The following is a 48,080-nucleotide window of genomic DNA, read 5'->3' on the forward strand; positions in this document are numbered from 1 at the left end:
CTGGCTCTGCGACTGGACCTGGCCCTGCCTCGGCGCACCCTGGTACGACACGGTCACGCTGCTGGTCAGCGCGTACGCCAGCGGTCTGGACGTGGACGCGTACCTCCGCCCCTGGAACCCGCCCCCGGACGGCGTGGACGGCGCTCTGGCCGCGCTGGCGGGGTACTGGCTGGTACGCGCTGCCGACGGACCCAGCAGCGCCTCGCCGCACAGCCGCCAGCATCAGCGCTTCAGCGGCACCCAAGCCCTGTCCTGGCTGGCCGAACGCCGTGGCTGGCCGTCACCGTGATCGGGGTCGTTTCGGAGCCATTTCGGAGCCGTTTTGGCGGCTCGCAGGGGTGCTGGTAGTCTCGAACCTCGCGTGTGGTGACACGGTGTTGTCAGCTGCCAACGGCAGCCGACAGAGGTGGACCACCGCGAGAGACCGTTTTCCGAACCTAGTCAGGACAAGGCTGTCGCGTGGCGAACATCAAGTCCCAGATCAAGCGCAACCGGCAGAACGAGAAGGCCCGTCTGCGCAACAAGTCGGTCAAGTCTTCGCTGAAGACCGTGATCCGCAAGCTGCACGAGGCGAGTGACTCGGGTAACACCGAGTCGGCCACCGCGCTGCTGCGTGCCGCTTCGCGTCAGCTCGACAAGGCTGTCAGCAAGGGCGTCATCCACAAGAACCAGGCGGCCAACCGCAAGTCGGCCATCGCTAAGAAGATCGCCTCGCTGTCCGCCTGATCCTCTCGTTCCGGATCAGGTCACGGCCGCACGGAAGCGGCCAGTGACAACGCCCACTTGGCGGTGGGCAAGCTTTGCGAAAGCCGGTCACCCTTTACAGGGCGACCGGCTTTCGCCATGCCCGGGTACGCCTCCTCGGCGCCGCAACGGGACCCAGCCGGGTGCCATAGGTCGCCTCCCGGGGTACGAGGCCGGTGAACGTTTCTGGACGACGCACTAGGCAGCCACCGCCCGGATGACGACCCCTCGAGTTTCGCCATGCTGTGGGTCGGTAGCGGGTTCTGGCGTCTCTCCTTGCTGGGTGCCGTCCGGATCTTGTGCGGTTCGGCCGTCCGTTCGACCGCAAACTCACAAGATTGCGGGAAGGCCGCCTGTGGCATGGTCCGCGAGCAATTTGGTCACGCGCTGCAACGATCAAAGGTGAAAAGTGCCGAATCTTGGAGACCTGTGGAGGCCAGAGCACGGACCGTTCGCGGCAAACTCCCCAAGATCGGCCAGCGCTAGGTCAGCGCTATTCGATCTTGAAGAGTTGAGCGGACACGTATCCGCGAAAGTCAACAAGATCGCCGCCAGCCGCGCGCCCAGCTCCCGGTCTCTGGCGACTCTCCTTGCGAGGTGCCGTCCGGATCTTGTGCGGTACGGCCGTCCGTTCGACCGCAAACTCACAAGATTGCGGGAAGGCCGCCTGTGGCATGTCGACTTCGGGTGGTCCGCGAGGACTTTGGTCACGCGCTGCAACCATTAAAGGTGAAAAGTGCCGAATCTTGGAGACCTGTGGAGGCCAGAGCACCCGCAGGCCTCCAAGATTCGGCCGGTGACGGCGGCGCTCTGCGGCTGGCGCTCACCCTCCGTGACGGTTCGGTGAGGCGAGTGGCGCCTTCTAGCTGTCCGGCCACAGTTGGCGTGGTCGCTTTTCGTGCAGCACGCCGTGAGGCTGAGCCCAGGCCGGCGCTCGGACTGACGCCTGGTGGGACACGAGGTTCCTATCGAAAGCGTCCCTGATCTGGGGCCGCCCAGTTCCGCAACGGCGAAAGTCGAGCTGACCGAACTCGCCAGGAGCCGCATAAGACCGACGCGGACAATGCCAGCAACGGAAACAGCACAACCGATGCGGCGAGAGAGCCCGGGCGGGCCGAAGTGGCTCTGGGCTGCACGCGAGCCCGGGACCTGGGCGGTCACCGGGCTCGTGTGGTGCTGTCGTCTGCTTGTTCGTAGCGGCGGACCGCTGCTCACTCGTATTGGTGGGCCGCCTGCTTACTCGTAGCGGCGGGCTGCGGCCTGGCGGGCCATCTGTTGCCTGACGTCGAGCTGGTCTGCCCACTGCCGCCGCGCCGGGGCGCCCACGGCGGGGACTCCTGGGCGGGGCTGGCCGTCGGCATGCGCATAGTTCGCTGCCGGGCCATAGCCGTTCTGGCCGCCGGGATATCCGGGATCGCCGTAGCCGTCGCCCGCGTTCGCACCGGCGTAGCCAAAGCCGCTCGGCACCTGCCCGAAGCCGCCCGGCGCCTGACCAAGACCGCCCGGCGTCTGCTCGAAACTGCCCGGGGCCTGCCCGTAGCTACCCGGGGCCTGCCCGTAGCTACCTTGCGCCTGCCCGAAGCCGCCCGGGGCCTGCCCTGCCCCGGAAAGCCCGAACACCGCGCCGTTGCCCTGCGCATGACCGGGCTGACCCGAGCCCGCGAAACCGTAGCCACGCTGGTCAGCGCCGGCGATTTCAAAGCCAGGCTGCTCCGCACCCACCAGGCCGTAGCCCGGCTGATCGGCACCCGCCAGGCCGTAGCCGGCGGGCTGGTCCGCGCCCGCTGAGCCGTAACCGGGCTGTGCCGCCTGGCCGTAGCCACTGAAAATCGATGCGGGCTGTTCGTGGTCGGCCGGGCTGAACTGTCTCGGGTTCTGATCCGAGCCCGGGAACCCGAACAGCGCACCGGTCTGCTCGGAGCCGCTGGACGCGAAGCCGAAGCCCAGGCCGGTCATCCGGTGCTCCACGGCCGGCGCCGCGCCGGTGATCATGGTCTGCGCCTGGCTGAAAGCGGAGTCGTCGTCGTGGGAGTCCGGCATTGCGGCTGAGCGCAGCACCGAAGCGCGGACCGTCGTCGGGTCGGCGACCACGTGCTGGTGGGTCAGGGCTCCGGCGATCAGGTCGTTGAACTTGACCATCAGAGCCACGGTGATCGGCAGCACCAGCACGCCCCACCAGCTGACCAGCTCGGCCAGTGCCAGCAGGATGCCGAGCACCAGCGTGCCCTCCAGGAAGACGAAACAGAGCAGGCCGCTCGGGGCGAGGTGGCGCAGGCGCAGCGTCCTCGCGTACAGAGGCTGGTTGGCGATCTCTGCCCGCCTTGATCGAACCGTCCTGGTCACCGAGCACCACCGTTCCGCCGGGCCGCCGCCACTGCGAAGACCGCTTGCTCCAACGCGTAACCGCGGTCTTCCGCTCCGCCCTTGACCGCCGCGTTGCAATCCGCGGCGGCACGCATGGCGTCGATCAGACCGTCGGGGGTCCAGCCGCGGCTGCGCTCCTGCGCCCGCTGGATCTTCCAGGCCGGCATGCCCAATGTGCTCGCCAGCTGGTAGGGGTTGCCGCGGCCGGCCGAGGCCACCCGCGCCACGGTCCGCACGCCGTCGGCGAGAGCGTCCGCGATCGGCACCGGGTCGACGCCGACGTGCAGCGCCCAGCGCAGTGCTTCGAGCGCGCCGGGCAGATCACCGACCATCGCGGCGTCGGCCACCGTGAAGCCGCTGACCTCGGCGCGGCCCTTGTAGTAACGCGCCACCACCGCCTCGCTGATCTTGCCGTCTGTGTCGGCGAGCAGCTGGGAGCAGGCCGCGGCGATCTCGCGCAGGTCGTTGCCGACCGCGGCGAGCAGCGCGGATGCGGCCGCCTCGTCACAGCGGGCGCCGTTGCGCCGGAACTCGTCCCGGACGAAGGCGATCCGCTCGCGGTCACCTTTCAGCTTTGCCGCGGGCACGACCTCGGCACCGGCGGCCCGCAGACCGTCGGCGAACGCCTTGCCCTTGGCACCGCCCACGTGGGCGACGATCAAGGTCACGTCCGGGTCGGGGTTTTTCGCGTACGCAAGAAGGGCTGTTGTCAGGTCTTTGCGCGCGTCTTGTCCGCTTTTGATCACAAGCACCCGGCGGCCTCCGAAGAGGGACGGGCTCAGCATCTCGGCGACCTCGCCGGCGGCCAGAGCTCCCGCTTCATATTCCCGGACGTCGGCGCCGGGATCGGCGGCTCGGGCAGCCTCGACCGCCGCGGCGATGGCGCGGGCGGCGAGCAGCTCCTCATCACCTTGGACGAGCAGCAAAGACGAATTCACGCTCAACATCGTCGCACGCGCCACCGACAAGTCAGCGTGGCTCACTCCTTCGCGCATCAACGCCGATCACCGAACGCGAAACCAGACATATCGGCGGTCAAAGATGAACTGCCGCCCGTACAGTCTGCTGCCCAGGCCGAATCGGCCCATAACTCTTCCGTGGTGTTTCGTCCGTTATTGAGCACTATCATCCGTGATGTCCGCGAAAATGCATCCCCGCGCCGGGCGTGTCGTCACGCGTACCCGATCTGGTGATCACGCGGGAGGGTCGCCGCGGGCGGCGACCGCCAACCCGCCGGGCGCGGCCACCGCGGCGATGTCACCCATTTCATCGGTACGCAGAACGCGCGCACCGTCCCGGACAAGAAGACTCAGCAGCGGCCCGTTCGGGTGCCCGTAATCGTTGTCCCGCCCCGCCGAGACCAGCGCCACCGCCGGATCCACCGCGTCCAGCAACTCGGCCGACTGCAGTGCGCTGCCGTGATGTGCGACCTTGAGCACGTCCGCGCGCAGGCCGGCCGGGCCGAACCGGCTCACCAGATCATCCTGCTGCTCGGTCTCCGCGTCGCCGAGCAGCAGCACACTGCGCCCGCTGACCACGGCCCGCAGGATCAGCGAGTTGTTGTTCGGGTCGGAGTTGGTGCCGCGCAACGGCACGCCGGGGCCGAGCACGTCGAGACGCAGCTCGCCGATCGTCCAGGTCCAGCCGGGCCCGGCCACGCGAAGCGCCACACCGGCCTCGCCCGCTGCCGACTCCACGGCGGACCGGCCGGCGGCGGGCTCCGGCCAGTCCGGGCCGATCACCGCGTTCACCCGGCGGTCGCGGAACACCCCGCTCACCCCGCCGATGTGGTCGGCATGGAAGTGACTGACCGCGAGGAGTACGACTTCGCGTACGCCGAGCCGCCGCAGGCACCGGTCGACAGCGTCCGGTTCCGGCCCCGCGTCGATGACCACGGCCCGGCCGGCGCCCGCCGGGAGCACCACGGCGTCGCCCTGGCCGACCGCGCACGCCACGACCAGCCATTGCGGTGGCGGCCAGCCGGAGGCGAGAAGGCGTACCGGAAGGGCACCGAGCATCGCGCCCAGCGCGACGATCGCTGCGAGCCGGCGGACGACGGCCTTGCGCGCCGCGACCAGGAACGCCACCGTGACCACCGCGAGCAGCAGGCCACCGGTGGCACCACCCGGCCAGGGCACGGCGCCGGACGGCACCCGGGCGCCGGTGTGCGCCACCAGCACGAGCCAGGCGGTGGGCCAGTGCCCGATCCAGGCGAGGAACTCGGCGGCGGCCGGCCAGAACGGCGAGATCACCGCCGCCGCGACCCCGGCCAGCGTGGCCGGGGCGATGGCCGGCACTGCCAAGAGGTTGGCGGGTACCGAGATCAGGCTGATCGTTCCGGACAGCGCGGTGACCACCGGGCCGCACGCCACCTGCGCGGCGGCCGGCACCGCGAGAGCCTCGGCGACACCGGCCGGGCAGCCGCGCCGCCGCAGGCCGTCCCGCCACACCGGCGCGAGCAGGAGCAGACCCGCGGTGGCCAGCACGGAGAGGGCGAAGCCGGCGTCGGCGGCGAGTTCCGGGTCGGCGGCGAGCAGGACGGCGGCCGCCGCGGCGAGCGCGGGAACGGCGGCCCGTTGCCGGCCCGACGCCAGCGCCAGAAGACCGATCGTGCCCATCGCGCCGGCCCGGACCACACTCGGCGACGGCCGAGCCAGCAGCACAAACCCGACCAGCGCTACGGCGCACACGACCGCGCAGATCAGCGGCCCGGCGCGGGTTCGACGCACGAGAAAGAGCACAACGCCGATCAAAATAGCGACGTTCGTTCCGGACACAGCGGTCAGATGTGTCATTCCGGTGGTGCGGAACTCCTCTTCCAGCGCCGGATCCAGCCTGCTCGTGTCACCGACGACCAGGCCGGGAAGCAATCCGCCGGGTTTGTCCGGCAACGGCTCGCAGGCCCGCTGAAGCCCGTCCCGCAGCACACCGGCACCCCGCTGCGCCCACGACGGCCTCCCCCGCAACTCCGGCGGCTTGCGCGCGGAGATCACTGCCGCCCGCAGGTCACCGGGCCGCGGCGGCATCAGACGTCCGACAGTGATCACCCGCTGCCCGGGCAGCAGCCCCCGCCAGCCAGGATCGGAGCCGAGAACCAGCGCGCGTGCGGCCAGGCGGACCGGCGCGGCCTCTCCGGCCTTGACGGTACGGAGTTCGACAGCGACCAGATAAGTCGGCGGCCCAGCACCCCCGGGCAGCAGCCGCGGGTCGTCCCGGACGATGAGTTCCACCTCGACGGGCTCGCCGGATTCCAGCAGCGCGACGAGAGCGGGCGCTTCCCGCACCGACAGCCGGGCCGCCGTGGAGATCGCGCCACACCCCGCCCCGAGCACCACCGCCACCGCGATCCACCGCGCCGCCCGGAGCTGCCGGCGGAGCAGCACCAGGATGCCGGCCGCGATCAGGCCGGCGGCTCCGAGGAACAGGCCCAGCCCGGCGGACAGGTGCAGCGCGGCCAGCGACGCGAGCCAGATGCCCAGGGTGAACCCGGCCAGACGCAGATCCGGCATCCGCCGCTCAACAAGAAGCGTCATCCGACCGTGACCAGTTCTTTGAGCTGCTCGTAGCGGGCATCGCCGATGCCGTCGACCTTGCGGAGGTCGGCTACCGACGTGAAGCCGCCCTGCGCGTCCCGGGCGTCGAGGATTCGCTGGGCCAGCACCGGACCGACTCCCGGCAACGCGTCCAGGTCGCCGAGATCGGCGGTGTTGAGGTTCAGCGGGCCGCCGGACCCGGCGGGTGGGGGGACGCCGGGGACCGTGACCGTCCCCGGTGGTGGCGTCACGCCCACCATGATCAGTTCGCCGTCGGTGACCTTGCGGGCCAGGTTGAGCGCGGCCACGTCGACGCCGGGTTCCGCACCACCGGCACCGGCGATGGCGTCCGCGACCCTGGCGCCGGGCGGCAATCGGACGAGGCCCGGCTTGCGCACCTTGCCACCGACCGCGACGACCACCTCAGTGGTCGCCCCGCTGCCGCCGGGCGCCGGCACCACGCCGGCCTCAGGCTGAGACGACGCGAACACGGGTGGCACCGGGATGTCGATGTCGTCCACGCGCGGCCGAGAACGCCAGGCCAGAAACCCCGCGACCAGGATCACCACGACAGCGACGGCCGCAAGAGCCCGCACACCGGGCCGCCCCGGGTCGAAGGCCTGCGCCCAGGACCGCTTCTCACCACCGAACGCCCCGGCCCCACTCAACCGCTCGTCGCCAAGCGAGGGCTTCTCCCGCAGGTCCTCCCAGGCATAGGCGGCCAGGTCCGGACCGGCCGGCTCGGGGGCCTGCCGCCGCAGCGGAGCATCCCAGGGAAAACCGTCCGGCTCAGCCCACGCCGGAGCGGGCGGAGGGCCGGGCGGCCGAGGCGGGGGCGCACCCGGTGGGGTTGACCACGCTGTTCCGGAGGGGAAGTCTGGCGAGCCGGCGCCGTGCCCGTCGCCGCCCGGGGCCGGCTCGCCACCGGGAGACGGTTGGCCGAAAGGGGGTTCGAGGTCCTCCTCAGCCCAGCCGGGAATGATGTCCGACCAGCTCAGCGGCCCGCTTGCGGCGGGTGCGCGCGCTGGGGACGGCCGCAGGACGGCCCGGAGCCGCGCCTCGGCGACTTCACCGCTATTCTTCGCCTCTCGCACGGCCCGAAACCTAGGAAGTTCGCGACCTGTCCGCCCGCACCCCTGTGGACGACGCGGCATTGTGGACAACTCCCGGAAGGGACCGGAACCTGCTAGTGACGTCGGAAACCGTTCACCGCCTGCGCGCCGCCGGCTGCGTCTTCGCCGAGGACGAGGCCGCTGTTCTCACCGAGGCCGCCGATGATGCCGCGACCCTGGACGCGATGGTCGAGCGCCGGGTCGCCGGCGAGCCACTCGAACAGGTGGTCGGCTATGCCGATTTCCACGGTGTCCGGGTCCGGCTGCGCCCCGGCGTCTTCGTTCCCCGGCTGCGCAGTGAGCTGCTGGTGCGGATAGCCACCCAGAACGCCACAAACGACAGCATCGTGGTCGATCTCTGCTGCGGCTCCGGTGCTCTCGGCATGGCGGTCCGGCACATCCTGCCGGACATCACCCTGCACGCCGCCGACCTCGACCCGATCGCGGTGGCCTGCGCCGCGGAAAACCTGGACGGCGAGAACGTCCACCAGGGCGATCTCTACGACGCGCTGCCCACCCACCTCCGCGGGCACGTCGACGTGCTGATCGCGAACGTTCCCTACGTCGCGACCAGGCACATCGCGTTTCTCCCGGCCGAGGCCCGCGACCACGAGCCGCACACCGCCCTGGACGGCGGCGACGACGGCCTCGCGATCTTCCGGGCCGTCGCGGAGCGGGCGCGGGAGTGGCTCGCGCCCGGCGGGGTGCTGCTTTCCGAGATCACCGAGGCGCAGTCGGCAGCCGCGATCGCGATCGCCGATGGGAACGGATTGACGGCTACCGTCGCCAGCGACGATGATCTCGACGCCTACGCGATCATCGCCCGGCCGGTACCGGCGCGATAGGGCCATTCGGGAGACGGATGTGGGCCTGTTACGAAGGATCACCCGCGCCCGGCTGGCACGCCGGGTGGTCCGCCGGTTGCGCCGCGGCGGGGCCAGGGACGCGCGCTGGTCACCGCGTACCCTCACGATCCGGTTCACGGCGCCCGGCGACACCGAGCCGACGGTCCTGCAGGTGCGGCCGCTGCTGACCCGCCGGATCAATCGGCGGCAACTCGACGTCTTCGTGGCCGGGCTTCTGCGTACCCCTGGCCTGCCGGCGGATTGGCGCGCTGCCGCGCCCCTGTTGCGCCCGGTCCTGCGCGGCGGCGCGCCGGGCGCGCCTCTGCGCAGGCCGGCGCTGCCGTTTCTCTCCGAGTTCGTCGTGGTCGATCATCCGGAGACCATGACGTACGTGACTCCCGACCAGCTCGCGGCCTGGAACGTCCCGGCCGATCGGGTCTTCGCCGCGGCCCGGGCCAACCTCTCCGGCGCGGTGCTGCACGGGGTGGCGTCCGGCCCGGTGGTGGTGCGGTTCGTCGACGACGGCGACGCGTACTGGACCTCGCATCTGCTCCTGGAGGGCTGGCTGGCCCGGCTGGAGGGGCAGGTCGGCGGGGTGCCGGTGGCGTTCGCGCCGGAGCGCGGCACCCTGCTGGTGACGGCGGACGGCAGCGAGCACCTGGCGGGGCTGTTCGTGCAGGCGGAGAAGATCTTCATGGAGTCGACCCGGGCGCTGAGCCCGATGGCGTACGTGAGCGACGACAACGGCTGCACGGTCCCGTACCCGGCGCCGCCCGGGCACCCGCTGCATCACCTGGCCGACCGAGCAACGCGGCTGCTGGCAGCACGCTCCAAGAAATAGTTTTCTAGGCCCGGCGGTGGATGACCACCCCGGCCAGCCCCGGCCCGGTGTGTGCGGCCACCACAGCGCCGACCTCGGTGAGATAGCAGTCCCGCATCCGATCGCCCAGGCGCGTGCTGATCGCGTCGACCAGCGCACTCGCCCGATCCGGTGTGCCGAGGTGATGCACCGCGATGTCCGCCTCGCCGTCACCGGCCGCCTCGACGGCCAGGTCGACGAGCCGGGTCAGCGCACGCCCGGCGGTGCGGACCTTGTCGCGGACGACGATGGCGCCGTCCGCCACGTGCAGGATCGGCTTGACCGACAGGGCCGTGCCGACCAGGGCGGATGCCGCGCCGATCCGGCCACCCCGGCGCAGGAACTCCAGCGTGTCGACGTAGAAGAACGTGCTCACTCGCGACGCGTGATCAGCCGCGGTTACGCGTACCGTCTCGAGGTCTTGATTTTTGGCGGCCGCCGAGGCCGCCGCCAAGGCGGGAAAGCCCAGGCCCATCGCGGCTGTTCCGCTGTCGACGACCTGGACCCGCGGTCCGATCTCGGCTGCTGCCAGCTGGGCGGCCTCGTAGGTGCCGGAGAGTTTCGCGGAGATGTGGATGGAGACCACACCGTCGGCGCCGGCGTCGAGAAGCCGGCGGTACGCGGTGACGAACTGCGACGGAGCGGGGCGTGAGGTGCTGACCGCGGCCCGGCGGGTGCCGAGCGCGCGGGCGACCTCGGCCGGTGAGATCTCGAGTCCCTCAAGACCGTCCCAGCCGTTGATGACGACGGTGAGCGGCACGATGGTCAGGTCATACGTGCCGCTCAGTTCGGCCGGCAGGTACGCGGTGGAGTCGGTGACTACCGCGATGGTCATGCAGGCAAGGTACTTGATGAAGGTGAGTGTCAGCCCGCGGCCACGGAGGAGACCTTGAACGGCTCGCCCTGCTGGCAGGTCGTCATGAGGCCCGGCTCGGACTTGCCCGTCACGGTGATCTGGTCACCAGCCTTCACGGAACCCTTCTGAGCGGCGTCGCTGAAGATCAGCAGGTGGCCGTCGAGCAGCAGACAGCCGGGCTCGACACCTGCGGCGATCTTGCCGGTCAGAGTGGTGATGTCACCGTCACCGGACGGTTTGCCGGGAACGCTGGGCTCATCGGCGGGGGTCGGTGTGGTGACCGACTCAGGGGTTGCGGAGGCCGGCGCGGGGGCGCCGGTCTCGGTCCCGGTGTTGTTCGCGCAACCGGCGGAAAGCGCCAGGAGCAGCGCGACGGGGACGACGCTTCGACGAATCAACATGATTGTTGGACGTTACCGGAGTCGTCCCGGTTCCCTCAGACCGGAGGTGGCACCGGTCGATCCGTGAAGACGCCGACGTTGTACGCCGCCAGCTGCCAGCCACGGCTGCCGTCCTGGGTCAGTTCCACCCAGTGACAGTTCTGCAGGGCGCGCAGCGTGCGGACCTGCTCGATCGGCCAGCCGAGCAGGTGCCCGATGCCCTGACGAGCGGCCGCGCCGTGCGTGGCGACCACCACGAGCGAACCCAGCCGAGCCGCGTCCTGGAAGCCGTCGGCGACTCGTTTGCCGAGGTCGTCGAGGGTTTCCACATCACCGCCGACGACGTCGTTACCGGCTTTCCAGCGGGCGTACTCCTCGGGGCGTTGGTCCGCCACCTCGGCCGTGGTCAGGCCCTGCCAGACGCCGAAGAACCGCTCGCGGAGCCGCTCGTCGTAACCGACCTGCTGGCCGGTGACGGCGGCCAGCGCGGCAGCGGTGTCCGAGGCTCGGCGCAGGTCGCTCGCGACGATCGCATCCGGCGTCATGGCGGCCAGCAGCGTCGCCGCTTCCGCGGCCTGCCGGCGCCCGATGTCGTTGAGCGGCACGTCGGTCTGCCCCTGGACACGCCCTGCGGCGTTCCAGTCGGTGTTGCCGTGCCGCCAGACGATGAGACGAGTGGTCACGCTTCGGGAGAGGCCGCGCCGGCATCGACCATGTCACGGTCGACGAACGGAATGGTGGGGCAGTCTTTCCACAGCTTGTCCAGAGCGTAGAACTCGCGCTCCTCGGTGTGCTGCACGTGCACCACGATGTCGACGTAGTCCAGCAGGACCCAGCGGCCCTGGCGCTCGCCCTCGCGGCGCACCGGCTTCGCTTTCTCCGGCAGGTTGACGAGCGCTTCCTCGATGGCGTCGACGACTGCGACGACCTGACGCTCGTTCGACGCCGAGGCGATCACGAACGCGTCAGTGATGTAGAGGTGGTCGCCCACGTCGATGATGGTGATGTCCTGTGCCTTCTTGTCCGCGGCGGCCTGAGCGGCTGCCAGCGAGAGTTCAAGAGCGCGTTCGTTGACGGGCAAAGGAGTCCCCTCGGTCAGATGCTAGGACTTCAAGCGTCTCACACCTGGTCGGTTATCCCCGAGTCCCGATAGAGCCCCCGCTTGTTGATGTATTGCACGACACCATCCGGCACCAGGTACCAGACCGGTGAGCCGGAAGCGACCCGATTCCGGCAGTCGCTCGACGAGATAGCCATGGCCGGAACCTCGACCAGGGTCACGCTGTCCTCCGGAAGACCCGCGCCGGAGAGTTCGAAGCCGGGCCTGGTCACGCCGATGAAGTGAGCGAGACGAAGCATCGTCATCGCGTCCTTCCACGACATGATCCGGCCGAGGGCGTCGGCGCCGGTGATGAAGTACAGCTCGGCGGACTGCCCGTAGACGGCACGCATGTCGCGCAGGGTGTCGACGGTGTACGTCGGCCCGTCCCGGTCGATGTCGGCCCGGCTCACGTGGAAACGCGGGTTGGAGGCGGTGGCGATGACCGTCATGAGGTACCGGTCCTCGGCGGGCGAGACCTTGCCCTTCTGGTACGGCTCACCGGTCGGTACGAACATCACCTCGTCCAGGTCGAAACGCGCCTGCACCTCGCTCGCCGCGACCAGGTGACCGTGATGGATCGGGTCGAAGGTGCCACCCATGATTCCCACACGCCGTCCGGACATCAGAGAAGAGTAGCCGTCCGTTAGTTGTCGAGACGTTTGCGGACGGCTGTCAGCAGGTCGGTCGCGGTGAACGGCTTCTCCAGCAACGTCACGCCCTCTTCGAGAGTGCCCTCGGAAGCCAGGACCGGGTGGGCGTAACCGGACATGTACAGCACCCGGGTCCCCGGCCGGACCCCGGTGAGCCGCTCGGCCAGCTCGTTGCCGAGCATCCCGGGCATCACCACGTCGCTGACCAGCAGGTCGATCTCGCCGTCGTGCCGTCCGGCTAGGTCCAGCGCCTGCGGGCCGCCCTCGGCACAGATCACCCGGTACCCGGCGCCGGTGAGGATCCGCCCGGCCACGTCACGCAGCGCGTCCTCGTCCTCGACGACCAGCAGCGTCTCACCGTGTCCCCCGGTCTCCGGCCGCTCGGCGGGATCCTGCTCGGGCGCGAGCTCGGCCCCGCCCGGCAGCAGCACGGTCACCGTGGTGCCGAGCCCGACCTCGCTGGTGATGCCGACCTCGCCGCCGGCCTGCGTGACGATGCCGTACACGGTGGCCAGGCCCAGACCGGTGCTCTCCGGGCTGCCCTTCGTCGTGTAGAACGGCTCGAAGGCGCGTTCCAGCACGTCAGAGGACATCCCCCGGCCGGTGTCGGTGATCCGCAGCCGTACCTCGTCGTCCAGCCGGCCGGTGTCGATCACCACGTTGCCGCCGGACGGCATCGCGTCTCGGGCGTTCATCGCGAGGTGGACCAGCAGCTGCTCGATCTGGGCCGGGTCGCAGTTCACCGCCGGCAGGCCCGGCTCCAGCCGGAGGATCAGCCTGATGTGATCACCGAGGGTCCGGCAGATCAGCTCCCGTACCCCGGCGATCAGGGCGTTCAGGTCGATCGGCATCGGGCGGACCACCTCGCGCCGGGCGAAGGCCAGCAACTGGTGGGTGAGGTCGGTGCCGCGTTGCCCGGCCTTCACCACCTGTTTCGCGTCGGCGGCGATCATCGAGGCGTCCGGGTCGGCACCCTCCGCCTCCTCGATGACGAAGTTCGCGTAGTTGAGGATCACGCCGAGCATGTTGTTGAAGTCGTGCGCGATGCCGCCGGCGAGCTGGCCCAGGCTCTCCAGCCGCTGGCTGCGGTGTGCCTGCGCCTCGGCGCGCAGCCTGGCCTTCTCCGCCTCGGCGTTGAGCCGCTCGGTGATGTCACGGACCACCGCGACGGCGAGCCGGCCCTGCGGCGTCACGATGATCGTGGTGGAGGACTCGCACGGGAACTCGGTGCCGTCCTTGCGCCGCGCGGTGGTGCAGATCGTGCCGATCGAGCCCGGTGACGACTCCTGCAGCAGCCGTGTGCGCTCGGCGAGAAGGGTCCGGGCGTGGTCGGTCAGCAGCACCTCGACGGTCTGACCCTCCAGCTCCGCCCGGCGCCAGCCGTAGAGCTGCTCGGCCCGTTCGTTGATCAGCACGATCCGGCCGTCGTCAATCACCAGGATCGCGTCGGGCGCGGCCTGCAACAGGCCGCCGGCCAGCTCCTCGGACCACTCCACGCGTCCACCCCCACCCCCGTTATCCTCAGGCTACGAGGTCACGGGGGCAGGAACGGACGAAATCCGATCAACCGCGCGCGGCCAGAGCACGCCGCATGTCGTCGTCGGCGTCCTGCACGACCCGCCGCAGGATCGGGCTGAGACCCGGCTGCTCCAACAGCTCGGCGGCCAGCCGCCGGGTCTGTTCCGAGACAGCCACATCCGGGTACGCGGCCATGGCCGCCCGCTCCGCGCTCATTCCCTTGCGCACCCGCATCATCTCGGGCATCTCGGCGAAGTAGCGCTCGACGTAACCGGCCAGCAGGCCGAGCTGCTCCGGCTGCCAGAAACCGGCCGCGGTGAGCTCGGCGAGACGGTTGGAGAGCGAGCCGTCGGCGACCACGGCGTTCCAGGCGGCGTCCTTGGCGGCCGGCTCCGGCAGCGCGGCCCGGCAGCGGGCGGCCCACTGCTCGCCGCTGGCACTGCGGTCGGAGTCCAGCTCGGCGTCGATCGCCTCCTGCCCGGAAGCACCGAGCACCGCGAGCCGATAGTGCAGAAGCCAGCGCAGGTCGGCGTCGACGACCAGCCCGGCCGGCACGCTCTCGCCGGCCAGCCAGCCACGCAGCCGGGACACCTCGGCGGTGGCGCCGATCAGGCCACGGGCCGCGGCGAGCTGGCCGGAGCTGCCGGCCGGTGACGCGGCGAGCAGCCGGTCGGTGGCCTGGGCGACGAGTTCCAGCGCGGCCGGGCGGGTCTCCGCCGTGGCGTACCGGTCGACCAGGCCCCGGGTGGCGCGCAGGACGTCCTCGACGATCACCACCTCGGTCTCCATCGGCAGCGCGGCGAGCACCAGGGTGACCAGTTCGGCGACCGGGCGTTCGCCGTCGACCACGGCGTCCAGGGTGGCGGCCCAGATGACCGCGCGAGCCAGCGAGTCGTCGATCAGCGGCAGCAGCAGCGGCACGGCGGCTGCCGAGGCGTCGTCCAGCCGGATCTTCGCGTACGTCAGGTCGCCGTCGTTGAGCAGCAGCAGGGCGGCCGCGGGCTCACCGGCGAGCTCGGTGATCACGGTACGGCCGGACGCGTCCAGCTCCACCTCCAGCTGACGCCGGCGCACCACCGTGCCGTCGGCGCCCTTGTCGAACAGGCCGAGGCCGACCCGGTGCGGCCGCAGCGTCGGGTAATCGGCGGGGGCGGTCTGCACCACGGCCACCTCGGCGTAGTTCGCCCCGTCCGTGCGTACCTCGGTGCGCAGCGTGTTGACCTGGGCCCGGCGCAGCCACACCTCGGCCCAGCCGGACAGGTCACGGCCACTGGCCTTGGACAGCGCCGAGAGCAGATCGGCCAGCGTGGCGTTGCCGTACGCGTGCGCCTCGAAGTGTGCGTTCAGCCCGGCCAGGAACGCCTCGTCGCCGAGCCAGGCGACCAGCTGCTTGAGGACGGCGGCGCCCTTCGCGTACGAGATGCCGTCGAAGTTCAGCAGGGCGGCGTCGGTGTCGGTGACCTCGGAGGGCGCCACCGGGTGGGTGGACGGACGCTGGTCAGCCCGCAGCCCCCACGCCTTGCGGTGCATCGCGAACGTGGTCCAGGTCCCGTGGAAGCGGGTGGCCTCGGAAGCGACCCGGGTGCCCAGATATTCGGCGAACGACTCGTTCAGCCAGAGGTCGTCCCACCAGGCCATGGTGACCAGGTCGCCGAACCACATGTGCGCCATCTCGTGGGCGATCACGTTGGCCCGCTGCTCCCGCTCGCTCTCGGTGATCACCGAGCGGGGGATGTACTCGTCGCGGAAGACCACGAGGCCGGGGTACTCCATGGCGCCGAAGTTGAACTCCGGCGCGAACGCCTGCTGGTAGTGCCCGAACGGGTACCGGATCTCGAACATCTCGTGGAACCGGTCCAGGCACTGCTTGGTGATCTCGAAGATCTCGTCGGCCTCGGCGTCCAGGTGCTCGGCGAGCGCGGCCCGGGCGTAGAGCGCCAGCGGGATCCCGTCGTGCTCGTCGGTGCGCACGTGGTACCGCCCGGCGATCAGCGAGGCCAGGTACGTGGAGATCCGCTCGGTCGGCGCGAACTCCCAGCGGCCGCCGTCCCGGGACACCAGCATGCCGTTGGTCGCGACCGTCCAGTCCTCCGGCGCGACCACGCTGACCTGCCAGGACGCCTTCAGGTCGGGCTGGTCGAAACAGGGCAGCACCCGGCCGCCGTTGTTGATGAACAGGTGCTGGTAGAGGTAGACGTTCCCGTCGGCCGGGTCGGTGTACCGATGCAGGCCCTCACCGTCGATCGAGTACCGCATCACGGCCTCGACGGTCAGCTCGTTGCTCGCCGCCAGGCCGGTCAGGCTCAGCCGGCCGTCACCGACCGACGCCGGATCCACCGGCGTGCCGTTCAGGCTGATCGAGATGATCTCGACCGGCTCGAACTCCAGGAAGGTCGCCGCGCCGGCCTCGGCCCGGAAACGGACGACCGCGCGCGATCGGAACGTGTCGCCGTCCGCGGTGACATCCAGATCGACGTGGTAGGTCTCGACGTCGACGACGGACGCCCGCTCGGCGGCCTCGGCACGGGTCAGGGTCGGCATGACAACATCATGCCCGCCGGAGAGCGCTACCCGCGCAGGGGCACCGCAGACTGTTAGCTCTTGCGGCATGCGCGTGCTCAACCTCAGCTGGTGGCTGCCCTGACAGGGCGGCACACCGACGCACGCGTTTCTCTTCCGCGGCCGCCCGTCCGGGCGGTCGCTTTTTCGTTCTCCGGCGAGCTCCTGGGCGTGTGCGGTCACTCGTACCCTCGCAAGGAGCTCTCGTGGCACTCACCCGGCGCCTGACCGGTTTCAAGCCCACCGGTCACCTGCATCTCGGCAATCTGCTGGGCGCTCTGCGCCCGCTGATCGCCGCGCAGGACCACACCGATTCGATCGCGATGATCGCGGACCTGCACGCGATGACGATGGATCACGAACCCGCGAGAATACGTGCTCTCGCACTGGAACAGGCGAGCGTCCTGCTGGCCGCCGGAGTGGATCCGGCGCGCACGCCGATCATCCTGCAGTCGCACGTGGCCGAGCACACCGAGCTGCACTACCTGCTGGAATGCGTGGCCGGTTTCGGCGAGGCATCCCGGACCGCTCGCGCAGCGCTTCAACACTCGTTACGGCGCCACATTCCGCCTGCCCGGAGGCGTCCGGCCGGAGGCCGCGGCCCGCATCATGGATCTCGCCGATCCCGGCGTGAAGATGGGCAAGAGCAACGCGGCCGGTGTGGGCAGAATCGGTCTGCTGGACCCACCGGATGTGGTGCGGCGCACGGTAGCGCGGGCTGTGACCGACGAGTTCGCGCAGGTCCGGCGGCATCCGGAACAACCCGGCGTGACCAACCTGATCGACATCCTGGCCGCCTGTACCGGACGCGAGCCGGCCGACCCGGTCTCCTACGGCGCTCTCAAGCGTGAGGTGACCGACGCGATCGAGTCGCTGCTCGCGCCCATCCGGGCGCGGCACGCCGAGCTGGCGAAAGACCCGGCCCACGTCCGCGAGATCTTGGCGCAGGGCGCGGCCCGGGTGCGTCCCATTGCCACAGCGACGGTACGCCGGACGCGCACCGCCATCGGATTACTGAACTAACGCCGGCAGGGTCTTCTCGAAGCACAGGTTGCGGGGGTCCCCGAAAGCGGGGATCCGCGCATACCCGGACGACTGGTACAACGCGATCACGGCGAGCATGTGCGCCCCGGTCTCCAGCCTGATCACCTGGCGGCCGGCGGCGAGCGCCTCCTCCTCCAGGGCGACGATCATCTGCCGGCCCAGCCCGCGGCCTCGGTGTGCCGGGCGGACGAACATCCTGGTGATCTCGGCGACTCCGGCGTCACGTGCCTGCCAGCCACCGCAGGCGACACCCCTGCCGTTAACCACACCGACCAGGTACGCCACGTCATCATGCGGTTCGAATATCCGGGCGCCCGCCCCGGCGCCGGCGACCGCCAGTTCCCGCTGCTGAGCGGTGATCAGGGCGGCCAGTTCCGGGTCCAGCGCGGGGCGGGTCTCGATCAGCACGGAGGTGACTGTAGGTGACGACCATTTCCAGAGGGTTGCCGAGAACTGGCCTATGCCCTATTCGCCGGTGTCGCCCTCGTCATCGTCGTCCTCGGTCACGAGCACCGGAACGTGCGAATTCTTGATGCTGGTGACGGTGCCATCAGCGGACATGTGCTGGATCTCGTCCTCGGAGCGGACCCGGCGGGCCTTGCGGGCCGCGAGACGCTGGTGCGCGCTCGGCCGGGTGTCGAGCTCCTCGAGACGGGAGTCGGTGCCGCGCGGGCCGGAGACGTACTCCCCAGCGTTCGGCGCCCAGTCGAACTCGCGGGTGCCGATGCGGACCGCGTCGCCGGCTTTCGCGCCCTTCTTGCCCAGCATGGTTTCGACGCCGAGCCGGTCCATCCGGTCGGAGAGGAAGCCGACGGCCTCGTCGTTGTCGAAGTTCGTCTGCCGGACCCACCGCTCGACCTGGGTACCGCGGATGACGAAAACGCCTTCCGCGTCCTGCTCGATCGTGAAGCCGGCGTCGTCGACCGCGCGCGGGCGCAGCACGACACGGGTGGCTTCCTCGACCGGCTTGGCCGCCCGGAAGTCGGCGACCATCTTGGCGAGGGCGTAGCCGAACTCCTTGAGGCCCTCGCGGGTCACCGCGCTGACCTCGAAGACCTGGTAACCACGGGCCTCCAGGTCGGGGCGGACCATCTCGGCGAGGTCCCGGCCGTCCGGAATGTCGATCTTGTTGAGCACCACGATCCGCGGCCGGTCCTCAAGACCGCCGTACGCCGACAGCTCGGCCTCGATCGCGTCCAGGTCGGCGAGCGGGTCACGCTCGATCTCCGGCGCCGCCGCGTCGAGCACGTGCACCAGCACCGAGGTGCGCTCGATGTGCCGCAGGAACTGCATGCCGAGGCCCTTGCCGGTGGCCGCGCCCGGGATCAGGCCGGGCACGTCGGCGATGGTGAACGTCGCCTCGCCGGCCTGCACGACACCGAGGTTCGGCACCAGCGTGGTGAACGGGTAATCGGCGATTTTCGGCTTGGCCGCCGACATCACCGAGATCAGGGAGGACTTGCCGGCCGACGGGAAACCGACCAGGCCGACGTCGGCGACGCTCTTCAGTTCGAGCACGACGTCGATCTGGTCACCCGGCTCGCCCAGCTCGGCGAAGCCCGGCACCTTGCGGCGGGCGTTCGCCAGCGACGCGTTGCCGCGGCCGCCGCGGCCGCCACGGGCCACCTCGAACTCGGTGCCGGCGCCGACCAGGTCGGCCAGCACCTCGCCGTCCTCGGTCATCACGACCGTGCCGTCCGGCACCTTCAGAACCAGGTCCCGGCCGGTCGCGCCATCCCTGTTCGCCCCCGCACCGCCGGCACCGCTGTTGGCTTTCACATGCGGGTGGAAGTGGAAGTCCAGCAGGGTGTGCTGCTGTGCGTCGACGACCAGCTTGATGCTGCCGCCGTGCCCGCCGTTACCGCCGTCGGGGCCGCCGAGCGGCTTGAACTTCTCCCGGTGAACGGAGGCACAACCGTGCCCGCCGTCACCCGCCTGCAGATGCAGAACGACCCGGTCGACGAACGTGGTCACTTTCAGCACTCCTCTTACCTGGCCGGCTTTGACGGCCGGTTGGAAAACAACAGCGGGCCGCGGACCCGAGGGTCCACGGCCCGCTGTAGAGAAAAACTACTCCGCGACCGGCACGATGCTGACGGTCTTACGACCACGCTTCGTGCCGAAGAGCACGTTGCCGTGGGCCAGAGCGAACAGCGTGTCGTCGCCACCACGGCCGACGAGCTCGCCCGGGTGGAACTTCGTCCCACGCTGACGGATCAGGATCTCGCCGGCGCTGACCAGCTGACCACCGAAACGCTTGACGCCGAGGCGCTGAGCGGCGGAGTCACGGCCGTTACGCGAGCTGGATGCACCCTTTTTATGAGCCATGGCTGCGCCTACTTCCCGCTCTTGATGCCGGTGACCTTGACGCGGGTCAGCGGCTGACGGTGCCCCTGGCGCTTGTGGTAACCGGTCTTGTTCTTGAACTTGTGGATCCGAATCTTCGGTCCCTTGGTGTGCTCGGCAATCTCGCCGGACACCGTCACGCTGGCAAGCTTGGCCGCATCGGTCACCAGGTTGTCACCGTCGACGAGGAGAATCGCGGCCAGGGTCAGAGCATCGCCGGGCTGACCCACGAGCTTCTCAACCTCGATCACGTCGCCCTCGGCAACCTTGTACTGCTTGCCGCCGGTCTTGACGATCGCGTACATCGACGCGGACTCCCTGAGACTTGCGCAGCCAAAGAGCTGCTGGCGGATATTGCTGGGTTAATGCTTTAGGGCTCCGGCAGGCGCTTGTGAGGCGCGCACGGAACGGGTGCCCGGAAAGGCACCGTCGGCAAGACTACTTCATCGCGGGCCCGAGACCCAAACCGGGCCGTCACTCACGCCCGCGGGCCCGTCACTCACGTCCGCAAGCTTTGTCCAGCGTGGCGTGCAGACCGGCCAGTTTCTTGTCGTCGAGGTCGGCCAGATCACCCTTGAGGGCGGTCACCTGGTCGCCCATCGCAGCGAGAGCCTTCTTCAATCCGGAGTCGGCGGCCAGCTTCGACATGTCGAGCAACGCGTAGGAGAAGTTCTCCACGTCACGGGTGGCCTTCTGCTCCGCATCGGTCTTGGCCTGGCCGGACAGCTCCAGAACCCGGTTGTAGTCCTCGATGAAGATCTTGCCGAACTGGGCGCTGGTCCGGGACGCCTGAGCGCAGATGGCCTCGGTGTCGGCCGCCAGAGCGGCGTCGCCGGTCTTTCCGGCCACCTTGCTCGCCGCGGGGTCGGCAGCAGCGCCGGGATCGGTGACGGCCGCGGTGGACGTCGCCTCGGCCGCGGTGCCGGCCGCCGCCGTCGAGCCGGCTCCGGCCGCCGGTGCCGCGCTCGTGCCGGAGTCGCCGCCGGAGCAGCCTCCGACGGCCAGGAGCAGGGCGGACAGGCCCGCCACCGCGTACAGATGGGTTCGCATGACTCGGTCTCCTCGGGGGGCAGGGATCGATCCCGCCGAGGGTAACCGAAAACTTTCTTTACAGCTAACAAAGAAAACCGGCCGGCTGTCACCGTGTGACAGCCGGCCGGTCTCTGGATTCGTCAGGGGCGGGTACGGCGGCGGGTGCCTCCGCGACGGGACCGGCGGCGGGTGCCGGTGCCCGCGCCGACCGAGTCGTCCTCGTCCTCTTCGTCCTCTTCCGCGGCGTCCGGGTCGTCGGCGCCGACCAGGCGCAACGGCTCGGCAGCCTCGGCCGGGTACTCCACGCCGTTGGTCTCGGACGCATCGCCGTTCGTCTCGGTCGAGGCGAAGCGGGACAGGTCGTAGCCACTGATGTCGTAGTCCCCGCCGTCGGACGAGGTGATCACCGGCTTCACCGGGCGCGAGATGATCCCCGAGCCGGCGATCGGCGGTGCGGCCACCGGCGGCACGACGACCACAGCGGGCGCCTCGGCGACCGGCTTGGCCTCGACGATCGGCTTGGCCTCGATTACCGGCCGGGCCTCGGCGATCGGCGCGACCGGCTCGGTCTCCACCTCGGCCACGGCGGTCTCCACCGGCGTCACGACCTCGACCGTCTCGGTCTCGGCCTGAACACCGTTGTCACCGCCCCGGCGACGACGCTGCTTGCTGCTCGGCGCCTGCTGCTGCTGCTGCTGCTGCTGTTGCTGCGGCGGAGCCTCGGTACGCACGGCGGCCGCCACGGCCTTCACCTGGGGGCTGGCACCGCCGCCACCGTTGGAGCGCTTCTCCGGCACCGGCTCGGGGTGAATGATCACGCCCCGGCCCTTGCAGTGGTCACAGGTCTCGCTGAACGCTTCGAGCAGGCCCGCGCCGATCCGCTTGCGGGTCATCTGGACCAGGCCCAGCGAAGTGATCTCGGTTACCTGGTGCTTGGTCCGGTCCCGGCCCAGGCACTCGGTGAGCCGCCGCAGCACCAGCTCGCGGTTGCTCTCCAGCACCATGTCGATGAAGTCGATCACCACGATGCCACCGAGGTCGCGCAGCCGCAGCTGACGCACGATCTCCTCGGCCGCTTCCAGGTTGTTGCGGGTGACCGTCTCTTCCAGGTTGCCGCCCGCGCCGGTGTACTTACCGGTGTTGACGTCGACCACGGTCATCGCCTCGGTCCGGTCGATCACCAGGTGACCACCGGAGGGCAGGAAGACCTTGCGGTCCAGAGCCTTCATGATCTGCTCGTCGATGCGGTACTCGGCGAACGCGTCGGCCACACCGGTGTGCCGGCGCAGTCGCTCCAGCAGGTCCGGAGAGACCGAATCGAGGTAGTTCTCCACCTCGACGTACGCCTGCTCGCCCTGAACGACCAGGTCACGGAAGTCCTCGTTGAACAGGTCCCGGACCACCCGGATGACCAGGTCGGGCTCCTCGGAGAGGGCACGCGGCGCGTTGCCCTCGGCAGAGCGGGCCTGGATGTCCTCCCACTGCGCCTGCAGCCGCTTCACGTCGCGGGCCAGCTCGTCCTCAGTGGCACCCTCGGCCGCGGTACGCACGATCACGCCCGCGCCGTCCGGAACCAGCTTCTTGAGGATGTCGCGGAGCCGCTTGCGCTCGTTGTCCGGCAGCTTGCGGCTGATCCCGGAGGCGTTGCCGTTCGGCACGTAGACCAGGTGGCGGCCGGAGAGCGCGATGTGGCTGGACAGCCGGGCGCCCTTGTGACCGATCGGGTCCTTGGTGACCTGGACCAGCACCGAGTCGCCGGAGCGCAGCGCCTGCTCGATCGAGCGGGCACGACCCTCAAGGCCGGTGGCGTCCCAGTTCACCTCGCCGGCGTAGAGCACGGCGTTACGGCCGCGGCCGACGTCGACGAACGCCGCCTCCATGCTCGGCAGCACGTTCTGCACCTTGCCGAGGTACACGTTGCCGACCATCGTGCCGGAGGTGGCACGGGCGACGTAGTGCTCGACCAGGATGCCGTCCTCGAGGACCGCGATCTGGGTGCGGTCAGCTTTCTGCCGCACGACCATGACCCGGTCGACCGCCTCACGGCGGGCCAGGAACTCCGACTCGCTCAGGATCGGCGGGCGGGTCCGGCGCTGCTCGCGGCCGTCCCGGCGGCGCTGACGCTTGGCTTCCAGGCGGGTCGAGCCGGAGACGCCCTGCACCTCGTCGGAGGTGCGGCGGGGCTCGCGGACCCGGACCACGGTGTGCACGCCGTCCTCGATGCCGCCGACCTCGGCGTCACCGCCGGCGCCCTTACGACGCCGGCGACGGCGGCGGCGGGTGACCCCGTCGCCCTCCACGTCCTCGGTGTCCTCGTCGCTGTCCTCGGCCGAGGCCTCGGTGGGCTCGGAGTCCGATTCCTCGTCCTCGGAGTCCTGCTCGTTCTCGTCGGACTCGTCCGTCGGGCCCTTGCCGCGGCCACGGCCACGACGGCCGCGACGGCGACGGCGGCGGGCGCCGTCCTCGTCCTCGGAGTCGTCGTCGGAACCGTCCTCGGCGTCGTCGTCGGAACCGTCCTGCTCCTCAAGAGCAGGCTCCTCCACCACGACGGCGACCTCGGCCGGCTCCTCGGCAGCACCGCGACGACGGCGACGGGAGCGACGGGTGACCTCGGCCGGAGCCTCGGCGACCGGCTCGGTCTCGGCGGCGGCGGTCTCGGCGGGCACCGCGGCGACGGCCTCAGCGACCGGCTCGGCCAGCGGCTCAGCGACGGCGCCACGGCGGCGACGGCTCACCGGCGCGGCGGCCGCCTGGGCCTCGGACGGGTCCGGCGGCATGAACAGCACAGCGGGCGGAAGGGCGGCGCGACGGGCCCGAGACGGGCGGGCCGGCTGTTCCTCCACGAAGTCGTCGTCGAGCGGCAGGATGCCGATCACCGGAACACCGGCGGACCGGGCAGCCGAAGCAGCCTGGATGGCGGCGTCCGCGATCAGTTCTTCCTCGGTCTCCTCAACCTCAGCCTCGGACAGGGCTGCGGCTGGCTCGACCAGGGGCTCGGAAATCGGTGCCGGCTCGGAAATCGGCTCGGAGACCGGCTCGATCAGGACCGGGGCGGCGACCTTGCGGCGGCTGCGGACGGCCTTCTTCACCGGAGCAGGGGTCTCAGCGATCGGCTCGGCCTCAGCCTGGACCGGTGCCGCGGCGACCTCGGCGGCTTCCGCCACCTCGGCGACCTCCGCGACCTCCGCGGCCGGAGCAGCGACCTTGCGGCGGCTGCGAGTCGCCTTCTTGGCCGGAGCCGAGGCGGGAGCCTCGGCGACCTCGGCGGCCGGCCCGGCCGGGATCTCAGCAGCCGGGATCTCAGCAGCCGGATGCTCCGTCACCTCGGCCGGAGCCTCGGCAGCGGGAGCAGCGACCTTGCGGCGGCTACGGGTCGCCTTCTTGGCCGGGGCCGGAGCCTCGGTCTCGGCGGGCTCGGCAGCTGCCGAGTCGCCGAACAGGGCGGCAGGCTCCTCCGGCGGAGGGGCTGCCGCTTTGCGCCGCGGGGCACGCGTCCGGCGTGCAGGGGTGATGGCGGCATCTCCGGGCGGAGTGACTGCTCCGTCCCGTTCACCGCCCGGGTCTCCCAGGTTCACTGGGGGCTCGTTATCGAGCATGGGGCGCTCTCCAGTTCTCGGCGACCCCGGGCGCGGGTAAGCGCTGCCACGCAGGATCGCTGCAAAAGTGTTCCGGGCCCGGCCGATGCGGACGGGCTGCCGAAGTCTGCCAACGAACACCAACCGGAACCCGGTCAGCGTCCTCCGATGCCGGCGCCCTCGCGATCCGCGTCCAACGGATCGACGATATCCCCCTGCGCGGTGAGTGAGCCCTGGGCCAGCCGGGTTACCCGTGGGGGGACCGGCGGCTCCAGGCCGGCCACCACGCGCAGGCCGGAAAGGACGTCATCGGGCCGAACGGCGGGTGTCACCTGCCGTACGACAAGGTCGATTATCGCACACGGTACTCCCATAGCCCCGGAAGGTAGGTCTGCCTCCTCCGTCACTATGCACCGGACGACCGCCGCGCGCGCGTCGAAGGATCGACGGCCCTGCTTGGTCATGCGCTCGACCAGCACTTCCTGGGCCTCATTGAAGGCCGCCACGGCGGCCAGCGCCGCTTTCGGCTCGACCTCGAAAAGTTCGAGACGCCAGCGCGAGGCGTCGATCCGGTCGGCCAGGCTGCCCTCGGACGCGATCACCGCCTCCAGGATGTCGAGGCCCGGGGAGAGCGCCGCGTCGAGAGCGACCCGCAACTGCTCCGGGTCGACCGGAGCCTGCAGCCCGATCTCCAGGTATTCCGCTTCACTGCCGACGCCGGTGGGCGCCGCACTCGCGTACGAAATCTTGGGGTGTGGGGTGAAGCCTTGCGAATAGGCGATGGGTACCGCTGCGCGCCGGAGGGCGCGCTCGAAAGCGCGAGCGAAGTCCCGATGCGAGGTGAAACGCAGCGGTCCGCGCTTCGCATAGCGAAGGCGGAGCCGCTGCACCACCGGGGCCTGACCGCCCACGGGTTGGTTCTTCGGGGGAATGTCCTTCTCCTAAGCAGGGACCCGCAAGTTGTTAACGGGTGTCAAGGGAAGCAGCTTCTTGCCGGTGGGACCGATCTGGATCTCGGTGTCCATCGCCGGGCAGACGCCGCAGTCGAAGCATGGGGTCCAGCGGCAGTCGTCCTGCTCGAACTCGCTCATCGAGTCCTGCCAGTCCTGCCAGAGCCAGTCCTTGTCGAGGCCGGAGTCCAGGTGGTCCCAGGGCAGGACCTCCTGCTCCTCACGCTCACGCGTGGTGAACCAGTCCAGGTCGACGCCGAAGCCGGGAAGCACCTCGGCGCAGGACTCGACCCAGCGGGAGTACGAGAAGTGCTCTGACCAGCCGTCGAAACGGCCGCCCTTCTCCCAGGCCCGGCGGATGACCGCGCCGACCCGGCGGTCGCCGCGCGACAGCAGGCCCTCGATCAGCGAGGGCTCCCCGTCGTGGTAGCGGAAACCGATGGCGCGGCCGAGCGAACGGTCACTGTTGATCGCCTGCTTGAGCATCCTGAGGCGGCCGTCGATGACCTCGGGGGTGTCCATTTTCGCCCACTGGAACGGCGTGTGCGGTTTCGGCACGAAGCCACCGATCGACACCGTGCAGCGGATGTCCTTGGTGCCGGCGGCCTCGCGGCCGGCCCGGATCACCTCGTGTGCCATGTCGGCGATCTCGAGGACGTCCTCGTCGGTCTCGCTGGGCAGGCCGCACATGAAGTACAGCTTCACCTGCCGCCAGCCGTTCGAGTACGCCGTCACGACCGTCCGGATCAGGTCTTCCTTGGTCACCATCTTGTTGATGACCTTGCGGATCCGCTCCGAGCCGCCTTCTGGAGCGAAGGTGAGACCGGTACGCCGTCCGTTGCGGGACAGCTCCTGTGCCAGGTCGATGTTGAACGCGTCGACCCGGGTGGACGGCAGCGACAACGAGACGTTGGTGTCGGCGTACTGCTCGGCCAGGCCGGAGCACATGTCACCGATCTCGGAGTGGTCGGCGCTGGAGAGCGAGAGCAGACCGACCTCGTTGAAGCCGGAGAACTCCAGGCCTTCCTTGACCATCTGGCCGACCGTGGTGATCGAGCGCTCCCGCACCGGGCGGGTGATCATGCCGGCCTGGCAGAAGCGGCAACCCCGGGTGCAGCCGCGGAAGATCTCCACGGCGTACCGCTCGTGGACCGTCTCGGCGAGCGGGACCAGGGGCTTCTTCGGGTACGGCCACGCGTCCAGGTCCATCGTGGTGCGCTTGGAGACCCGGAACGGGACGTCCGGACGGTTCGGCACAACACGCTGGATCCGGCCGTCCGGCAGGTAGTCCACGTCGTAGAAGCGCGGGACGTAGATGCTCTCGGTCCGCGCCAGGCGCAGCAGCAGCTCGTCACGGCCGCCCGGGCTGCCCTCCGCTTTCCACTCCCGGATGATCCCGGTGATCTCGAGGACCGCCTCCTCGCCGTCGCCGAGAACGGCGGCGTCGATGAAGTCCGCGATCGGCTCCGGGTTGAACGCGGCGTGGCCGCCGGCCAGCACCACCGGGTCGTCATCGGTGCGGTCCGCGCTGAGCAGCGGGATGCCGGCCAGGTCGAGCGCGCTGAGCAGGTTGGTGTAACCCAGCTCGGTCGCGAACGAGATGCCGAACATGTCGAAAGCCTTCACCGGGCGGTGCGCGTCGACGGTGAACTGCGGAACGCCGTTCTCCTTCATCAGCGCCTCGAGGTCCGGCCAGACCGCGTACGTCCGCTCGGCCAGCACGTCCGGCTGCTCGTTGAGCACCTCGTAGAGGATCTGGACGCCCTGGTTGGGCAGCCCCACCTCGTACGCGTCCGGGTACATCAAAGCCCAGCGGACGACAGTGTCGTCCCAGTCCTTGACAACGGCACCGAGCTCGCCGCCCACGTACTGGATCGGTTTGCTGACCCTGGGCAGCAGCTGCTCGAGCTGCGGGAAGACTGAGTTGACGCTCATGGGTCTCCAGGGTACGCGAGGCTAACGGCCCAACTCCGCTGCGGCCCTTTCCAGATCGGTGGCCAGCAGGTCGGTCCGGAACGAGCAGAGCTGCAGGGTCATCCGGGCGGCGCCCCGCTCCCCCACCACCAGCTTGATCGGTTTCCCCCGATCGTCCAGGTCACCCACGATGAAGTCGAGCAGCCGCACACCGGCGCTGTCCAGGAACGAGACCGCTGTCAGGTCGATCAGCACGGCGTCCGCGTCGGAGGTGCGGGCCACGATGGCCCGCCCGATGTCGTTCGCGTTCGCCAGGTCTATCTCGCCCTTGAGGTAGACCAGCTCGGCGATGCCGAGCTGGGAGAAGGTCACCCACTGGTCGGTCATGACGGATCTCCTCCGCGGTGCCGGCGCATGGTCACCGTCGTCCCCTCGCCTCGGTCGAAGAAGACCTCGTCCATCGAGTCCTCGATCAGTTGCAGTCCCCGGCCGCGGGCGAAGTCGGTGCCCGGGCCCCGCCAGCTGCCCCGGTCGCTGACCCGGACCTCCACCGCGTCCAGGCTGACCGTCGCCGACACGTCGACCACGCCGAACGGGTCGTCGCGGTACCCGTGCTCGATCGCGTTCGCCACCGCTTCCGAGCAGGCCAGCAGCACCGCGTTCACACAGTCCTGGTCGACGGCGTGGCCGACCAGCCAGCCCCGCAGGTCGGCGCGGAGCAGCGAGATCTGCAACGGGTCCGCGCCGATGGAACGTTCCAGCCGCTCCTCGGTGCCGAGCGTGAGGCAGAGCAGGCAGACGTCGTCGCCGTGGTCCCGGCCGACCATGGTGTCGGCGAGTCCCGCGGTCAGGCCCTTGAGCGGCGCGTCACGGCGGCGTGCGTACTCCCGGGCGAGGATCTCGAAGCCGCGGTCGATCGGGCGGCCCCGGCGCTCCACCAGGCCGTCGGTGTAGAGCAGCAGCCGGCTGCCGGCGGCCAGCCGCACCTTGTGCTCGGTGCGGCGGCGGTCGCCGGCCCGGGAGCCGATCGGCGCCGAACGGGCCTGCAGCAGGTATTGCGGTGAGCCGGCCGGCTCGTGCAGCAGCGGGGGCAGGTGGCCGGCGCAGGCGTACGAGAACTCGCTGCTCAGCAGGTCGATCTCGCCGTAGACGACGGTCGCCATCCGGGCCGAGTCGACCCGCTCGCAGAACCTGTCGAGCTGCTCCAGCAGCCGGGCCGGTCCGTGCTCGGCGGAGGCGAGCGCCCGGATCGCGCTGCGCAGCTGGCCCATCGTGGTGGCCGCGTCGATGCCCCGGCCGACCACGTCGCCGACCACCACGGCCAGCTTGTTCGGGGTGATCAGGAAAGCGTCGAACCAGTCGCCGCCGACCTCGAGGTCCTGCGCGGCGGCCTGGTAGAAGGTCTCCATCGCGAAGCGCGGGTCCCCACCGGGCACGTCCGCCGCCAGCAGGCTGCGCTGGAGCGTCCGGGCGATGGCGCGTTCCTGCTCGTAGAGCCGGGCGTTCTCCAGCGCCAGCCCGGCCCGGTCGGCCAGGTCGCGCAGGAACATCCGCTCAGCCTCGGCGCCGCGGCGGTCCGGCGCCATCCGCAGCGCGAGGGTGCCGAGCACCCGGCCGCGAGCGGTCAGCGGCAGCACCGTACAGCCCAGGCCGTCACCGTCGGCCGCGAAGATCGGCTCGGTCTTGCTGGTCGCCTCGGCAACGCGTTCGGCGAGCAGGTCCGGGTCCGGTGGCGGGCCGCCGAGGTCTTCCCGCAGACCGGCCGGGCCGACCTGGAGCCGGACCGCGGCCCAGTCGGCGATCTCCGGCACGACCCGTTCGACCAAGCGGCGGGCCCGCTGCAACAGGCGGTGTTCCTCCTCCAGCGACCGGGTGGTGCGCGCCAGGAAGTTCGCCCGGTCCTCGCGCCGGCGGGCGTCGTCGTAGAGCCGGGCCCGGTCCAGCGCCTGACCGGCCTGCTGACCCAGCAGGCGGATGACCCGCAGCTCGCCGTCGCTGAGCGAGCGCTCCTCGCGGAAGCTGAACGCCAGGACGCCGAGCACCGCGATGGCCTGGTCGTCGCCGGAGCCGGTGGTGAGCGGCAGCAGCACGACCGACTGGCGGCCGGAGCGGCGCATCGACTCGGCGAGGTCCGGGAAGTGCTCCTCCGCCTCGGCCATCGAGCCGATCACGTGCAGGTCACCGCGCCGGGCCACGGCCGCCACCGCGCGCGGCGACGAACGCGGCATGTCGTCCCAGTTGCCGGTGGTCGGGTCGGTGGACGCGACCGCGACCAGCTGGTCCCGCTCCACGTCCACCAGATAGATGCTGGTGCTGGCGGCGGCGAAGGCCGGTTCCGGGGCGCGGACGACGGCCTCGGCCACCTCGGCCTCGGTCGGCGCCGCGGACAGATCGGCCACTATCCGCTGGAGAACCCGGACACGCTGCTCGGAGGCCTCGGCCTCACGCCGGGCCGCGAGCAGCTCCCGTTCGTAACTGCGCCGCTCGGTGGCGTTGAAGACCATCGTGCGGATGAGCCGCGGCGCGCCGCCGGCTCCGCGTTCCAGGACCGAATTCACGAGTACGGGCAGACGACGCCCGTCCTCACGCACGACCTCGAGCGCGATCTCATGCACCTCGTTCTGCATCGACAGCAACGGTGCGTAATGGGTCTCGTGGTAGATCTTGTCACCCGCTGTGAGCAGGTCCCGAAACCGTCGGTGACCGATCAAAGCGGCTCGGGTGTGTCCCGTCCATGCCAGGAACGTCTCGTTGACCCGGACGATGGTGCCGTCCGGCAGCGTCGTGAGATATCCGCACGGCGCATGCTCGTAGAGGTCTTCCGGATCGTCGTCCCAGGGCAGTCGCAACTCTTGTGTCACGTCCGGCCCACCAGTCTCACTCACGCCACTGCTCCGCCGATCATGCCCGCTGTCTACAACCAGGACTTGATCGCGTCAACCGTTTCCTGTGGAGCGCTCAGATTCGGACAGTGACCGGTCGCGTTCAAAACCTGGAATGTGCTCTCCGGAGTGTGCTTGTGGACGTACTCACCGACCACCGTGGGAGCGATGACGTCGTCGGAGCACTGGAGGATCAGCGACGGCACCCGGGCCTTCGGCAGATCGGTCCGGTTGTCGGAGAGGAACGTGACCCGGGCGAACTTCTTGGCGATCGCCGGGTCGGTGCGGCAGAAGCTGTTGGTGAGCTCCTCACCGAGCTCCGGCCGGTCCGGGTTCCCCATGATCACCGGGGCCATCGCGCTGGACCAGCCGAGGTAGTTGCTGTCCAGCGATTCGAGCATCTCCTCGATGTCGGGACGGCCGAACCCACCGAAGTAACCGTCGGTGTCGTCGTTGATGTACCGCGGCGAGGGGCCGATCATGACGATGCCGGCGAAGCGCTCCGGTTCCTGGTTCGCGGCGATCAGGCCGATCATCGAGCTCACCGAGTGGCCGACGAAGACGACGTCACGCAGATCGTGCTCGCGCACGATGTCCAGGACGTCCTCGGCGTATCCCTCAAGGCTGGAGTGGCGGTCGTCGCTGTACGCGGACAGGTCGGATTTACCGTTGCCGACGTGGTCGAAGAGCACGATCCGGTGCGTGTCCTCGAAAGCCGGCGTGACGAAACGCCACATGTTCTGGTCGCAGCCATATCCATGGGCGAACAGCATGGGCGGGCCGGACTCGGCCCCGCTGAAGGTGACGGCGTTTCTCTGCGTGGTGCTCATGCGCAACAAACCCTCCGGGCGGAGCGGGTGGCTGGTGAGCGGAATCTCCGAGGGGTGGTGACTCCGGGCACTTTCCGCCCGTGTCGAGCCGGGCGGATGACAAGTCCGGGTAACCATACGACTCCGGAGCGTCCCGCACATCGCCCTCGTTGTCCGCCATTCGTGTCTGGAGTCCGGTTCCGGCATGGCCGTCCCGCTGGCGCACCCGCTCTAACCTGGGAGAAGACGTTCGGTACCTGGGGGCACAGGAGGAGATCGAAAAATGGCCGACAACAAGCCGGTCGAACCGACTCTGGCCGCCGGAATGACCGAAGAGGTGACTTTGCCGGAGAAGGTGGATATCCCCGATTCCGGGGACCCGGCCACGCTCAGCATGCCGCCGGTCCAGCCGCGGTGGAGCGGCGCGGCAGCGGTTCCGGACAGCGGGCCCAGGCGCTCGGTCTGGAGCCGGCTGCGGGACCGGGTTTCCGGTGCCGGCGGCCGGGATGCCGGTGATGACGAGTGGCCGACGACGCCGGCTGTCGACCCGTGGGCCGACCAGCCGACTCAGGTCTGGGACGAGGCGTACAGCTCGGTGGGCGTACCCATGGAGGAGATGCCACCGACGCGCCTGGATGGAACCAAGGTCGAGGTTCCGGCGGCGGCAGCCGCCGGTGACGGGCGGGCGGATCGGGCGGATCGGGCGGACCGGGCGGACCGGGTGGCCGCGCTGAACGCGCGACTGGACGCTGCGTCGGCCGCGGCGGATGTCGTGGAGAAAAAGGCGGCTGAGGCGGCGAAGGCCGCGGCTGCCGCGACGGCGGCCAAGGCGGAGTCGGCGCGTGCCACGATCGCGAAACTGCTGGCCGAGAAGGCCGAGGCGAGGGCCAAGGCGGAGGCCGCGGCGAAGGCTGAGGCCGCACGGCCGAAGTTTCCCGCGCCCGGTACCTATCCGCCGCCGGCCGGTGGCAGTGGGCTACCGCCGCTGGCGCCTCGCGCCGCCCCCGCGCCGCGCAAGACGTTCTCGCTGCGCAAGCTGAGGCCCGCGCCGAGGCCCGCGCAGACCCGTCCTCAGGTCCCGATTCAGCCGCGGCGTCCGGCGCCACCACCGCCCGCGCCCTGGCTCGCCAAGCCGCCGAAACGGCGGGGCTTCATCCGCCGCACCCTGCGCAGGATGACGATGCTCGCGGTCTTCAGCCTGGTGCTGTGCTGCGCCCTGCCGCTGGCCTACTGGCAGATCCCGGCCGCGCGGCAGTTCCCGGTCAGCGCGGTCCTGCCGGCCACCTTCTCGGACCTGAGCCTGCGGGACACCTCGTCGGCGCGGCAGGCCGTCGAGCGGCTCGCCGAGCAGCTGCAGGACGCCGGTTCGTCGGGCGACGCGTTCGCCGGGGTCTATGCGGACGGCAACGGCAAACGGGTCACGCTCTTCGGCGCCACCGGGTTCCGGCTGACACCGGGCTCGGACGTCTCAGCGCAGCTGGACCGGCTCTCCGGCGAGCTGAAGCTGACCGACGTGAGCGATTACGACACCGGTGAGTTCGGCGTGCACCAGCAGTGTGGTGTCGGACGGCTCGACGGCACGTCCGTGGTGGCGTGCGTCTGGGCCGATCACGGCAGCCTCGCCACGGTGCTGCTCACCCGGCGGGACCTCGACGAGAGCGCCGCGCTGGTGAGCCAGCTCCGTGACGAAGTGCTGCAAGCGCCGTTGCAGGGACTGGTCTAGGAATCGCTCTCTTCGCGCTTGGGCGCGTACCGAGGGACGTACTCCTGGCCGGTCAGTTTCTGGATCTCGGCCATCACCTGGTCGGTGAGCTCGCGCAGCGAGGTGCGGTCGTCGGACCGGCCGATCGTGTCGATCGGCTTGCCGAATTTCACGGTGACCGTGTCCCGCATCAGTTTCGGCGCGAGGCGGCCGATCGGCTGCACCTTGTCGGTGCCGAGCATCCCGACCGGGATGATCGGCACCCCGGCGCCGACCGCGAGCCGGGCCACGCCGGTGCGGCCGCGGTAGAGCTTGCCGTCCGGCGAGCGGGTGCCCTCGGGGTAAACGGCGACCAGGTCACCGCCCTTGAGGGCTGGGATCGCGGCGTCGAACGCGGTGAGCGCGGCGCGGCCACCGGCCCGCTCGACGCGGATGGCGCCGAGGCCCTCCATCAGCTTGCGGTTGAGGAAGCCTTTGACGCCGGTGCCGGTGAAGTAGTCGGACTTGGCCCAGAAGGCCAGGTGACGCGGCACCACAGTGCCGAGGAAGAGCTCGTCCGCGACGGAGAGGTGGTTGCCGGCGAAGATCGCGCCGCCACTGGTCGGAATGTGCTCAATGCCTTCGACGGTCGGCCGCCAGCCAGTCATCAACGTCGTCCCGATGATGACCTTGCCGATTGAGTAGAGCAGCGGCAACTCGTCCTCCGGAGCACACCAGGTGCGAAGTAGGGATGGGGGTGCTGTGAGGTTATCGGACCAGGGCTCGGAAGTATCTAACGATCTTGGACCGAAGCCCGGACATTCGCCCCCACCAGGCGAACATCCGGGCTTTTCGGCTGAATTCTTCTTCAGTGATGAATCACACGGCGTGCACGGCGGTCACCGTCACGGTCACCTGCTCACCGTCACCCACCTCGCCGGCGAACCCGGCGTTCTCGGCCTTCAACTCGACCGAGGTGGCGAGGGTCTCACCGGCGACGAACTCCCGATGCGTCTCGACGGCCGCACGGACCGCCTCCGACGCGCCGATCACCAGCGAGATCCGGTCGCTGACGTCCAGGTCCGCGTCCCGGCGGGCCTGCTGGACCACCCGGATCACGTCGCGGGCCAGGCCCTCGGCCGCCAGGTCCGCGGTGACCTCGGTGTCGAGCACCACGACGCCACCACCGGCCGGCAGCGGCGCGGAGTTCTCCACGTCGGAGGCGACCAGCTTCAGCTCGTACTCGCCCTCGGCCAGGGTGATGCCGGCCGCGACGGGTGCGCCGTCGACCAGCTGCCAGTCGCCGCTCTTGACCGCCTTGATGACCTGCTGCACCTGCTTGCCGACCCGGGGGCCGAGCGCGCGGGGCACCACGGTGAGCACCTGCCGGCAGTACGCCTCGACGTCGTCGGTGAAGACCACGTTCTTGACGTTGACCTCATCCTTCAGCAGATCACCGAGGCCCTCCAGCGCCGAGCCGGACGGGGTCGCGACGGTCGCGGTCGCCAGCGGCAGCCGGACCCGGAGGCCCTTCGCCTTGCGCAGCGACAGCGCGGCCGAGGCCACGTCGCGGATCGCGTCCATCGAGGCGACCAGCTCGTGGTCGGCCGGGAACGCGTCCGCCGAGGGCCAGTCGGTCAGGTGCACCGAACGGCCGCCGGTGAGGCCGCGCCAGATCTCCTCGGCGGTCAGCGGCGCGAGTGGCGCCACCACCCGGGTGAGGGTCTCCAGCACGGTGGCGAGGGTGTCGAACGCGTCCTCGTCGCCGGCCCAGAAGCGGTCCCGGGAGCGGCGCACGTACCAGTTGGTGAGGGCGTCCAAATAACTCCGGACACTTCCGGCGGCGCCGGAGATGTCGTAGTCGTCCATCTGGCGTTGCGTGTCCGCGACCAGCTCGCTCGTCTTCGCGAGGATGTAGCGGTCGAGGAGGTGCTCCGAATTTGTCCGGAATTTCGCCTCGTAGCCAGAAGCGTTCGCATAAAGGCTGAAGAAGTACCAGACGTTCCAGAGCGGCAGCAGCACCTGCCGCACCGAATCCCGGATCGCCACCTCGGTGACCGGCATGTCCCCGCCACGCAGCACCGGCGACGACATCAGCATCCACCGCATCGCGTCCGAGCCGTAGCTGTCGAACACCCGGTAGACGTCCGGGTAGTTGCGCAGCGACTTGGACATCTTCCGGCCGTCCTCGCCCAGCAGGATGCCGTGGCTCAGGCAGTTACGGAACGCGGGCCGGTCGAAGAGCGCGGTGGCCAGCACGTGCATGGTGTAGAACCAGCCGCGGGTCTGGCCGATGTACTCGACGATGAAGTCACCGGGGTAGTGGTGCTCGAACCAGTCCTTGTTCTCGAACGGGTAGTGCACCTGGGCGAACGGCATCGAGCCGGACTCGAACCAGCAGTCCAGCACCTCCGGCACCCGGCGCATTGTCGACTGCCCGGTCGGGTCGTCCGGGTTCGGCCGGGTCAGCTCGTCGACGTACGGGCGGTGCAGGTCGGTGACGCGTACGCCGAAGTCGCGCTCCAGGTCGTCGTAGGACCCGTAGACGTCCACCCGCGGGTAGTTCGGGTCGTCCGACTTCCACACCGGGATCGGCGAGCCCCAGAAGCGGTTCCGGGAGATCGACCAGTCACGGGCGTTCGACAGCCACTTGCCGAACGAGCCGTCCTTGATGTGCGAGGGCGTCCAGGTGATCTCCTGGTTCAGCTCGACCATCCGGTCCCGGAACTGGGTCACCGCCACGAACCACGAGGACACTGCCTTGTAGACGAGCGGGGTGTCGCAGCGCCAGCAGTGCGGGTACGAGTGCGTGTACCCGTCGTGGCGCAGCACGACGCCGCGCTCCTTGAGTACGGCGATCACCGGCTTGTTCGCGTCGAAGACCTGCAGGCCCTGGAAATCCGGGACCAGTGAGGTGAAGCGGGTGTGCTCGTCGACGGTCACCACGGTCGGGATACCGGCCGCGTTGCAGGCGTTCTGGTCGTCCTCACCGAACGCGGGCGCCATGTGGACGACACCCGTACCGTCCTCGGTGGTCACGAAGTCGGCGCCGAGCACCTGGAAGGCGTTCGGCCCGCCCTTCTCGACCAGGAAGTCGAAGAGCGGGGTGTAACGACGGCCGACGAGGTCCCGGCCCTGCACCGTGCCGACCTGTTCAAAATCTTCAAGCTCTTTTGCGTACGCCGAAACGCGCCCCGCGCCGACGATGAGCTTTTGCCCATTTTTGTCGGACAAAACGGCATATTCGATGTCCGGGCCGACCGCCAGCGCCAGGTTCGACGGCAGCGTCCACGGGGTGGTCGTCCAGACCGCGATGTCCTCGCCGGTGTCCAGCCGGAACCGCACGGTCAGCGCCGGGTCGGTCCGGTCCCGGTAGACGTCGTCCATCCGCGTCTCGGTGTTCGACAGCGGCGTCTCACACCGGAAGCAGTACGCCAGAACCCGGAAGCCCTCGTAGACCAGGCCCTTCTCGTGGAGCGTCTTGAACGCCCACATGACCGACTCCATGTACGCCGGGTCGAGCGTCTTGTAGTCGTTCTGGAAGTCCACCCAGCGGGCCTGGCGCGTGACGTACCGCTCCCAGTCCTTGGTGTACGCGAGCACCGAGGTACGACAGGCCTCGTTGAACTTGTCGATGCCCAGGTCGACGATCTGCGCCTTGCTGGTGATGCCGAGCTGCTTCTCCGCCTCGACCTCGGCGGGCAGGCCGTGCGTGTCCCAGCCGAACCGGCGCTCGACACGCTTGCCACGCATCGTCTGATAGCGCGGGACCAGGTCCTTCACGTACCCGGTGAAGAGGTGCCCGTAGTGAGGCAGGCCGTTGGCGAACGGCGGGCCGTCGTAGAAGACGTACTCGTTCGAGCCGTCCTCGCCGGCCGGGCGCTGCTCGATCGACGCCTCGAAGGTCTTGTCGGCGGCCCAGTGATCGAGCACCGCGCGTTCGACCGCCGGCAGGTCCGGACTGGCCGGAACGCCGGTGGCGTCGGTGTGCTTCGGATAAGCCATGTTTCCCCTCAAGCAGTCGTCGTGACTGCGAGGACGAGCTTCTTTTCAAGCCCGCGGTACCACCTCGCTTGGCCCGCCCCGAAGAGAAGGCCCGCTCATTCTGGTCGGCTGGTCGCGCGCGCCGACAAACGCCCGGTTCTACTAGGAGGACCGTTCTTCCGGAGGCTCCCCGGTGATGGCCGGTTCGTTGCCTGCGTGAGCACAACGATACCGGCCGACCCCGGATTCCCTCATCCGCATTACCCCGTGGTGGTCAGTATTTGAACGACGACACCAGAGCGCGCAGATCACCGGCCATGTCGCCGAGCTGCCGCGCCGAGTCCCGGGTGGCCGTGGCGTCCCGGGTCGTCGCCGTCGCGATGTCCGCGACGCTCGCGACGTTGCGGGCGATCTGGTCCGATCCCTGCGCCACCTCGGCGACACTGCGGTTGATCTCGCCGGTGGTGGCGGACTGCTCCTCCACCGCTGCGGCGATGTTCTCCTGAAGCTCCGAGATCTCCTGCACGACCTCGGTGATCCGGCCGATCGCCGTGGTCGCCCTGCCCGTCGTCTGCTGGATCGCGGCGATCTTGTCGATGATGTCGGCGGACGCCCGCGCGGTCTCCTGCGCGAGATCCTTGACCTCGCTGGCGACCACGGCGAACCCCTTGCCCGCGTCACCGGCCCGGGCCGCCTCGATGGTGGCGTTCAGAGCCAGCAGGTTGGTCTGCTCGGCGATCCCGGTGATCGTCTTGACGATCGCGCCGATCTCGTCGCTCGCGGTGACCAGCTGGGCCACCGACGCCGAGGTCTGCCGCGCGGTATCGACAGCGTCCGCGGCGACGCCGGCGGCCGACGTGGTGCTGCGCGAGATCTCGCTGATCGCGGCCACCATCTCCTGCGCCGCGCCGGCCATCGTCTGCACGTTGCCGGAGACCTCCCCGGCCGCGCCGGCGACCACGCTCGCCTGGCTGCTGGTGTCCTCCGCCTGCCCGTCCATCCGCCGGGCCACCGCAGCGAGCTCCGATGACGCCTCGGCCAGCGAGTTCGCCCGATCACCGACCCCGGCGAGCATCTCCCGGACAGCGTCACCGGCCTCGTTGAACGCGACCGCCATGTCGGTCAGCTCGTCCCGTCCGTCGACCGGCAGGCGCGGCGTGACATCCCGCTGCGCCAGCACCCGCAGCGCCGCGGCCACCCGGGCAACCGGACGCTCGATGCTCACGGTCAGCAGCAGGCCGAGCAGCACGGTCAGGATCAGCGCCAGCGCACACCCGGTGAGCAGCGCGAACCGCAGCCGCTCCCCCGCCGTCTGCAGCTCGGCCTGCGCCACGTCGGTCCGAGCGGTCACCGAGTCGACCAGCTTGTTGGTGTTCTCCACGATCGCCAGGTAGACGTCGTAACTCTCGTTGTTGATCAGCTCAGCGGCCCGCGTCACCGCGTCCGCACCGCCCGCGCCCAGGATCTCGACCACCTGGTCGTCGTACTCCCGGAACTTCGCGAAATTCTCCGTGATCGCCGCGAAGAGCGCCCGCTCGTCAGCCGTGAGATCAGAATCGGCCACGACCTTGAGCTCGGACTCCAGCGCGTCCAGCGAGTCGGTCGTACCCTTGCGGTTCTCCGAGGCGGGATCGATAGCCGCCGCCGGCCCCTTCAGCGAAGCGTCCCAGCCGTAGGCCAGCTGCCAGCCGCTCACGTCGGCGTTGCGGAACTTCAGCTGCATGACCGCCCGCGTCAGCACCTGCATCTCATCCACACGATCCGCCGCCGCCGTCTGCGCCCGCGACTCGGCAACCCCCACCGCCGTCATAGCCGCCACCAGCAGACAGAACACCCCGAAAGCGGACAGCAGCCGCACACGCAACCGCATTCGCCGGAGAAGATTCATAATTCCTCGCTCTCTCGGCCCCCCTTTCGGCCTGAAAACCACAATCAAAAGCAAACTGCCTATTTCGTACGCGTACCCGCCCAGCCCCGTCACCGCTGCTCCGACTAGCAGGCACTAAGGGGCCGCCGGCCGGCGCTGAAGGAAGGCCTGGCCGGCGCGGAAGGAAGGCCTGGCTGGCGCTGAAGGGCGGGCTGGCGCTTTGAAGGGCGGGCTGGCGCTGAAGAGCTGGCTGGCTGGCGCTGAGGGCTGCCAGCTGTCCCGTATGGCGACCGTAAGCGCCAGCCAGATCCGGGCTCGGCGGATCCGGCTGGCAGGAGCCGAGGGCACCACGCCGCGAGCACCCGCCCGGTGTGTGTCGAGTTGAGGCGCGTATCGCACCCAAAATCGACACACAGCAGGCCGTTCGCGAGCAGCGTGTCGAATTGCGGCACCCAGCGCACCCGAAATCGACACGCCTGGCTCGGGGCTGTGCGAGCTTGGGCCGCTGTTCCCGGCGGGGTGTGGTTTGGGGACCACGATCGGCACGGGCGGACGGAACGGTGATAACCAGCAGGTCAGTACTGCGGGCCGTCCGCCGGTGGATGCGGGAAAGCGCGCCCGCCCCTCATCGGGACTGGCGCGCTTTCGGCGTACCAAAAAGGGGTTAGATCTTGGGGAACCAGAGGGCGAGCTCGCGCTCGGCGCTGTCCGGGGAGTCCGAGGCGTGGACCAGGTTCTCGCGGTTGGAGAGGGCCAGGTCGCCGCGGATCGTGCCGGCTGCTGCCTTGCGGCCGTCGGTGGCGCCGATCATGGCGCGGACCACCTCGATCACGGAGTCGCCGGAGAGGACGACGGCGGCGAGCGGGCCGCTCGTCATGAAGTCCTTCAGCGGTGGGTAAAAAGCCTTGTCGACGTGCTCGGCGTAGTGCGCGTCGGCGAGGGACGCGTCCATCGTGCGCAACTCCAGCGCCTCGATGATCAGGCCCTTACGCTCGAAGCGGGACAGGATGTCGCCGAGCAGGCCGCGGCGCACCGCGTCGGGCTTGATGAGCACGAGCGAACGCTCGGTGGTGCTGGTCACGCAGTTCCTCCATGCAAGGGCAGGCCGACACGCGGGGAGTTCAGCCTATCGGTACCGCGAATCGCGTGAGCGGCGATGTCCGGACTACCGCACTTTCGCGGATGTGGCGCCGGGCAATAACCTGACGGGAACAACCGGGAGGTCCACAGTGGCGAACCAGACCGGCCGGCCCATCGCACCGGCCCGCAAACTGGTGGCGGCGGTCATGGGCACGCTGGCGGTCTTCGTGATCGTTTACGGACTCGGCATGTCGAGCTGGCCCGTCGCGCTCTTCGGCGTCGCCGTGCTCGTGCTCGCCGTGATCCTCGCGATCGTGAACGTGCCGCGCCGCGGCGGCCGTGCCACCGTCGCCGGGAACGCCGAGGTCAAGGCGATCCCGCCGCCTCCGCTCTCGTCCGCGTACGGTCGTGCCGATATTGACGTGATCGTGGTGGCGCCCGGCCTGGGCACCTTCGACACCGTGCTGCGCGAGTCGCGGATTCCGGTCGCCAAGTGGCCCGCGGTCGGTTCGACAGTCCCGATCACCGTGGACGTCGACGACACCCGCCGGGTCCGGGTCAGCTGGAACGACGCCCCGCTGCGTGACGAGGGCGAGGACCCGCCGCCGCCGGCCACCCAGCCGGCGTACCAGGAGACCGACGACCGCGACGACGACCTTCTCGGCGACATCGGCCCGGCGCCGTGGGAGGGCCGCGAGCGGGACTGGCAGTTCGAGGCCGACGAACCTCCGCCGCCGCCCGCGCCCCGTGCGGCATACACCGCCGGTCCGACCACGCCCGTCGTGGTCCGCGACACCCCGGCCGGCACGATCGTCGAGGGCCACGTCGTCGGCGGCGACGACGACCCACCGCCGCCTCTTCCGCGTCGCGCCGCCGGCGCCGCGTTCACCAGCGATCCCGCCGACGACCCGGGCTCCCGCGATTCCTTCGCCGGAAGCGCGGCGTCTGCGCCGTTCACGACGTTCGGCTCCGGCTCCGCCGCGAGCTCAGCGCCTGGTCACGGTCCCAGCGCCGGTCCCGCTTCAGGCACAGGCCCGGGTACGGGACAAGCCGCCCCGTTTTCCCCGAACGCATCGGGTTCTCGTCCACCGGGCGCCCGTCCGAGCCCACGGCCCCGTGGTGGCTCGGCCACGGCGACGGTCGAGCGGGAAACCGCAACCGGCATGCCACCGGCCCAGCGCACCCCGCCCGAGTCCGAGACAGCCCCGAAACCGGTGGCCGAGCAGGACCCGCTGATCGACCTGCCCCTGGAAGAAAACCGGCACACGGAGAACACCCAGCCCGAGGCAGAGACCCGACCCGAGGCTGAGACCCAACCCGAGGCTGAGCCCGCCCGGCCTGAAGCGGAGACCGCCCGGCCCGAGGCTGAGACGCGGTCTGAGGAGCGGCGCTCCGGGGTCGGGGCTGCCGCTGTTGCCGGGTTCGCCGCCGCTGCCGGGGCGGTAGCCGGTGCCGCCGCGTCCGCTTTCCGCCGCAAGCACGAGCCCGACCCCGAGCCCGAGCAAACCCCCGCTCCGGAGCACGTGGAGACGGCTGAAGCAACCCGCATCGACCCCGTTCAGACGGGGCATGCCGAAACCCCCGCCCCGGACCCCACGGATACATCGGCGCGGACATCGTCGGGACGCACCCGCTTCTTCACACAGCCGGGTGAGGAGCCGGGTGGTCAGCACAGCTCCGCAGGGGCTTCTGACAATGACCAGGAAGTCGAGACCGAGACACGGTCCGGGCCCACGGTGACCGGGTTCCGGGCGGCTCCGGAGCCGGAGCGGGTTCCGACGTCCATGGCTTCGGCGCCGTCGCCGGTCTCGCCGCCGCCGGTCGCTCCCATCCCGGATCGGCCGTTCCCGACGGCCCCGCCGCCGGAGACCGTGGCCGGCCCGGCAGCACCACCCCCGGCCGTCGACGAGATCGACATCCCCCTGGACGACAACGAAAACGACAGCGAGATCCCGCTCGACGACAACCCGGAGCCAGCTCCGGAAACCACCCCCGCCGCCTCGCAGGCCGTCGCGACCGGCATCGTCGCGCCCCCAGCCGACGTCGTCCCCGACGACCCCGAGCCCACCGTCGCCGCCGCCACCCCACCGGCCACCAACTCACCGGCCACCAACCCCTGGGGGGACCTAGGTGGCCGGCAGGAGCCGGACGCACGGGCCGGTGACGTCTTCACGGCCTACCCCAGTGCGCGGCCCGGGCCCGCCGGAGCGATTCACGGCGTGGGCATCACGGTGCTCGTGACCGATTTGAATCAGTCGGTCGTGTTCTATCGGGACGTGCTCGGCTTCTACGAGATCGACAGCGGGGACGGCAGCGCGGTCCTCGCGTCCGGTGACACCCGGCTGGTGCTGCGGACCGTGCACAGCCTGCCGTCCGAGGCCGGCCGGTTGATATACCTCAACCTGGAGGTCGGCGACGTGAACGCGGTGCACGACGAGCTGAAGGCCAAGGGCGTGAAGTTCGTGCACCCGCCGCGCGCGGTGAACCGGGGCGACAAGCTGGAGCTGTGGTCGGCGACGTTCCGCGACCCGGACAACCACAACATCGCGATCACCCAGTGGCGGGCCATCCGCTAGTACCGAAGCAGCGACATGAAGAACCGGCTGGAGCGGAAAGCTCCAGCCGGTTCTGTCGTTCAGCTCAGGATCGACTTACGGACGTGCAGCGCATAGAGCCACGCCAGCCCGAAGATCACGCCGATCGCGGCGACGGTCCAGTGCAGGACGCCGCCGATCAGCAGCAGGACCTGCAGGGCGCTGCCGGCGTGCCATGCCCAGCTCCGCTTCATGCTGCCGGCCAGCACGATCGCCAGGACCGTCGCGACGCTCACCGCAATGATCGCGGCGCCCTTGCGGTCGCCGCCCATGACACTCAACGGTGCGATCGCCAGGAGCAGGACGAGCGCTTCCATCGCCAGGGTGGCCGCGCCGAGTCCGCGTACCGCTGCCTGGGGATTTTTGAGACCTGAAGGCCGCGCCGCGGCAGTCTGCTCGCCCTCCGATGGCATCGCGCCCTCCTGAGAATCCGTCATCGCTTCAGCAGTCGTCGCGCGTCGGCGACCGTGACCACCGAGCCGGTGATCAGTACGCCGACGCCGCTCAGCTCACCGGAGGAGTCGTCCTCGGCGAGAATGACGGCTTCCTCGATGGCGTCCGGCATGTTCTGCGTGATCGTGACCCGGTCCTCGCCAAAGAACTCGATGGCGAGCTGGGACAGTTCCTCGACGGGCATCGAGCGCGGCGAGCTGTTCTGGGTGACCACGAGCCTGGCCGCGATCGGTTCGAGCAGGTCGAGCAGGCCGCTCACGTCCTTGTCGCCGAGGACCGCGAGGACCACGACCAGGTGGCGGAAGGTGAACTCCTCCTCCAGCGCCTTGACGGTCGCAGCCATGCCGTGCGGGTTGTGCGCGCCGTCCAGGAGGATCGTCGGCGCGCTGCGCACCCGCTCGAGCCGGCCCGGGGAGTCGACCCCGGAGAAGCCCTCGCGGACGAGATCGGCTTCCAGCTGCTTGTCCGGGCCGGCGCCGAGGAAGGCCTCGACGGCGGCGAGCGCCAGAGCGGCGTTCTGAGCCTGGTGCGCGCCGAAGAGCGGCAGGAAGATCTCGTCGTAGATGCCGCCGAGACCCTGCAGGGTGAGCACCTGCCCGCCGACCGCCTGGGTCCGCTCGACCACGCCGAACTCGCTGCCCTCACGGGCCAGGGTGGCGCCCATGTCCGCGCAGCGTTCCAGGATGGGCCGCATGGCGTCCTCGTCCTGAAGCGCGGTGATCACGGTGGCGTCCTTGTGGATGATGCCGACCTTGTGCCAGGCGATGTCCTCGATCGTGTCGCCGAGCCACTCGGTGTGGTCCAGCCCGATCGGGGTGAGCACGCAGACGCCCGCATCGATGACGTTTGTCGCGTCCTCCTCGCCGCCGAGGCCGACCTCGACCACAGCGATGTCCACCGGCGCGTCGGCGAACGCCGCGTACGCCATGGCCGTCGTCATGTCGAAGTAGGTCAGCGGCTCGGGGTAACGCGCGTCGACCAGATCAGCAAGCGGCGCGACGTCGTCATAAATCGTGACCAGTCGATCCTCGGTGACCGGATCCCCGTCCAGACTGATCCGCTCCCGAACAGTCTCCAGGTGCGGGCTGGTGTATCGCCCGGTGTGCAGCCCATGCGCCCGCAACAGCCCGTCGATCATCCGCGCCGTGCTGGTCTTGCCGTTGGTGCCGGTCAGGTGGATCGCCGGGTACGCCCGCTGCGGGCTGCCCAGCACGTCCATCAGATCCCGGATCTTCCGCATGTCGAAAGCCATGCGGGTGAAGCCGCGCTCGTTCAGCGCGGCCTCGACCTCTGCGTATTCGGAGCTCATGACTTGGGCAACGTTTCCAGAGCCGCGGCAATTCGCACCAGGTCAGCCTCGGCGGCTGCCAGCCGGTCCTTGATCTTCGCGACCACCTGCTCCGGCGCCTTGCCGATGAACGACTCGTTGCCGAGCTTGGCCCGGCACTGGGTCGCCTCCTTCTCGGCGGCGGCGCGGTCCTTGTCCAGGCGGGCCCGTTCGGCCGCCACGTCGATGGCGCCACGGGTGTCCAGGTCGACGGTGATCGCACCGGTCACCGCGAGGGTCGCGGTCGCCGTGAAGTCCGGGCCGGGCGCGTCGAGACGGGCCAGCGAACGGATCAGCGGCTCGTGCGTGTCGATCCCGACGTTGCCGAGGCCGGTCAGCGCGGCGGTGACCCGCTGGCTCGGCTTGAGGCCCTGGTCGGAACGGAACCGGCGCACCTCGGTGACCACCTTCTGCAGGGCGGCCAGCTCCTCCTCGGCAGCGTCGTCGATCCGCGCGGGGTCGACGGTCGGCCAGGCGGCGTGCGTCAGGGTCTCGCCGCCGGTCAGCGCGATCCACAGCTCCTCGGTGACGAACGGGATCACCGGGTGGAGCAGCCGGAGCAGCTGGTCGAGCACGTGGCCGAGGACTCGCTGGGACGCGGCGCTTCCGGCTGCGAGCACCGGCTTGCTGAGCTCCAGGTACCAGTCGCAGACGTCATCCCACGCGAAGTGGTAGAGGGTGTCGCAGACCTTGGCGTACTCATAGGTGGCGAAGTAGCCGTCGACCTCGGCGATGGTGTGCTCGAGGCGCGAGAGGATCCAGCGGTCGATGGCCGACAGCTCCTCCTGAGGCGGAAGATCGCCGGTCACCGTGGCGCCGTTCATCATCGCGAACCGGGTCGCGTTCCAGAGCTTGTTGCAGAAGTTCCGCGAGCCCTGGCACCACTCCTCGCTGACCGGCACGTCCGAGCCCGGGTTGGCGCCGCGCGCGAGGGTGAAACGGGTGGCGTCGGCGCCGTACCGGTCGATCCAGTCCAGCGGGTCGACGACGTTGCCGAACGACTTCGACATCTTCTTGCCGAACTGGTCGCGGACCATGCCGTGCAGGTTGACTACGTCGAACGGCTGCTTGCCGTCCATCGCGTACAGACCGAACATCATCATCCGGGCGACCCAGAAGAACAGGATGTCGTAACCGGTGACCAGGACGCTGGTCGGGTAGAACTTCTCCAGCTCGGCGGTCTTCTCCGGCCAGCCCAGCGTGGAGAACGGCCACAGCCCGGACGAGAACCACGTGTCGAGCACGTCCTCGTCCTGGCGCCAGCCCTCGCCGGCCGGCGGCTGCTCGTCCGGTCCGACGCAGACGACCTCGCCGTCCGGGCCGTACCAGACCGGGATCCGGTGTCCCCACCAGAGCTGCCGGGAGATGCACCAGTCGTGCATGTTGTCGACCCACGCGAAGTACCGCTTGGACAGCTCAGCCGGCTCGATCTTCACCCGGCCGTCGCGCACCGCGTCGCCGGCCGCTTTCGCCAGCGGAGCGGTGTTGACGAACCACTGCAGCGACAGCCGCGGCTCGACAGTGGTCTTGCACCGCGAGCAATGCCCGACGGAGTGCACGTAGGGCCGCTTCTCCGCCACGATCCGTCCCTGCTCACGCAGGGCAGCAACGATCGCCGGTCGCGCTTCAAACCGATCAAGACCTTCAAAAGGCCCGGGTACGGTAATGACGGCCCGCTCGTCCATCACGGTCAGGCTCGGCAGTCCGTGCCGCTGCCCGATCTCGAAGTCGTTCGGGTCGTGCGCCGGGGTCACCTTCACCGCACCGGTGCCGAACGCCGGGTCGACGTGCTCGTCCGCCACGATCGGGATCCGCCGGCCGGTCAGCGGCAGCTCCACCTCGGTGCCGATCAGGTGCTGGTAACGCTCGTCGTCCGGGTGCACGGCGACCGCGGTGTCACCGAGCATGGTCTCGGCCCGGGTGGTCGCGACCACGATCGAGTTCGCACCCTCGCCGTACCGGATCGAGACGAGCTCGCCGTCGTCGTCGCTGTGCTCCACCTCGATGTCGCTGAGCGCGGTGAGGCAGCGCGGGCACCAGTTGATGATCCGGTTCGCGCGGTAGATCAGGCCGTCGTCGAACATCTTCTTGAAGATGGTCTGCACGGCCCGGGACAGGCCCTCGTCCATCGTGAAGCGTTCCCGCGACCAGTCGACGGAGTCACCGAGCCGCCGCATCTGCCCGAGGATCGCGCCACCGGACTCGGCTTTCCACTCCCAGACCTTCTCGACGAACTTCTCCCGGCCCAGGTCGTGCCGGGACAGCTGCTGAGCGGCCAGCTTGCGCTCGACCACGTTCTGCGTGGCGATGCCGGCGTGGTCCATGCCGGGCAGCCACAGCACCTCGAAACCCTGCATGCGCTTGAGGCGCACCAGGGTGTCCTGGATGGTGTGGTCGAGCGCGTGGCCGACGTGCAGCGAACCGGTCACGTTCGGCGGCGGGATGACAATCGTGAACGGCGGCTTGTCACTCTTGGGGTCCGCCGTGAAGTAGCCCTCCGATACCCAACGCTCGTACCGCCGCTGCTCTACCTCGCCCGGCTGGTACTGGGCGGAGAGGCCACCGGTGGGCCGGCTGTCGGGAGTACGGGTTTCGGTAGCATCGGTCACCCGACAAGTCTACGGAGGTGCTATGCGCACCATCTCGCTCGGGGGACGATAGGCTCGCGCAATGTCGCCCGAGCCTGAGCCGATCGAGATCAACGCAGGCCCGTTCCAGCTCGCGGAGACCAGCGAAGAGGACACCCCGAAAAACCGCCGGAACGTACGCAAGATCGTACTGAGCGGGCTCCTGGCAGTCTCCCTGGTCGGCGCGGCGACCCTCGGTTATGTGGCCTGGCAGGTCAACACCCAGCGCCACACCACCCTTTCCACTCCCCCCACCATCGGCACCCTCCAGCTGGACGACAGCGAGGACGCAGCGGCCACCGCCGATTACCTGCGCAGCGCCATCTCCGCGGAAATCACCATGGACAAGGCAGTGGGCGCCGTCTACACCGGAAGCGACAACCGCAGCGTCCTCTTCTTCGGCGGCACAGCCCTCCTATGGGCCCCCGACAAGGAACTGGAAAACGCCTTCACCCTCCTGGGCGACGAAGAAGGCAGCGTCACCGGCGTCGACGACGTAGACCCGGGCGACCTGGGCGGCACCATGAAGTGCGGCACGACCAACTCCGAAGGAACAACCCTCACAGTCTGCGGCTGGGCCGACCACGGCAGCCTCGCAGTGGCAATGTTCCTGGACCGCACCGAACCAGAGGCCGCCACCCTCCTACGCCAAATCCGCAAAGCAACCCAAACCCGCGACTAACAGCCAGCCAAACCGGCCCAGAACAGCAAACGGGACCAGGCGAGCAGAACCGCCGCGCGAGAAGCCCGAGCCCCGACACCAGCTTGCGCCCGTGGTCGCGCAAAGCCCAAAAACACGACCCTAAGCACAAGCCGCCCACCCGCCAACCAACCTGCGGATACGGGCAACCGGCCGGTAGGCACAGCTGTCCGAAGGCGAGCCGTAGCTCAGCCATGGAATAGGGCTGCGATGACGTGGCTGGACTACGGCTCGGGCCACTCGGCCGTACTCCAGCCACGTTAAGACGATCCGATGAGATGTCTGAGCTACGGCTCGGCCCGGCCAACAAAGAGAGCCACAAGCCACCCAAGCCCTGGTAGGGAATGGCAGCGTGCGGGAGTCGCATCGCGCAGAAATAGCGCAGGCAGCGACGTGGCCGGCGCGGACCGGCCCAAGATTGAGGAGTTTCCTCGACCACCAGGCGTGAGAGAAAGTCGGCCAGGTGAGCAAGGTTGTGGGGCGGGGATGGGCCACGCAGGGATCAAGCCTGACCGCCCTGCGTGGCCCATCCCCGCCCCACAACCGTCCCAGCCGGCAGCAAGAAACGGCCTGGAAATGCAGAAAGCCCACCCGGATACCCGGGTGGGCTTTCATACAAGTTGAGTCCGGCGGCGTCCTACTCTCCCACACCCTCCCGAGTGCAGTACCATCGGCGCTGGAGGGCTTAGCTAC

37 protein-coding genes and 1 pseudogene (1 of these 38 only partly in view) are annotated in these 48,080 nt (G+C 69.7%); 9 read left to right on the top strand and 29 right to left on the bottom strand.

The features are described 5' to 3' along the window. Window positions 1–289, top strand: partial view of a phosphotransferase gene (locus B0I29_RS12730; protein WP_111649108.1) — the end only. Its footprint begins 689 nt before the window's first position; only the last 289 of its 978 coding nucleotides appear in the window; its start codon lies off the left edge, out of view; its stop codon occupies window positions 287–289. A 170-nt stretch (window positions 290–459) separates the two neighbouring features. Beyond that, entirely contained in the window at window positions 460–726 is a 267-nt protein-coding gene (gene rpsT / locus B0I29_RS12735) for a 30S ribosomal protein S20 (protein WP_111649109.1), read from the top strand. Between the two features lie 1,254 nt (window positions 727–1,980). On the opposite strand, the gene B0I29_RS47785 is transcribed toward rpsT, so the two are convergent. The 4 genes from B0I29_RS47785 to B0I29_RS46650 all read right to left on the bottom strand — a co-directional run bounded on the left by B0I29_RS47785 (window position 1,981) and on the right by B0I29_RS46650 (window position 7,402). Continuing rightward, window positions 1,981–3,087: a hypothetical protein gene (locus tag B0I29_RS47785; protein WP_111649110.1), complete on the bottom strand. Its 1,107-nt coding sequence runs from the start codon at window positions 3,085–3,087 to the stop codon at window positions 1,981–1,983. Then, window positions 3,084–4,055, bottom strand: a complete 972-nt coding sequence (gene holA / locus B0I29_RS12745) for a DNA polymerase III subunit delta (protein ID WP_111649191.1) — start codon at window positions 4,053–4,055, stop codon at window positions 3,084–3,086. The genes B0I29_RS47785 and holA overlap by 4 nt, the downstream gene beginning before the upstream one ends. 246 nt (window positions 4,056–4,301) lie before the next feature. Beyond that, on the bottom strand, window positions 4,302–6,641 hold the full coding sequence (locus B0I29_RS12750) for a ComEC/Rec2 family competence protein (protein WP_245972474.1): 2,340 nt from the start codon (window positions 6,639–6,641) through the stop codon (window positions 4,302–4,304). Further along, a complete protein-coding gene (locus B0I29_RS46650; protein WP_375790589.1) occupies window positions 6,638–7,402 on the bottom strand; it encodes a ComEA family DNA-binding protein in 765 nt (254 codons plus the stop codon). The genes B0I29_RS12750 and B0I29_RS46650 overlap by 4 nt, the downstream gene beginning before the upstream one ends. 428 nt (window positions 7,403–7,830) lie before the next feature. On the opposite strand from B0I29_RS46650, the gene B0I29_RS12760 reads away from it, so the two are divergent. Next, window positions 7,831–8,598, top strand: a complete 768-nt coding sequence (locus tag B0I29_RS12760) for a putative protein N(5)-glutamine methyltransferase (protein ID WP_245972475.1) — start codon at window positions 7,831–7,833, stop codon at window positions 8,596–8,598. Window positions 8,599–8,617: 19 nt separating this feature from the next. Continuing rightward, the gene (locus B0I29_RS12765) at window positions 8,618–9,439 is read left to right on the top strand and encodes a DUF1444 domain-containing protein (RefSeq protein ID WP_111649113.1); all 822 of its coding nucleotides are present in this window, start codon (window positions 8,618–8,620) and stop codon (window positions 9,437–9,439) included. 4 nt (window positions 9,440–9,443) lie between these two features. Here the strand turns inward: B0I29_RS12765 and B0I29_RS12770 are convergent, their stop codons facing one another. From B0I29_RS12770 to pepN, 7 genes are all read right to left on the bottom strand, one after another. Further along, window positions 9,444–10,292, bottom strand: coding sequence for a DegV family protein (locus B0I29_RS12770; protein WP_111649114.1), 849 nt, complete (start codon window positions 10,290–10,292; stop codon window positions 9,444–9,446). A 29-nt stretch (window positions 10,293–10,321) separates the two neighbouring features. Then, on the bottom strand, window positions 10,322–10,714 hold the full coding sequence (locus B0I29_RS12775) for a hypothetical protein (RefSeq protein ID WP_111649115.1): 393 nt from the start codon (window positions 10,712–10,714) through the stop codon (window positions 10,322–10,324). A 35-nt stretch (window positions 10,715–10,749) separates the two neighbouring features. Beyond that, the gene (locus B0I29_RS12780; protein ID WP_111649116.1) at window positions 10,750–11,376 is read right to left on the bottom strand and encodes a histidine phosphatase family protein; all 627 of its coding nucleotides are present in this window, start codon (window positions 11,374–11,376) and stop codon (window positions 10,750–10,752) included. After that, window positions 11,373–11,774, bottom strand: coding sequence for a ribosome silencing factor (rsfS, locus tag B0I29_RS12785; protein ID WP_111649117.1), 402 nt, complete (start codon window positions 11,772–11,774; stop codon window positions 11,373–11,375). Before rsfS ends, B0I29_RS12780 begins: the two co-directional genes overlap by 4 nt. Before the next feature lie 38 nt (window positions 11,775–11,812). Then, window positions 11,813–12,418, bottom strand: coding sequence for a nicotinate-nucleotide adenylyltransferase (gene nadD / locus B0I29_RS12790; RefSeq protein ID WP_111649118.1), 606 nt, complete (start codon window positions 12,416–12,418; stop codon window positions 11,813–11,815). A gap of 20 nt (window positions 12,419–12,438) precedes the next feature. After that, the gene (locus B0I29_RS12795; protein WP_111649119.1) at window positions 12,439–13,941 is read right to left on the bottom strand and encodes a PAS domain-containing hybrid sensor histidine kinase/response regulator; all 1,503 of its coding nucleotides are present in this window, start codon (window positions 13,939–13,941) and stop codon (window positions 12,439–12,441) included. A 67-nt stretch (window positions 13,942–14,008) separates the two neighbouring features. After that, on the bottom strand, window positions 14,009–16,504 hold the full coding sequence (gene pepN / locus B0I29_RS12800) for an aminopeptidase N (RefSeq protein WP_111649120.1): 2,496 nt from the start codon (window positions 16,502–16,504) through the stop codon (window positions 14,009–14,011). Window positions 16,505–16,728: 224 nt separating this feature from the next. On the opposite strand from pepN, the pseudogene B0I29_RS46655 reads away from it, so the two are divergent. After that, a pseudogene (locus B0I29_RS46655) lies at window positions 16,729–16,986 on the top strand (tryptophan--tRNA ligase); the annotation flags it as partial. Then, on the top strand, window positions 16,898–17,545 hold the full coding sequence (locus B0I29_RS12805; RefSeq protein ID WP_245972476.1) for a tryptophan--tRNA ligase: 648 nt from the start codon (window positions 16,898–16,900) through the stop codon (window positions 17,543–17,545). The pseudogene B0I29_RS46655 and the gene B0I29_RS12805, both read left to right, overlap by 89 nt. Here the strand turns inward: B0I29_RS12805 and B0I29_RS12810 are convergent. The 11 genes from B0I29_RS12810 to B0I29_RS12860 all read right to left on the bottom strand — a co-directional run bounded on the left by B0I29_RS12810 (window position 17,534) and on the right by B0I29_RS12860 (window position 31,095). Next, on the bottom strand, window positions 17,534–17,974 hold the full coding sequence (locus B0I29_RS12810) for a GNAT family N-acetyltransferase (protein WP_111649121.1): 441 nt from the start codon (window positions 17,972–17,974) through the stop codon (window positions 17,534–17,536). The two genes, B0I29_RS12805 and B0I29_RS12810, sit on opposite strands and share 12 nt — an antisense overlap. Before the next feature lie 57 nt (window positions 17,975–18,031). Continuing rightward, entirely contained in the window at window positions 18,032–19,540 is a 1,509-nt protein-coding gene (gene obgE, locus B0I29_RS12815; protein WP_111649193.1) for a GTPase ObgE, read from the bottom strand. Between the two features lie 96 nt (window positions 19,541–19,636). Further along, on the bottom strand, window positions 19,637–19,894 hold the full coding sequence (rpmA, locus tag B0I29_RS12820; protein ID WP_111649122.1) for a 50S ribosomal protein L27: 258 nt from the start codon (window positions 19,892–19,894) through the stop codon (window positions 19,637–19,639). 8 nt (window positions 19,895–19,902) lie between these two features. Next, window positions 19,903–20,217: a 50S ribosomal protein L21 gene (gene rplU / locus B0I29_RS12825; protein ID WP_111649123.1), complete on the bottom strand. Its 315-nt coding sequence runs from the start codon at window positions 20,215–20,217 to the stop codon at window positions 19,903–19,905. A gap of 190 nt (window positions 20,218–20,407) precedes the next feature. Next, a complete protein-coding gene (locus B0I29_RS12830; RefSeq protein WP_111649124.1) occupies window positions 20,408–20,962 on the bottom strand; it encodes a hypothetical protein in 555 nt (184 codons plus the stop codon). 122 nt (window positions 20,963–21,084) lie between these two features. Further along, window positions 21,085–24,540, bottom strand: a complete 3,456-nt coding sequence (locus B0I29_RS12835) for an Rne/Rng family ribonuclease (protein WP_245972477.1) — start codon at window positions 24,538–24,540, stop codon at window positions 21,085–21,087. 134 nt (window positions 24,541–24,674) lie between these two features. Continuing rightward, window positions 24,675–25,409 carry a TIGR03936 family radical SAM-associated protein gene (locus B0I29_RS12840; RefSeq protein WP_111649195.1) on the bottom strand — a complete coding sequence of 245 codons (735 nt, stop codon included), beginning with the start codon at window positions 25,407–25,409 and terminating at the stop codon, window positions 24,675–24,677. A 51-nt stretch (window positions 25,410–25,460) separates the two neighbouring features. Beyond that, complete coding sequence (locus B0I29_RS12845) at window positions 25,461–27,404, bottom strand: TIGR03960 family B12-binding radical SAM protein (protein WP_111649125.1); 1,944 nt, start codon at window positions 27,402–27,404, stop codon at window positions 25,461–25,463. Window positions 27,405–27,425: 21 nt separating this feature from the next. After that, complete coding sequence (locus B0I29_RS12850; protein ID WP_111649126.1) at window positions 27,426–27,770, bottom strand: STAS domain-containing protein; 345 nt, start codon at window positions 27,768–27,770, stop codon at window positions 27,426–27,428. Next, window positions 27,767–30,268: a SpoIIE family protein phosphatase gene (locus tag B0I29_RS12855; protein WP_245972478.1), complete on the bottom strand. Its 2,502-nt coding sequence runs from the start codon at window positions 30,266–30,268 to the stop codon at window positions 27,767–27,769. Before B0I29_RS12855 ends, B0I29_RS12850 begins: the two co-directional genes overlap by 4 nt. A gap of 29 nt (window positions 30,269–30,297) precedes the next feature. Continuing rightward, entirely contained in the window at window positions 30,298–31,095 is a 798-nt protein-coding gene (locus B0I29_RS12860) for an alpha/beta fold hydrolase (protein WP_111649127.1), read from the bottom strand. A 262-nt stretch (window positions 31,096–31,357) separates the two neighbouring features. Here B0I29_RS12860 and B0I29_RS12865 point away from each other — a divergent pair, with 262 nt between their 5' ends. Beyond that, the gene (locus tag B0I29_RS12865; protein WP_111649128.1) at window positions 31,358–32,797 is read left to right on the top strand and encodes a hypothetical protein; all 1,440 of its coding nucleotides are present in this window, start codon (window positions 31,358–31,360) and stop codon (window positions 32,795–32,797) included. Here B0I29_RS12865 and B0I29_RS12870 read toward each other — a convergent pair. From B0I29_RS12870 to ndk, 4 genes are all read right to left on the bottom strand, one after another. Continuing rightward, a complete protein-coding gene (locus tag B0I29_RS12870; RefSeq protein WP_111649129.1) occupies window positions 32,794–33,471 on the bottom strand; it encodes a lysophospholipid acyltransferase family protein in 678 nt (225 codons plus the stop codon). The genes B0I29_RS12865 and B0I29_RS12870 overlap by 4 nt on opposite strands. A 163-nt stretch (window positions 33,472–33,634) precedes the next feature. Then, the gene (gene ileS / locus B0I29_RS12875; RefSeq protein WP_111649130.1) at window positions 33,635–36,760 is read right to left on the bottom strand and encodes an isoleucine--tRNA ligase; all 3,126 of its coding nucleotides are present in this window, start codon (window positions 36,758–36,760) and stop codon (window positions 33,635–33,637) included. Window positions 36,761–37,013: 253 nt separating this feature from the next. After that, window positions 37,014–38,609, bottom strand: coding sequence for a methyl-accepting chemotaxis protein (locus B0I29_RS12880; protein WP_245972479.1), 1,596 nt, complete (start codon window positions 38,607–38,609; stop codon window positions 37,014–37,016). A gap of 661 nt (window positions 38,610–39,270) precedes the next feature. Further along, entirely contained in the window at window positions 39,271–39,687 is a 417-nt protein-coding gene (gene ndk, locus B0I29_RS12885) for a nucleoside-diphosphate kinase (RefSeq protein ID WP_111649132.1), read from the bottom strand. A 148-nt stretch (window positions 39,688–39,835) separates the two neighbouring features. Here ndk and B0I29_RS12890 point away from each other — a divergent pair, with 148 nt between their 5' ends. After that, the gene (locus B0I29_RS12890; protein WP_111649133.1) at window positions 39,836–42,262 is read left to right on the top strand and encodes a VOC family protein; all 2,427 of its coding nucleotides are present in this window, start codon (window positions 39,836–39,838) and stop codon (window positions 42,260–42,262) included. Window positions 42,263–42,321: 59 nt separating this feature from the next. Here B0I29_RS12890 and B0I29_RS12895 read toward each other — a convergent pair whose 3' ends face one another. Genes B0I29_RS12895 through B0I29_RS12905 form a run of 3 tightly spaced genes read right to left on the bottom strand, consistent with a single transcriptional unit; the run spans window position 42,322 to window position 46,669 of the window. Then, complete coding sequence (locus tag B0I29_RS12895) at window positions 42,322–42,693, bottom strand: DUF4233 domain-containing protein (protein WP_245972480.1); 372 nt, start codon at window positions 42,691–42,693, stop codon at window positions 42,322–42,324. A gap of 20 nt (window positions 42,694–42,713) precedes the next feature. Then, window positions 42,714–44,042 carry a bifunctional folylpolyglutamate synthase/dihydrofolate synthase gene (locus B0I29_RS12900; protein WP_111649135.1) on the bottom strand — a complete coding sequence of 443 codons (1,329 nt, stop codon included), beginning with the start codon at window positions 44,040–44,042 and terminating at the stop codon, window positions 42,714–42,716. Further along, window positions 44,039–46,669 (bottom strand): valine--tRNA ligase, encoded by a 2,631-nt coding sequence (locus B0I29_RS12905; RefSeq protein ID WP_111649136.1) that lies wholly within the window; start codon window positions 46,667–46,669, stop codon window positions 44,039–44,041. The genes B0I29_RS12900 and B0I29_RS12905 overlap by 4 nt, the downstream gene beginning before the upstream one ends. A 61-nt stretch (window positions 46,670–46,730) precedes the next feature. Between B0I29_RS12905 and B0I29_RS12910 the strand changes: the two genes are divergently transcribed. Further along, window positions 46,731–47,369: a hypothetical protein gene (locus B0I29_RS12910; protein ID WP_181557783.1), complete on the top strand. Its 639-nt coding sequence runs from the start codon at window positions 46,731–46,733 to the stop codon at window positions 47,367–47,369. Window positions 47,370–48,080 lie beyond the last annotated feature (711 nt).

Source organism: Actinoplanes lutulentus, assembly GCF_003259845.1.
Taxonomy (GTDB): Bacteria; Actinomycetota; Actinomycetes; order Mycobacteriales; family Micromonosporaceae; genus Actinoplanes; species Actinoplanes lutulentus.

Bases quoted from the DNA above. Each gene is read 5' to 3' on its own strand.
- holA (WP_111649191.1), bottom strand. From the start codon at position 4,055: ATGTTGAGCGTGAATTCGTCTTTGCTGCTCGTCCAAGGTGATGAGGAG.
- B0I29_RS12830 (WP_111649124.1), bottom strand. From the start codon at position 20,962: ATGCGAACCCATCTGTACGCGGTGGCGGGCCTGTCCGCCCTGCTCCTG.
- B0I29_RS12775 (WP_111649115.1), bottom strand. From the start codon at position 10,714: ATGTTGATTCGTCGAAGCGTCGTCCCCGTCGCGCTGCTCCTGGCGCTT.
- pepN (WP_111649120.1), bottom strand. From the start codon at position 16,504: ATGCCGACCCTGACCCGTGCCGAGGCCGCCGAGCGGGCGTCCGTCGTC.
- B0I29_RS12770 (WP_111649114.1), bottom strand. From the start codon at position 10,292: ATGACCATCGCGGTAGTCACCGACTCCACCGCGTACCTGCCGGCCGAA.
- B0I29_RS12910 (WP_181557783.1), top strand. From the start codon at position 46,731: ATGTCGCCCGAGCCTGAGCCGATCGAGATCAACGCAGGCCCGTTCCAG.
- ileS (WP_111649130.1), bottom strand. From the start codon at position 36,760: ATGGCTTATCCGAAGCACACCGACGCCACCGGCGTTCCGGCCAGTCCG.
- B0I29_RS12850 (WP_111649126.1), bottom strand. From the start codon at position 27,770: ATGACCGACCAGTGGGTGACCTTCTCCCAGCTCGGCATCGCCGAGCTG.
- B0I29_RS12835 (WP_245972477.1), bottom strand. From the start codon at position 24,540: ATGCTCGATAACGAGCCCCCAGTGAACCTGGGAGACCCGGGCGGTGAA.
- B0I29_RS12895 (WP_245972480.1), bottom strand. From the start codon at position 42,693: ATGCCATCGGAGGGCGAGCAGACTGCCGCGGCGCGGCCTTCAGGTCTC.
- B0I29_RS12900 (WP_111649135.1), bottom strand. From the start codon at position 44,042: ATGAGCTCCGAATACGCAGAGGTCGAGGCCGCGCTGAACGAGCGCGGC.
- nadD (WP_111649118.1), bottom strand. From the start codon at position 12,418: ATGTCCGGACGGCGTGTGGGAATCATGGGTGGCACCTTCGACCCGATC.
- B0I29_RS12750 (WP_245972474.1), bottom strand. From the start codon at position 6,641: ATGACGCTTCTTGTTGAGCGGCGGATGCCGGATCTGCGTCTGGCCGGG.
- rplU (WP_111649123.1), bottom strand. From the start codon at position 20,217: ATGTACGCGATCGTCAAGACCGGCGGCAAGCAGTACAAGGTTGCCGAG.
- B0I29_RS12860 (WP_111649127.1), bottom strand. From the start codon at position 31,095: ATGAGCACCACGCAGAGAAACGCCGTCACCTTCAGCGGGGCCGAGTCC.
- B0I29_RS12865 (WP_111649128.1), top strand. From the start codon at position 31,358: ATGGCCGACAACAAGCCGGTCGAACCGACTCTGGCCGCCGGAATGACC.
- B0I29_RS12845 (WP_111649125.1), bottom strand. From the start codon at position 27,404: ATGAGCGTCAACTCAGTCTTCCCGCAGCTCGAGCAGCTGCTGCCCAGG.
- B0I29_RS12880 (WP_245972479.1), bottom strand. From the start codon at position 38,609: ATGCGGTTGCGTGTGCGGCTGCTGTCCGCTTTCGGGGTGTTCTGTCTG.
- rpmA (WP_111649122.1), bottom strand. From the start codon at position 19,894: ATGGCTCATAAAAAGGGTGCATCCAGCTCGCGTAACGGCCGTGACTCC.